The 57,671-nt window shown below is 70.7% G+C and carries 42 protein-coding genes (1 of these 42 running past the window's edge); 12 read left to right on the top strand and 30 right to left on the bottom strand.

Going from position 1 to position 57,671, the window contains the following annotated elements:
* The 6 genes from IT371_11070 to IT371_11045 form a co-directional block, all read right to left on the bottom strand.
* Positions 1 to 724, bottom strand: partial view of a 2-oxo acid dehydrogenase subunit E2 gene (locus tag IT371_11070; GenBank protein MCC6748193.1) — the 5' portion only. Its footprint begins 143 nt before the window's first position; only the first 724 of its 867 coding nucleotides appear in the window; the start codon lies at positions 722 to 724; its stop codon lies beyond the left edge, outside the window.
* A 36-nt stretch (positions 725 to 760) separates the two neighbouring features.
* Positions 761 to 1,342, bottom strand: a complete 582-nt coding sequence (locus IT371_11065) for a response regulator (protein ID MCC6748192.1) — start codon at positions 1,340 to 1,342, stop codon at positions 761 to 763.
* A 171-nt stretch (positions 1,343 to 1,513) separates the two neighbouring features.
* Positions 1,514 to 2,869 carry a FecR domain-containing protein gene (locus tag IT371_11060; GenBank protein MCC6748191.1) on the bottom strand — a complete coding sequence of 452 codons (1,356 nt, stop codon included), beginning with the start codon at positions 2,867 to 2,869 and terminating at the stop codon, positions 1,514 to 1,516.
* Positions 2,866 to 3,447: a sigma-70 family RNA polymerase sigma factor gene (locus IT371_11055; GenBank protein ID MCC6748190.1), complete on the bottom strand. Its 582-nt coding sequence runs from the start codon at positions 3,445 to 3,447 to the stop codon at positions 2,866 to 2,868. Before IT371_11055 ends, IT371_11060 begins: the two co-directional genes overlap by 4 nt.
* 73 nt (positions 3,448 to 3,520) lie before the next feature.
* Positions 3,521 to 5,731 carry an insulinase family protein gene (locus IT371_11050; protein MCC6748189.1) on the bottom strand — a complete coding sequence of 737 codons (2,211 nt, stop codon included), beginning with the start codon at positions 5,729 to 5,731 and terminating at the stop codon, positions 3,521 to 3,523.
* On the bottom strand, positions 5,728 to 7,095 hold the full coding sequence (locus IT371_11045) for an insulinase family protein (protein ID MCC6748188.1): 1,368 nt from the start codon (positions 7,093 to 7,095) through the stop codon (positions 5,728 to 5,730). Before IT371_11045 ends, IT371_11050 begins: the two co-directional genes overlap by 4 nt.
* An 82-nt stretch (positions 7,096 to 7,177) precedes the next feature.
* On the opposite strand from IT371_11045, the gene IT371_11040 reads away from it, so the two are divergent.
* Positions 7,178 to 7,894 carry a PASTA domain-containing protein gene (locus tag IT371_11040; GenBank protein ID MCC6748187.1) on the top strand — a complete coding sequence of 239 codons (717 nt, stop codon included), beginning with the start codon at positions 7,178 to 7,180 and terminating at the stop codon, positions 7,892 to 7,894.
* A complete protein-coding gene (locus tag IT371_11035) occupies positions 7,891 to 10,170 on the top strand; it encodes a hypothetical protein (protein ID MCC6748186.1) in 2,280 nt (759 codons plus the stop codon). The genes IT371_11040 and IT371_11035 overlap by 4 nt, the downstream gene beginning before the upstream one ends.
* Before the next feature lie 34 nt (positions 10,171 to 10,204).
* Here the strand turns inward: IT371_11035 and IT371_11030 are convergent, their stop codons facing one another.
* A complete protein-coding gene (locus IT371_11030) occupies positions 10,205 to 11,017 on the bottom strand; it encodes a hypothetical protein (protein MCC6748185.1) in 813 nt (270 codons plus the stop codon).
* A gap of 144 nt (positions 11,018 to 11,161) precedes the next feature.
* Between IT371_11030 and IT371_11025 the strand changes: the two genes are divergently transcribed.
* The 3 genes from IT371_11025 to IT371_11015 all read left to right on the top strand — a co-directional run bounded on the left by IT371_11025 (position 11,162) and on the right by IT371_11015 (position 14,902).
* A complete protein-coding gene (locus tag IT371_11025; protein MCC6748184.1) occupies positions 11,162 to 12,814 on the top strand; it encodes a protein kinase in 1,653 nt (550 codons plus the stop codon).
* A gap of 394 nt (positions 12,815 to 13,208) precedes the next feature.
* Positions 13,209 to 14,345 (top strand): hypothetical protein, encoded by a 1,137-nt coding sequence (locus tag IT371_11020; protein MCC6748183.1) that lies wholly within the window; start codon positions 13,209 to 13,211, stop codon positions 14,343 to 14,345.
* Positions 14,342 to 14,902, top strand: coding sequence for a hypothetical protein (locus tag IT371_11015; protein MCC6748182.1), 561 nt, complete (start codon positions 14,342 to 14,344; stop codon positions 14,900 to 14,902). The genes IT371_11020 and IT371_11015 overlap by 4 nt, the downstream gene beginning before the upstream one ends.
* 274 nt (positions 14,903 to 15,176) lie before the next feature.
* On the opposite strand, the gene IT371_11010 is transcribed toward IT371_11015, so the two are convergent.
* The 6 genes from IT371_11010 to IT371_10985 all read right to left on the bottom strand — a co-directional run bounded on the left by IT371_11010 (position 15,177) and on the right by IT371_10985 (position 24,602).
* Positions 15,177 to 18,476, bottom strand: a complete 3,300-nt coding sequence (locus IT371_11010) for an efflux RND transporter permease subunit (GenBank protein MCC6748181.1) — start codon at positions 18,474 to 18,476, stop codon at positions 15,177 to 15,179.
* A complete protein-coding gene (locus IT371_11005; GenBank protein MCC6748180.1) occupies positions 18,473 to 19,924 on the bottom strand; it encodes an efflux RND transporter periplasmic adaptor subunit in 1,452 nt (483 codons plus the stop codon). The genes IT371_11010 and IT371_11005 overlap by 4 nt, the downstream gene beginning before the upstream one ends.
* A gap of 16 nt (positions 19,925 to 19,940) precedes the next feature.
* The gene (locus tag IT371_11000) at positions 19,941 to 21,392 is read right to left on the bottom strand and encodes a TolC family protein (GenBank protein ID MCC6748179.1); all 1,452 of its coding nucleotides are present in this window, start codon (positions 21,390 to 21,392) and stop codon (positions 19,941 to 19,943) included.
* Between the two features lie 40 nt (positions 21,393 to 21,432).
* The gene (locus IT371_10995; protein MCC6748178.1) at positions 21,433 to 21,822 is read right to left on the bottom strand and encodes a cupredoxin domain-containing protein; all 390 of its coding nucleotides are present in this window, start codon (positions 21,820 to 21,822) and stop codon (positions 21,433 to 21,435) included.
* 259 nt (positions 21,823 to 22,081) lie between these two features.
* Positions 22,082 to 23,245 carry a sensor histidine kinase gene (locus tag IT371_10990; protein ID MCC6748177.1) on the bottom strand — a complete coding sequence of 388 codons (1,164 nt, stop codon included), beginning with the start codon at positions 23,243 to 23,245 and terminating at the stop codon, positions 22,082 to 22,084.
* Entirely contained in the window at positions 23,223 to 24,602 is a 1,380-nt protein-coding gene (locus tag IT371_10985; protein ID MCC6748176.1) for a sigma-54-dependent Fis family transcriptional regulator, read from the bottom strand. Before IT371_10985 ends, IT371_10990 begins: the two co-directional genes overlap by 23 nt.
* Before the next feature lie 177 nt (positions 24,603 to 24,779).
* Between IT371_10985 and IT371_10980 the strand changes: the two genes are divergently transcribed.
* The gene (locus tag IT371_10980; GenBank protein MCC6748175.1) at positions 24,780 to 28,268 is read left to right on the top strand and encodes an IPT/TIG domain-containing protein; all 3,489 of its coding nucleotides are present in this window, start codon (positions 24,780 to 24,782) and stop codon (positions 28,266 to 28,268) included.
* A 78-nt stretch (positions 28,269 to 28,346) separates the two neighbouring features.
* On the opposite strand, the gene IT371_10975 is transcribed toward IT371_10980, so the two are convergent.
* Both IT371_10975 and IT371_10970 read right to left on the bottom strand, forming a co-directional pair.
* On the bottom strand, positions 28,347 to 28,910 hold the full coding sequence (locus IT371_10975; protein ID MCC6748174.1) for a HEAT repeat domain-containing protein: 564 nt from the start codon (positions 28,908 to 28,910) through the stop codon (positions 28,347 to 28,349).
* Positions 28,911 to 28,928: 18 nt separating this feature from the next.
* Entirely contained in the window at positions 28,929 to 30,962 is a 2,034-nt protein-coding gene (locus IT371_10970; protein ID MCC6748173.1) for a hypothetical protein, read from the bottom strand.
* Between the two features lie 517 nt (positions 30,963 to 31,479).
* Here IT371_10970 and IT371_10965 point away from each other — a divergent pair.
* Entirely contained in the window at positions 31,480 to 33,129 is a 1,650-nt protein-coding gene (locus IT371_10965; GenBank protein MCC6748172.1) for a hypothetical protein, read from the top strand.
* 216 nt (positions 33,130 to 33,345) lie between these two features.
* The gene (locus IT371_10960; protein MCC6748171.1) at positions 33,346 to 34,317 is read left to right on the top strand and encodes a TerB family tellurite resistance protein; all 972 of its coding nucleotides are present in this window, start codon (positions 33,346 to 33,348) and stop codon (positions 34,315 to 34,317) included.
* A gap of 115 nt (positions 34,318 to 34,432) precedes the next feature.
* Here the strand turns inward: IT371_10960 and IT371_10955 are convergent, their stop codons facing one another.
* The gene (locus tag IT371_10955; protein ID MCC6748170.1) at positions 34,433 to 35,725 is read right to left on the bottom strand and encodes a hypothetical protein; all 1,293 of its coding nucleotides are present in this window, start codon (positions 35,723 to 35,725) and stop codon (positions 34,433 to 34,435) included.
* Between the two features lie 73 nt (positions 35,726 to 35,798).
* A complete protein-coding gene (locus tag IT371_10950; protein ID MCC6748169.1) occupies positions 35,799 to 36,248 on the bottom strand; it encodes a hypothetical protein in 450 nt (149 codons plus the stop codon).
* Positions 36,249 to 36,537: 289 nt separating this feature from the next.
* Here IT371_10950 and IT371_10945 point away from each other — a divergent pair, with 289 nt between their 5' ends.
* Positions 36,538 to 37,083 (top strand): response regulator, encoded by a 546-nt coding sequence (locus IT371_10945; protein MCC6748168.1) that lies wholly within the window; start codon positions 36,538 to 36,540, stop codon positions 37,081 to 37,083.
* Positions 37,084 to 37,126: 43 nt separating this feature from the next.
* On the opposite strand, the gene IT371_10940 is transcribed toward IT371_10945, so the two are convergent.
* The 4 genes from IT371_10940 to IT371_10925 all read right to left on the bottom strand — a co-directional run bounded on the left by IT371_10940 (position 37,127) and on the right by IT371_10925 (position 41,703).
* The gene (locus tag IT371_10940) at positions 37,127 to 38,905 is read right to left on the bottom strand and encodes a hypothetical protein (GenBank protein ID MCC6748167.1); all 1,779 of its coding nucleotides are present in this window, start codon (positions 38,903 to 38,905) and stop codon (positions 37,127 to 37,129) included.
* The gene (locus IT371_10935) at positions 38,902 to 39,810 is read right to left on the bottom strand and encodes a hypothetical protein (protein MCC6748166.1); all 909 of its coding nucleotides are present in this window, start codon (positions 39,808 to 39,810) and stop codon (positions 38,902 to 38,904) included. The genes IT371_10940 and IT371_10935 overlap by 4 nt, the downstream gene beginning before the upstream one ends.
* The gene (locus tag IT371_10930) at positions 39,807 to 40,493 is read right to left on the bottom strand and encodes a sigma-70 family RNA polymerase sigma factor (GenBank protein ID MCC6748165.1); all 687 of its coding nucleotides are present in this window, start codon (positions 40,491 to 40,493) and stop codon (positions 39,807 to 39,809) included. The genes IT371_10935 and IT371_10930 overlap by 4 nt, the downstream gene beginning before the upstream one ends.
* Before the next feature lie 184 nt (positions 40,494 to 40,677).
* On the bottom strand, positions 40,678 to 41,703 hold the full coding sequence (locus tag IT371_10925) for a hypothetical protein (protein ID MCC6748164.1): 1,026 nt from the start codon (positions 41,701 to 41,703) through the stop codon (positions 40,678 to 40,680).
* Between the two features lie 226 nt (positions 41,704 to 41,929).
* On the opposite strand from IT371_10925, the gene IT371_10920 reads away from it, so the two are divergent.
* Positions 41,930 to 42,358: a hypothetical protein gene (locus tag IT371_10920; GenBank protein MCC6748163.1), complete on the top strand. Its 429-nt coding sequence runs from the start codon at positions 41,930 to 41,932 to the stop codon at positions 42,356 to 42,358.
* 308 nt (positions 42,359 to 42,666) lie between these two features.
* Here the strand turns inward: IT371_10920 and IT371_10915 are convergent, their stop codons facing one another.
* From IT371_10915 to IT371_10885, 7 genes are all read right to left on the bottom strand, one after another.
* Entirely contained in the window at positions 42,667 to 43,497 is an 831-nt protein-coding gene (locus IT371_10915) for a hypothetical protein (GenBank protein MCC6748162.1), read from the bottom strand.
* 94 nt (positions 43,498 to 43,591) lie between these two features.
* The gene (locus tag IT371_10910; protein ID MCC6748161.1) at positions 43,592 to 45,208 is read right to left on the bottom strand and encodes a PAS domain S-box protein; all 1,617 of its coding nucleotides are present in this window, start codon (positions 45,206 to 45,208) and stop codon (positions 43,592 to 43,594) included.
* A gap of 106 nt (positions 45,209 to 45,314) precedes the next feature.
* Entirely contained in the window at positions 45,315 to 46,082 is a 768-nt protein-coding gene (locus tag IT371_10905; GenBank protein MCC6748160.1) for a penicillin-insensitive murein endopeptidase, read from the bottom strand.
* A 192-nt stretch (positions 46,083 to 46,274) separates the two neighbouring features.
* Positions 46,275 to 47,609, bottom strand: coding sequence for a sigma 54-dependent Fis family transcriptional regulator (locus IT371_10900; protein ID MCC6748159.1), 1,335 nt, complete (start codon positions 47,607 to 47,609; stop codon positions 46,275 to 46,277).
* Positions 47,610 to 47,671: 62 nt separating this feature from the next.
* Positions 47,672 to 48,136 (bottom strand): hypothetical protein, encoded by a 465-nt coding sequence (locus tag IT371_10895; GenBank protein ID MCC6748158.1) that lies wholly within the window; start codon positions 48,134 to 48,136, stop codon positions 47,672 to 47,674.
* Positions 48,137 to 48,353: 217 nt separating this feature from the next.
* Positions 48,354 to 50,405, bottom strand: a complete 2,052-nt coding sequence (locus tag IT371_10890) for a hypothetical protein (GenBank protein MCC6748157.1) — start codon at positions 50,403 to 50,405, stop codon at positions 48,354 to 48,356.
* Positions 50,406 to 50,460: 55 nt separating this feature from the next.
* A complete protein-coding gene (locus IT371_10885; GenBank protein ID MCC6748156.1) occupies positions 50,461 to 51,192 on the bottom strand; it encodes a hypothetical protein in 732 nt (243 codons plus the stop codon).
* 52 nt (positions 51,193 to 51,244) lie between these two features.
* Between IT371_10885 and IT371_10880 the strand changes: the two genes are divergently transcribed.
* Both IT371_10880 and IT371_10875 read left to right on the top strand, forming a co-directional pair.
* The gene (locus IT371_10880; protein ID MCC6748155.1) at positions 51,245 to 53,347 is read left to right on the top strand and encodes a hypothetical protein; all 2,103 of its coding nucleotides are present in this window, start codon (positions 51,245 to 51,247) and stop codon (positions 53,345 to 53,347) included.
* Positions 53,347 to 54,699, top strand: a complete 1,353-nt coding sequence (locus IT371_10875; protein ID MCC6748154.1) for a hypothetical protein — start codon at positions 53,347 to 53,349, stop codon at positions 54,697 to 54,699. The genes IT371_10880 and IT371_10875 overlap by 1 nt, the downstream gene beginning before the upstream one ends.
* 41 nt (positions 54,700 to 54,740) lie before the next feature.
* On the opposite strand, the gene IT371_10870 is transcribed toward IT371_10875, so the two are convergent.
* Both IT371_10870 and IT371_10865 read right to left on the bottom strand, forming a co-directional pair.
* Positions 54,741 to 55,847, bottom strand: coding sequence for a diacylglycerol kinase (locus IT371_10870; protein MCC6748153.1), 1,107 nt, complete (start codon positions 55,845 to 55,847; stop codon positions 54,741 to 54,743).
* A gap of 370 nt (positions 55,848 to 56,217) precedes the next feature.
* The gene (locus IT371_10865; GenBank protein MCC6748152.1) at positions 56,218 to 57,432 is read right to left on the bottom strand and encodes an aspartyl protease family protein; all 1,215 of its coding nucleotides are present in this window, start codon (positions 57,430 to 57,432) and stop codon (positions 56,218 to 56,220) included.
* Positions 57,433 to 57,671: the final 239 nt, after the last annotated feature.

The following is a 57,671-nucleotide window of genomic DNA, read 5'->3' as shown; positions in this document are numbered from 1 at the left end:
CGCGCATGGTCTTGGCGGGGCGCACCTTCCCGTTCTGCACGACGGGCGTGTCCCCCACCGCGCCGACCGCCACGAGGATCGGCGCGCGGCAGTACGGGATGAGCGGGGCGTAGCCTTCGTCGAGGCCGAGGGAGCCGATGTTCGTCACCACCACCGAGCCGAAGGGGTCGTTCGGGATGCCGAGGCGGCTCAGGTCCAGGTTCAGCCCGTAGCAGGCGAGCGAGATGAAGTCGATGGCCGCGTTGAGCAGGGGATAGGGAATGCGCGAGAAGGCGCTGCGCGAGCGCTCGAGCACCTCGTCCTTGCCGCTGCGCACGCGCAGAAGGTGCGTGTCGAGCTCGTCCACCAGCTCGACGAGGCTCTTGCGGTCCACGTCCTCGAGGCGCACGCCGGAGAGGTCCGCGTCGCCGCCATCCCCCTTCGGGAGCATCACGGAGAAGAAGACGTGCACGCGGCGACGCCGGTAGGGCCGGTTGAAGCGCAGGAGCACGTTCGCCCCCGGCACCTCGGCCAGCGCCATCGCGACCGCTTTGCCCACGAGATGGGTGACGGTGAGGCGCTTGCCGGTGGCCTCGCGGAAGGCCTCGATGTAGCGCAGCGCCTCTTCCATGCGCAGCGTGAGGCCGCCGTAGATCTGCGGGTCGTGGGTCGTGCGCCACGTGCCGATGGCCACGCGTCGGAAGGCCGAGACGCGGTCCTGCGCTTCCAGGTCGATGTTGGGCATGCCAGGACTATACGAGCGCCCGGGGTTTCGGGGGAACTACCCGCGCGCCACGGCGGGGCGCGGAACCTTGCCGATGTAGTCGAGGAGCACCGCCGGCTTGACGGGCTTCTCGAGAAAGGCCATGGCCCCCGCCTGTAGGGCCCGCTTCTCGAGGCCCGCGGCGGGTCGCTCGGTGACCAGGATCACGGCCACGTCCTGGGTCGTGCTGCTGGCCTTGAGGCGCTTGCAGACCTCGACGCCGTCGAGCCCGGGCATCGCCACCTCGAGGACCACCACGTCGGGGCGCTTCGCGCCGATGTGGATCAGCGCTTCGATCCCCGAGGTGCAGGAGTGCACCTCGATCGAGCGTTCGGAGCGCGTGAGGGCGCGCTTGAGCGTCTTGATCGCCCCGTCATCCTCGTCCACGAGGAGCACGCTGCGCCGCTCGGAGCGGAGCTCGTCGGGGACGGGCATGCCGCACTCGTCGAGGAACTTGAGGAGGTCGGGGTAGAGCACCCGCCGATGTCCGCCGGGGGTGCGAAAGGCCTTGAGACGGCCCGAGTCGATCCAGCGGTTCACGCTGGACGGATCGGCGCCGACGAGGTGACCGATCTTACGCGATGAATAGATACGTGCCATGAGGGTCTATGCGCTCTACCTACGGTGCGTCGCCTGGCCGGTGCCGACAACCCCCACTCTCGGTGAAGCCGACCGCATGAAACCTGTCGGCTTCTATACCGCTGCTGAAGCGTGGAATGCAAGGACTCGGGCGAAAGGAAGGAGCGGACGCCAGCGGAAGGGCTTGGGCGATCAGGGACAGCCGTTCGAGCTCCGGGAGCGGCTGCCGAAGCCGCCGCGCAGCTCCCGGTAGCGTCGTGCCAGGTCCGGACCGATCTGACCCCCCAGCTCGCGTTCCACCCGGTCCCCCATGCTGGTGAGCAGCCGATACAGCCGCTCGAGGGCGGTGGTGCCCGAGAGCTCGGCCGGCGGCGCCTGGAGCCCCGCGCGCTCGCGAGCCAGCTTCTGGAAGACCTGCTTCAGCTCCTGTTTGGTGGACTTGTCGTCGATTTCTTCCATCAGGGCGCGGGGCGAAAGCGTGTCGGAGCCCTTCGCGTCTCCCGTCACCTCGACGTAGAGCTTGCGCAGGTCCTGCAGGGTTCGCCGGTGATTGCCGGCGAAGACCTGATTGACGGCGGCCTTCTCCTGGTCGGTCAAGCCGAGCTCGCGCACGGTCTCCTCCGAGGCGGTCGAGGGCTCCGCGCCGAGCGGCGGGGTGTCCCACCGGAGCTCGCACTTCTTGGCCATGCCGACGAGCTCCTCCTTCGACAGATCGAACGCGCGGTAGGGGTCCTTCCCCGGGCCCTTGGCCTGCTGGAGCTGGCCCTCGAGCGTCTTGACCTGCGCGCGAAGCCGCTCGGCCTCCCCGGCCAGACGCTGGTGCTGCTCGACGAGGCTCCCGGGAGGTGCGTCGTTTCGTCGCACCCCTGCCGTCGCGCCGCCTCGGGCTGCGTTGTTTATCGCGGCCGCTTCGCCGTCCAGCCGCTCCGGCGCCCGCGTGCCGTCCAGCTTGCCGACCTCTCCTGCCGCCAGACGGAGCGAGCCGCGGGGCGAGGCCGTGAGCACCTTGCCCTCGTAGACCGAGACGACGACCACCGTGGCGAGCGCGGCGCCGGCCGCCGCCCCTGCGAGTCCTGCGCGATGGGCTTTCATCGGATGTACCTCCACGCGAAAACAGGTGCCGAGCACCTGGACCAGGCCGGCCGGCGTCTCGACCTCGAACGGTCCGCCCGGCTCGACACGATAGAAGGCGTTCCCCGCCGACTGCACCACGCGCGCGGCTCCCGAACGGCGCACGCGGTAGCTGAACGCGGTTCCCGCCTCCGCTACGACGACGGCGCGCCGACCGAGGCGGAGCGTGGTGCGCTCCTCGCTCCGGAGCTCTCCCTGGAGCTCCGAGCCGGCGAGGAGGACCCACCACCCGGCGACGAGGCCCGCCGCCGCGACGGCACCGACCAGCAGGGCCAGCCGCCGGCTCCGGCCGGAGGGGCGTGTCGCCCGCGCGAGCACCTGCTCCGCCAGGTCGGGCGGGGCTTCTCTCGCGGGCCACGCCTCGAGCCAGCGGCGCTCCTCGGGGGACGGGGTCTCGGGATCGTGCGGCTCCCTCATAGTGCGTCCTCCGGCCCACCGAGCGCCTGTCGGAGAGCCTGCCGCGCCCGCGAGAGGCGCGACTTCACGGTCCCGGGCTCGAGCTTGAGCGCGGTCCCGATCTCGTCGTAGTCCCAGTCGTGGTAGGCGCGCAGGACCAGCACCGCACGCTGCTCGTCGGGGAGCTCGGCCATCGCGCGCATCACCTTCCGCGCAAGCTGGCGGTCCGTCGCTGTGCGCTCGGGGGAAGCGCTCGTTCCCTCTGGCTCGTCCACGAGGGGCTCCACGCGCCGCCGACGACGGAGCACGTCCAGGCAGGTCCGCGTTGCGACCGTCAGGATCCACGTGGAGAGGCGCGCCGGCCCCTGCGGGTCGAAGTGGGGCAGCGCCCCCAGCACCTTGATCAGCGTGTCCTGCGCCAGGTCGTCCACCTGGCTGGGCTGGCTGACCATCAGCCGCCCGACGAGGGCGTAGATCTGCGGCCCGTAGTGGGTCACCAGATCCGCTTGAGCGCTCCGGTCCCCGCGCCGCGCCCGGGCCAGCGTGATCTGGTCCAGCTCTCGGCCTCGCTGCGGTGCGGCCTGTTCGAGAAGGGACACGGCTCTGCCCATCGCCCTGTTACACGCCGCCCCCCCGCCTCGGTTCCCGAAAAAACGCGCGACGGGGCCCCGGCTACTTCTCCACGCCGAAGTCGGTGGTGCCGACCGTCGGGTTGAGCTCGACCTTGGTGAACGTCGTGCTCTGCGGCATGCGTCCCCCCTTGCTCGAGAGGCGGTGCGGAATGAGGAGGCCCGCCACCTTGCGGTGGTCACCGAGTTCGACCGTGCGCTCCTCCCCGGTGCTCGTGCGATAGCGGATCTCGACCAGCCGGTGGCTCTTCCGCTCGAAGACCAGCGTGGTGGGCTCGAGACCGGCCGGCGTCACCTCGATGGCCACGCGCGCCTTGTCCTGCGCGAGCGGGCCCTCCTCGACGGGCCTCGCGGCGACCCCCTCGCCGAGGGCGTTCCGCACCACCAGCACGGCGCCGCGCCAGAGGTCGGTCTTCAGCTCGCGCACCTTGTGCGGGGGCAGCGTCTGCCGCTTGCCGCCGGTGGTCTGCGCGAAGACCTTGTCCCCGTCGAGCACCATCACGAGCTGCATGCGCTTCTCCATCGTCAGCGCGATGCGCAGCCGGTCGGGGGGCTGTACGAGCTCGGTGTACTCCCCCTCCATGGGGCCCATCTTCACCTTGCCCGCGAGGCGCAGGGCGCGGACCGCCGAGAGCCGCTTGAGGCCCCCCATGGTGCGGGCCGCCCGCTCGAGGACCGCGCGAGCCGCCTTGCGCTGCGCGGGGGTCACCTCGGCGCTGCCGCGCTCCTTCTTCTCGCGCCGCTCGCGCGCGCTGATCGGGTCGAGGTACGAGAGCTGCGTGAAGGGGATCCCCGCGGCCTTGAGCAGCGGAGCCACCTCGGCGGCCTTGCCCACCAGGCTCACCACGAGGCGCCCGGGCCGGAGGTGCTTCGTCCCGGCCGCGGCGATCTCCTGCGGCGAGAGCCGGTCCACGCGCAGCGGGAGCTCCGTGATGTAGGCGTCGGGCAGCCCGCGGAGCTGCGCCTCGGCGAGTGAGCTCGCGAGCTGCGCCGCGGTCTGGAACTCCATCGCGTAGCCACCCACGATGCGCCCCTTCGCGGCCTTGATCTCCTCGGCCGTGGGGGGCTTCTCGTGCATCCGGCCGAGCTCGCGCTGGACGAGCTTGAGCGTGGCGACGATCTCGGCGTTGCGCGTGAAGCTGGCCACCAGGAACGACCCGTCCGTGGTCGAGGCGTTGAAGCGGCTGCTGATACCGTAGGTCTTGCCTCCCTCGGCGCGCACGACCTGCATCAGCCGCGAGCTGAAGCCGCCCCCGCCGAGCACGTAGTTCATGAGCTTCACCGCGTCGCGGTCCGGGTGGCCGACCGGGATCCCCGCGTGCCCCAGGGCGAAGAAGCACTGGGTCAGGTCGGGCTTGTCCACGAGCAGGACCTTCAGCCCGGGGGCCGGGTCCTTGACCGGCGTGCGCGCGACCTTCTCCGTCTCGGCGGCGCGCCAGCGGCGGAAGAGGGCCGCGAGCTGGGTCTTGAGCTTTCCGCCGTCGAAGTCGCCCGAGACGGCGAGGAGCGCCTGGCCGGGCACGTAGCGCGCGCGGTGGAAGGCCAAGAGGTCCTTGCGCGTGATGCGGTCCAGGCCCTCGTTCGTGAGGGGCCGCCCCGCGGGGTGGTCGTCGCCGTAGAGGAGATTGTTGAAGTGCAGCTCGGCCAGCGTGTCCGGGTCGTCGCGGGCCTCGCGCACGGAGCCCTTGTAGCGGTCGCGCACCTCGGCCATCTCCTTCTCGGGGAAGGAGGGCGCGACGAGCAGGTCGGCCACCATGCGCAGGCAGAGCTCGAGATTCTGGCTGCGACCGCCGCAGCTCACGCTCGTGAACTCGTAGCCCGCGTTGGAGGTGAGCTGCGCCCCCGTGGCCTCGACGGTCTCGGCGATCTGATCGGCCGAGAGGCGCTTCGTCCCGTGGCGGAGCATCTCGGCCACGAAGTCCGCCAGGCCCACGCGGTCGGCGGGGTCATCGATCGAGCCGGCGCGCACGAGGACCTGCACTGTGGCCCACGGGAGGTGCGGGTCGGGGAGGAGCAGCACCGACAGGCCGTTCGGCAGCTTGTAGCGCTCGAGCGACGGAAGCGTGAGCGCGGCGGCCGGGCGCAGCTCCGGGGTGGGGATGAGGTCCTTGCGGCCGGCCCAAGGGTCTTGCGGCGCGGCGGCGACGGGCCGCGTGATGGGCCTGAGGTCCTTGAGCGGCTGGGGGGTCGGGGCCAGCGTCGGGCGGCAGGCCAGCGCGGCGGCGACTCCGAGGAGAAGACCGAGGCGCTTCATCGCGCACCTCCCTTGGCCTTGGCGGAGCTCGCGGGGAGCAAGAGGAGGTTCAGGTTCGCGTCGGTGAGGTAGGTCCCCGCCACGCGCTGCACGTCCTTCGTCGTGACCCGCTCGAGCCGCTTCACCTCCGTCAGGAAGGCGCCCGGATCGCCCTCGAGGTAGGTCGACATGCCGATCTGGTAGGCCAGGCCGTAGAGGGTGCGCAGGCCGCGCAGGTGCTGCGTGGCGAGCTGGTTCTTGGCCTTCTCGAGCTCCTTGGCCGTCACGCCGCTCTTCGTCACGCGGGAGAGCTCCGCGAAGAGCGCGGCGCGCAGCTTCTCCAGGTCGTGGTTCGGCAGCCCCACGCCGTAGACGAAGAAGAGCCCCGGGTGCTCGCGCGGCATGGCGAAGCCGCCCGCCTCGAGCGCGAGCTTTCCTTTGCGCACGATGGTCTGGTAGAGGCGCGAGGCGCGCCCCCCCGAAAGGATCGTGGAGAGCACCTGCAGCGGCAGGAAATCGGGGTGTTTGGCCTCGGGGATGTGGTAGGCGCCGAGGACCACGTTGAGCTGCGAGGGCCAGTCGGCGCGCTTCTCGCGCAGCGCCGTCTGGGCCGGCTCGACCAGCGAGACGCGCGGCGGGGCCTTGCCCTTCGGAACCGGGTCGAAGTAGCGCGCGACGCTCTTTCGCACCTCCTGCTCGTCCACGTCCCCCACCACGATCAGCGTGGCGTTGTTCGGCACGTAGTAGGTGTCGTAGAAGCGCTGGTAGAAGTCCTTCTTGGTCTGGTTGAGGTCGGCGATCTCACCGGCCGGGGTCCAGGCGTACGAGTGCCGCGTGAAGGAGAGGGCGTGGATCGCCTCGAGAGAGCGCCCGATGGGGCTGTTCTCGAGCCGCAGGCGCTTCTCCTCCTTCACCACCTCGCGCTCGCTGGCGATCGTCTGATCGGTCAGCACGAAGTGGCGCATGCGGTCCGCCTCGAGCCGGAGCGCGAAGTCCAGGTACTGGCGGGGCAGCGTGTTGTGATAGGCCGTCACGTCCTCCGAGGTGAAGGCGTTGGTGTTGCCCCCCACGGCCGAGATCATGCGGGCGTGCTCCTCGGGGCGCACGTGCCGCGAGCCCTTGAACATCATGTGCTCGAACATGTGAGCCACGCCGCGGACCCCCACGCGCTCGTCCTTGGACCCCACGTGGTACCAGAGCTGGACCGTGACGGCCGGGACCTTGCGGTGCGGGCAGAAGATGACCTGCAGCCCGTTGGCGAGCTGCCACACTTTCAGCTCTACCTTCACCGCGTGCGAGGCGTTCGAGACGGGCGCGGCGCGCACCGCGTCGACCGGTGCGAGCCCGAGCAGGGCCGTGAGGAAGAGCGAGACCGACGGGCGCATGCGTTCTCCTTGTGGACTCGCCCCCACTTATACCCCACGCCTCGCTGCGCCACAGCCGGAACTTGTGCTAGCTTTCGCGTCGATGCACACCGGCAAGACCGTCTTCGTCGCCCTCGTGACGTCGATGATCGCCAGCACGGCCTTCTACTTCGGCCTGCGCACGCTGACGCAGGCCCGGGGCGCGCGCTACGTGCAGGTGCCGCCGCTGGTCGGGCTCACGGAGGCGCAGGCGCGCCAGCTCCTCGAGGACAAGGCGCTCGAGCTGGCGGTCGGCGAGCAACGCGAGGACGAGCGCGGTCTCCCCGGGCGGGTGCTGAGCCAGATGCCCGCCCCGGGGGGCGAGCTCACGAAGCGGGGTCAGGTCGTGGTGGTGCTCTCCAAGGGCCCGTCCAGGGCGGCGGTGCCGACGCTGATGGGGATGAACCAGGCCCTCGCCCTGCAGCGCGTGAGCCTGGCCGGCCTGCAGGTCGGGCGCATCGTGCGGCGACCGAGCGACTCGGCGCCGAAGGACACCGTGATGGCCACCACCCCCGCGAGCGGCGTACAGCTCGAGCGCGGCGGGCTCGTCAACCTCGAGGTCTCCGACGGCGGGCGCCCGGTCGTCGTGCCGCGCGTGGTGGGGCTCGGGCTGCGCAAGGCCAAGGGGGCGCTGCAGGCGGCGGGGCTGAGCCCGGGGACCGTGCGCTTCGCTTTCGACGAGGACAAGCGCGGAGGCGTGGTGCTGCGACAGAGCCCTGCAGCCGATGCCGCCGTCGCGCGCGGCACCGCGGTCGAGCTCGTCGTCAACGAGAGCGAGTGACGCGGCGGGCGATACTGCTGCCGCTCGCCGAGGCCACCGTCGAGGAGGCGGGGGGCAAGGCGGCAGGGCTCGCGCGCCTCGGAGCGGCGGGGCTTCCGGTGCCGCCGGGGCTCGTGCTCCCCGTCGAGCTCTACCGGCAGGCGCTGCCCGGAGCGCTCCCCGAGCTCGACGCGCCGCTCTCTTCCGTGGAGGAGCGCTGCGCCGCGCTGCTCGCCCACCTCGAGAGCTGGAGACCGTCGCCCGCGCTCGAGGCCGAGCTCGCGGGCGCGCTCGCGACGCTCGGGACGCCGCTGGCCGTGCGCTCGTCGGCCACCTGCGAGGATCTGGCCGGTCGGTCGGCCGCGGGGGTCTTCGAGACCGTCCTCGGCGTGGCGACGCTCGAGGCGCTCGTGGCGGCGGTGGGGTTTTGCTACGCGTCTCTCTGGCGACTCCCGGCCTGGGCCACGCTCCGGGCGCGGGGACGGGCTCCCTCCGACGAGGGGATGGCGGTGCTGCTGCAACGGGAGCTCGTGGCGCGCGCCGGCGGGCTCTCGCTCTCCGTCGACCCGGGGGACGAGGAGCTCGTGCGGATCGAAGGGATCGGCGGCCCGCCGGGACCGCTCGCCCGCGGAGGCGCCGACCCGCACGTGGCGCGGCTCCGACGCCACGGCACCGCCGAGCTCGCCGCGCCGGGTTTTCCGCTCCCCGAGGCGCGGCTCCACGAGCTCCGGCGGCACACGCTCGCGGCGGAGGAGCTTTTCGGCCAGGCGGTCGAGCTCGAGTGGATCTTCGACGGAGAGCGCCTGTGGATCGTGCAGGCGCGGGCCGTGGCGCGGGCCCGGCGGCGCGAGAGCTTCCCGGTCCACTTCCACCAAGCCATCGAGGGCGTGCTCCTCTGGCGCTGGGACCGCGAGCACAACCCCGACCCGCTCTCGCCGGCCCACGCGGGGCTCATCGCGCTGCTCGAGGAGCGCCGCGAGGGAGCGCCCCGGCTCGCCGTGCACGGCGGCTATCTCTACGAGGCGGTCGCCGATCCCGACCTGCGAACTTCCGACGCGGAGGAGCGCGACGAGGAGAGCTGGCGGGCCCTCGGCTCGCGCCTCGCGGCCTTCGAGGCGGAGGTCCCGCTGCTCGACCCGACCGCGCAGCTCGAGCGCGCGGTGGAGTTCTTTCGCGCCTTCCACCGCGACTACGGCGAGGGGATCTCGGTCACGCGTCGGGCGCGCGTCGCGGCCCTACGGCGCTTTCTGCGCCACGAGCTCGGCCGCGACGACGCGGAGCTCTTCGCGGCGCTGAACGTGGCCGAGGAGCACGCGGCGCTCCGGCGCGCGCAGGAGCTCTACGAGCTGGCCTCCTTCGCGCACCAGGACGCCGGGCTGAGCGCGTGGCTGACGGGACAGAGCGCGGTCGTTCCCCCGCCCGTGCTGGATCACCTCGCGCGCTATGGGACCGTGGCGCCGAGCTGGGACGTGGCCTGTCCGACGGTGGCTGAGGTCCCCGAGAGTCTTCGGCCCACCCTCACGGGCCTCGCGGCGGCGCCGTGCTCGCCCGCGGAGGCGCACGCGCGGCAGCTCGCGCGGGCCGACGCGCTCGTCGGAGAGCTCGCCCGCGACCTCTCCTCCGAGCAGGCGCAGCGCCTTCGTCGCCTGGTGTCGAGCGCGCGCAAGGCGCGGGCGCAGAGCGAGGACGACGACCTGCTCTTCGCGCGGGCGCTCTTCGCGGTGCGGTCGGCGCTCCTCGGGGTCGGCCGGCGATTTGCGGCGCGGGGAGGGCTCCTGCAGGTCGACGACGTCTTCTACCTGCCGCTCGAACGGGTGCTCGCGGTGCGGACGGCTGTGGCGTCCGACGACGAGCTCGCGCGTCTGGCGCAGACGGGGCGCGCGAAGTGGGAGCAGGCTCGGCTGCGCGTGCCGCCGCTCACGATCCAGGGGGACCGTCTGACCTACGCCCCCGCGCCGTCGGGGAGGGTCGTGCTTCAGGGGGTCGGGATCGGTGAGGTGGTCCGGGGGCGCGTGCGCCGCGTGGCCGAGATCCGCGCGCTGCTCGATACGGACCTCTCGGGGACGGTCCTCGTCTGTCCCACGCTTCTGCCGGCGCTCGCCACGGTGCTGCCGCAGGTGCTCGCGCTCGTGACCGACCACGGCGGGCTCCTGTCGCACGCGGCCTGCCTGGCGCGGGAGCTCGGCGTCACCGCGGTGGTGGGAACGGGGAGCGCCACCTCGCTGCTCTCCGACGGCGAGCTGGTCTGGGTGGACGGGCGCGCGGGTCGCGTGGTGCGCCTCGGCGAGGGGAGCTGAAGCGAGGCCGGGCTCAGGCTGCCGGGCTCCGTTCTTACCGCAGGGCGAGGCGCAGCAGCACGGCCTTGGCCGCGGTGACGACCCGCGCGAGCTGCGGGTACTGCGAGAGACTCGCGTCCCCGATCCCGGCGAAGTCGCCGGTGAAGATGCCCTTCGAGGTGCTGTCGTAGACGTCCATGTCGGCCGGCGAGACCTCGTCGCCGAGGCGCAGGGCTCCCCCCGGACCGAGGGTGGCGTTACGGATGAGGAGCGCGGCGTGATTCCAGTCGTTGTTGTTCGAGACGGGGTCCTCCGCGTCGCACGCGTTCGGGTCCCAGATGACGATCACTGCCGGGCGGAGGCCGACCCACGCGCGGAGCGCCGCCGGTGCCGAGGCCAGCGCGGGGGCGGCGGCGAGGAAGGTGACCTGCGGCGAATCCACGATGGGGATGGCGAAGTCCTTCAAGACCCCCTTGGCCGTGACGCACTGGACGGTGGTGACGGCCAGCTCGGCCGAGAGAGCCGCGGCGCCCACCGGCCGATAGACGCCGGCGTCCCCCCTGCCGGCGTCTGCCTTGCCGGCGTCCGCCCCGGGCACCGTCACCAGCTCGAGCGGCCCGGGCAACGCGATCGCCGAGAGGGCCTCGGGCCCTCCATCCCTGGGGAGCGTGGTCGGGTCGATGGAGCCTCGAGCCCCACCGTCCTCGACGGGGAAGCTGCTGTGATACGGCTCGAGAAGGTGGCACCCCGACGCCGCCGCCACCAGCGCCACCATCGCGAGGCCCTGGCGGACCGAGCGGTGGCCGAACATCTCCGTCGGAAGGTGCAAGCGGTGATCCAGCTCCCCGTCGGGGGCTGTGTCGCGCAATCTCGCGGGCCTAGCCCGACCTGGGCCATTCGTTCGTGACCCGCCCCCGGGGCCCGACCCCTCACCCGTGGCCTCGCCGGCTACGCTCACCCTCGACCCCACGCCGGTTGTCAGCGAGCCGCTCCCCTGCCCATAATGCAACCCGTGACCCGCACCCACGAGCTCATCGGGACCGTCCTCAGCGGTCGATTCCAGGTCGTCCGCGTGATCGGCCAGGGGGGGATGGGGACCGTCTTCGAGGCGCACCACACCACGCTGCCCCGCCGCTACGCGATCAAGGTGCTGCGCCAGGAGCTCGCGCACAACCGCGACTTCGTCGAGCGCTTCCGGCGCGAGGCGATCGCCGCCGCGCGCGTCGAGCATCCGAACGTGATCCACATCTCCGACTTCGGCCAGATGGAGTCGGGGGCGCTCTACCTGGTGATGGAGTACCTCGAGGGGATCGGCCTCGACGAGGTCCTCTCGCGCAACGTGCGCCTGCCGCTGAACCGCACGCTGCCGATCCTGGCGCAGCTCGCCGACGCGCTCGACCACGCGCACCGCATGCAGGTCGTGCACCGCGACCTCAAGCCCGAGAACATCCTCCTCACCGACATCCGCGACCGCAAGGACGTGGTGAAGCTGCTCGACTTCGGCATCGCGAAGGTGCTGAGCCCCGACGTCTACCACAGCTCGCTGACCAGCCACGGGCAGGTCTTCGGCACGGCCGAGTACATGTCGCCCGAGCAGGCCACGGGCGAGCCGGCCGACGGGCGCGCGGACCTCTACGCCGTCGGGTGTCTGGCCTACGAGCTGATCACCGGCAACCCGCCTTTCGTCGGGCCGCCGGTCACGGTGCTTCAGGCGCACGTGCACCAGGCGGTCGCACCCCCCTCGACGCGGCTGAAGGACCACCCGCTGCCGCCGGGGCTCGACGCGCTCGTCTTGCGCTGCCTGGCGAAGGACCCGGCCAAGCGCTACCAGACCGGCGCCGAGCTTCGTCAGGAGCTGCTGCGCCTGCGCGCCTTCCTCTTCACGCTGGGGGCCGAGCTGACCACGCCGCCCCCCGACACGCACACCCATCGCAAGGTCTCGCGCAAGGCCATGGCCGAGGGGTGGCAGAGCCTCGGCGGGCGCGTCCCCGAGCTGCTCACCGCGGGCGCCGTGGGGCTTGCGCCCGTGGCGGGCGAGCTCGCCGCGACGCCTGCCCCCGGTCCGGCGCAACCGGCGGTGGACCCCGACGAGCTGCGCGAGAGCCTGCACCAGGTGCTGCGCGAGCTCTCCATCGCGCTGATCCAGGCGGCGCTCTTTCCGGCCGAGACCAGCGAGGCCCTCGAGCGGCTGCTCGTGATCGAGGAGGAGAACGCGTCGCTCACGGGGACCATCGCCCTCGCCGAGCAGAACTTCGACCGCATTCGCTTCGAGTTCGGCCAGCGCGAGAAGCGGTTCCGCCACGCGATCATGGACCTGACCATGGCGCGGGCGCAGGTGAAGGGGCGCGCCACGCTCGACCCGGCGCTCGCCGCCGACCTCCAGCCGCAGATCGTGGACCTGAACTTCCAGATCGGCGAGCTGACCAAGCGCTGCCAGGAGCTCGACACCGAGCGCGCGGCGCAGATCCGCGAGCTCGACGCCGAGATCAAACGCTACAAGGAAGGGCGGCTCGAGCGCGAACAGGAAGCGGCCGAGATCTACCACGCCCTCCTCACGCAGGTGGAGGCGCTGCGCCCCGCCGCGCAGGCCGAGCCCCTCCCCGCCCTCTACGCGCGCCTCGACGAGCACCGCGCGGCCCTCGAGGCGGCGCGCAAGCAGGGGTAGGCGGGAGAGGGGGCGCCCAGGCTGGGACATGCCGGGCGCCGACGGCGACCGAACGCGCACGGGGCGTTAGCGTTGGTTGCGGGACCTCGGACACGCCCTCGGCTTCGAGGCTTGGAGAGGTTCGTCAGCAATTGGCGCGTCCCGCATTCGCCCGCGTGGGGGAGCTGCGGCCTCGATTCATCCCCTATAGCCTGCTCGAACGGCACCGGGAGGCCATGGCCCGTTTCGGCGAGGGACTCCGGCCCATCGAGGCGATCGCGTCACAGCCCTCAGGCCACCGCGCCCAGCGCTGCTGATCGGAGCCCCCGAGGAGCGGCGGAGCGATTGGCAGATTTCGTGCACGTGCTCGCCAGCGCCGGCGGCCTGGCGCCTGCCTCATCTGAGGAGATCTGCCGTGAAGCAATTCATTCGCTTGCTGTTGGTGCTCTTCGGGTCGGCTGCGGTCGGTCGATCGGCGCCGCTACACGCTGCGCCCCCCGTGCGGCTGAGCTACAAGATCGTTCGCACCCTCTCCACGATCTACGATCGGAGCGCCAAGAACCCCATCGACTGGAAGATCAACAGCCCCGACGGCATCGCCTGGGACGGCCAGGCGCTGTGGGTCTCAGCGTGCGATAGCCCTGTATTTTCCAGGGTCGACCCGATCACGGGCAAGGTACTGAAAGAGATCGCGCTCGGTTCAGGGACGTTCATCGATCACCTGGACTGGGACGGCCGCTATCTCTGGGGCGCGGTCCACTCCATGCCCGGTCATGTGGGGACCCCCGATGGGCGACTGATCCAGGTGGACCCCCAGCTGGGCAAGATCGTCAAGACGATTGAGGTACCCTTTCGCGACGCCGAGACGATGTCTCCCATGGGGTTGTCCTGGGACGGGACCTATCTCTGGAGCACGGATGTCAAAGACCGGGCGATTTATCGCGTCGATCCGCGCACAGGAGCGGGCAAGGATGTGCCGATCTTCAAGACACCGTCGATCAACGGCACGCAGATCGTGCCCTGCGGCGTTACTTGGAACCATCACGGATGTCTCTGGATCAGCGACCTCAGCCTTGGAGCCTTCTTCCTGGTTGAGCCAGTGACGGGCTCGCTCATCGCGTACTTCGAGCCACCGGACAACCCCGAGCCGACCAAGTTTGGCACCTTCCGGCCCGCCAGCGTGACCAAGCTCTTCACGGGGATGGCGACGGACGGCAAGCGGACCTGGATTCTCGACGAACTGGAGGGCAATCCGCTGATCTACGAGGTGGCCGTGGACCTGCCGAATAGCGGCGTCTGCGCCGCGCGGCCCGAGCCGCCGTCCGCGGGGGACGGTGCGCCCCCCGTTGACGCCGCGCCGCGAGGCGACGCCGGCATCCAGGATGGACGGAGTGGCGCCATTCCCCCACCCGCGGCGCCGCTCTCGGATGCCGGCACACGGGGCGGTTGCCGGCTGGCCGCGGGAGCGGAGTTCGACCGTTTCGGTGCGGGCGCGGCGCTGGCGGGACTTGCCCTATTGCTACTACGGCGGCGCCGTAAAGGAGATCGATGATGCGAGCCAAGATCCACAATGTCCTTCAGGTCGCCCTCGGGCTGGCGTTCCTGGCCGGTGCGGGATGCGGCGGCAGAGCGACCACCGTCGCCGATGGCGGCCACGCGCACGACGGCACGCAGGCGCACGACGTGGGCCTCGGTGGAGCCGATCGGGCGTTGGCTTCCGACGGAAGCCTCGGGGGCGACGCGGGGCGGTCGGCCGACGCGCGACCCGATCACCTGACGAGCCGGCCGGCGGTGGGGGCGGCGTGCGCGAGTCCGACGAGCTGCCCGGCGGGCGGCTCGGGCCGCGTCGTCTGTTTGACCTCCGGGTATCCGGGCGGCTACTGCTCCGTGAGCGGCTGTTCCGGCCACGGTCACGATTGCCCGAGCGATCCGGGGCTCAACGGGACCCCGGGAGGCGACGCGAGCAAGTGTGTCAGCCTCTCCGGCAAGCTGCAGTGCATGCGACTGTGCCGCGATCCTGCGGACTGCGGCAGGACGGGCTACACCTGTGGCCTGGCCCAGGACGGAGCGGGTCACGGCTCGGTCAAGGTCTGCTTGCCGACGGGTTGAGCGGACGCCACGGGGGGGCCACTGGGCCGCCGAGCGGCATCTGCCCGACGAGCCGCCCGGGCGGGAACTCGAGGTTCTGTGCCACCAGAAGAAAGGAGGTAGCCATGCACCGCCGCTGGATGCTTCGACGGGTCGCTCGCTGCACGGAGGGCCACTGACGCCGGTCCTGGGCACGACGTTAAAAGGCCCGTGGGCCCTGCCCTGGCCAGGACGAGCCGGGGTCCCTCCTTCCGGCGCGCTGAAGAATAGTCTCGATCACCTTGCACAATAGTCTTCAGCCGGACGTCGCAGCCTCGTCGAGGGGCGTCGGGGGCGTCGGCGGACCATCCACCACCTCCTTGCGTCGCCAGAGGTAGTAGACCGCCGGGTAGACCAGCAGCTCCATCAGAAACGACGTCACCAGCCCACCGACCATGGGAGCCGCCACGCGCTTCATCAGGTCGGCCCCGGCGCCGGTGGACCACATGATGGGCAGCAGGCCGATGAAGGCCGCGGCGACCGTCATGGCCTTCGGGCGTACGCGCTTGACCGCCCCATGGATGATGGCCTCGACCAGGTCGCCAGTGGTCTTGAGCTGACCCCGGGCCCGTGCCGCGTCGTGCGAGAGGTCCAGAAAGAGCAACATGAACACTCCGGTCTCCGCGTCGAGCCCCATGAGCGCGATCATCCCCACCCAGACCGCGATCGAGACGTTGTAGTCCAGCGCGTAGAGGAGCCAGATCGCACCCACGGCCGAGAAGGGCACGGCCAGCATCACCAGCCCGGCCTTGAAGCTGGACTTGGTGTTCATGTAGAGCAGCGCGAAGATGAGCACCAGCGTCAGCGGAAGGACCAGCTTGAGCCGCTCCTTCACGCGCATCATGTTCTCGTACTGGCCGCTCCAGGAGACCGAGGTGCCGGCGGGCAGCCGTACTGCGGAGGCCACGGCCTGCTTGGCGCGCTCGACGTAGCCGCCGATGTCCACCTTCGAGGTGTCGAAGTCCACGTAGACGTAGCCCGTGAGCAGTCCGTTCTCGTCGCGAATCATCGACGGACCTTCGACCAGCCGTACCTCCGCGATCTCGCTCATCGGTATCTGCCCCCTCCCGCCGGGAAGCGGCAGGAGCACGCGCCTCAGGGCCTCGGCGTCCTCGCGAAAGGCGCGCGCGTAACGAACGCTTACGCCGTAACGCTCGCGTCCCTCGATGGTCGTGGTCTGGTTGTCGCCGCCGACCGCGGTCATCACCATCATGTTCGCGTCGTCCACGGAGAGGCCGTGGCGCGCGAGCCGATCCCGGTCGAGAACGAAGTCGAGGAAGTAGCCACCTGCGACGCGCTCCGCATAGACGCTGCGCGTCTCGGGCACCTTCTGCACCGCGGCCTCGATGCCGAGCGCGACCCGCTGAATCACCGACAGATCGGCGCCGCTGATCTTGATGCCCACGGGAGTCCGGATGCCGGTCGAGAGCATGTCGAGCCGCCCCTTGATCGGCATCGTCCAGGCGTTGCTGATGCCCGGGAGGCGCAGGGCCGCGTCCAGCTCGGCGATCAACTCCTCCTCGCTGATCCGGTCCCGCCAGAAGGCGCGGAGCCCGGTCCTGAGCCACTCGGGCGCCCAGCTCGAGTACCAGCGCGGCTTCGCGCGCCAGTGCGATTCGGGCCTGAGCAAGATCGTGGTCTCCATCATCGAGAACGGCGCCGGGTCGGTCGGGGTGTTCGCGCGCCCGGCCTTGCCGAAGACGCGCTTCACCTCCGGAAAGGCCATGAGCAGCTTGTCCTGGACCTGCAGGGCCTTCTGCGCCTCGGCCACCGACATTCCGGGCTGGACCGCCGACGGCATGTAGAGCAGCGACCCCTCCCGCAGCGGCGGCATGAACTCAGAGCCGAGCTTGAAGTAGACCGGCAGAGTGCCTCCGACCATCGCGAGGCTGACCAGCACCGTGGCCTTAGCGTGTCGGACAACGAAGCGGCACGGGCGCTCGTAGAGGCGGTGGAGCAGCCGGCTGATGGGGTGCTTCTCCTCGGAGAAGTAGGTGCCCACGAAGAGCCGACTGGCGAGCCAGGCGATCGGCCGCGGCTTGAAGCGAAAGGGATCGATGCGCGCAAAGAGCATGCGCATGGCTGGATCGAGCGTGATCGCGAGCAGGGCGGCGATCGCCATGGCCAGGTTCTTCGAGTAAGCCAGCGGCTTGAAGAGCCTGCCTTCCTGATCCACGAGAGTGAACACCGGCATGAAGGCCACGGCGATGACCAGGAGCGAGAAGAAGACCGAGGGACCCACCTCGAGGAGCGCCTCGAGACGTATCCGGTGGAAGTCGCCCTTCCTCCCCGCGGCCTGCCAGAGGTGGATCTTGTTGTAGGCGTTCTCGACCTCGACGATGGCCCCGTCGACGAGCACGCCGATCGAGATCGCGATGCCGGCCAAGGACATCAGGTTAGCGTTGAGCCCCATGAAGTACATGGGGATGAAGGCGAGAGCGACGCTGATGGGGATGGTGAGGATCGGGACCGTGGCCGACGGGATGTGCCACAGAAAGAGCAAGATGATCAGCGAGACGATCAGGATCTCCTCGATGAGCTTGCTCTTGACGGTGTGGATGGCCCGCTCGATGAGGTCGGAGCGGTCGTAGGTCGTGATCACCTCGACGCCCTCGGGCAGCGAGGGCTCGAGCTCCGCGAGCTTGGCCTTGACGCGGTCGATGACCGTGAGCGCGTTCTCGCCCTGCCGCATCACGACGATGCCCCCGACCACGTCGCCCTGCCCGTTGTAATCGGCGAGGCCGCGACGCATCTCGGGGCCCAGCGCCACTGTGGCGACGTCCGTGACGGTGATCGGCGTGCCGTCCTCGGTTCTGAGGACCAGCTTCTCGAGATCCGAGATGGACTTCACGTAGCCGCGACCGCGCACCATGTACTCGCGTCCGCCCAGCTCGACCAGTCGACCGCCCACGTCCTGGTTGCCTCGCCGGACGGCCTCGAGCACCACGTCGAGCGGGAGCTTGTAGGCCGCGAGCCGCGCCGGGTCGACGGTGATCTGGTACTGCCGCACTTGACCGCCGACGGTGGCCACCTCGGCGACCCCGGGCACGCTCTGGACTGCGTAGCGCAGGAACCAGTCCTGATAGCTGCGCAGCTCGTCACTCGAGTGCTTGCCTGAGCGATCGACGAGCGCGTACTGAAAGACCCAGCCCACGCTGGTGGCGTCCGGTCCGAGCTCCGTCTTCACCCCCGCAGGAAGCTGGGGTGTGATCTTGGAGAGGTACTCGAGGACCCGGGTGCGCGCCCAGTAGATGTCCGTGCCGTCCTCGAAGACGACGTAGACGTAGCTGAAGCCGAAGTCCGAGAAGCCTCGGATGGCCTTGACCTTGGGCGCCCCGAGGAGGGAGGTGATGATCGGATAGGTCACCTGATCCTCGAGGAGGTCGGGGCTGCGGTCCCAGCGCGAGTAGACGATCACCTGGGTGTCGGAGAGGTCGGGCAGCGCGTCGAGAGGGATGTTCCTCATCGTCCAGTACGCGATCGTCAGCGTGACCAGAGTGCCGGCTATGACGAGGTATCTGTTCTCGGCTGAGAAGCGAATGATCCGCTTGATCATCGGCGCGTCGCTCCAATCGCCGAGAGGGAGGACCGGAGCTGTGACTCGGAGTCCACGAGGAAGTTGGCGCGACTGACGATCTGCTCACCCTCGGTGAGGCCCTTCAGCACCTCGATCTGGTCGCCGCGCTTCGCCGCGAGCTGGACCACACGCGGCTCGAACTTGCCGTCGCCGAGAGCCATGAACACCACGTCCTGGGTGCCCGAGCGCACCACGGCGTCGGCGGGGATCCGCAGCCCCTCGCGCTTCGTCCCTTCGAGCACCACCTCGCCGAACATCTCCGGCGCGAGGGTGCGCGTCGCGTTGCTGAGGTGAATGTGCACCTTCGCCGTACGCGTCTTGGGGTCCAGAAGGGGATCGATGAACGCGACCTTACCTTTGAAGGTGCGGCCCGGGTACGCCTGCACGGTCAGCGTGGCCGGCATCCCGACGCGCACCCGGGAGAGGTCCGTCTCGTAGGCGTCGGCCATCAGCCACACCACGCCGAGATCGGTGATCTCGAAGGGCGCGTCGCCCGGATTGACGCGCGCGCCCTGGACCACGTTCTTGGCGGTGACCACCCCCGAGATGGGGGACAGGAAGGTGAGCACCCTCAACGGCGTTCGCGTTCGTTCGAGCCGCTCGAGCTCCCCCGGCGGCACGTCCCACAGCTCGAGCTTTCGCCGCGCCGACGCGACCAGCGTGTCGCCGTCGCGGGTCCGTGCGCCGCCCTTGGCGAGAGCCACCTGGGTCTCGAGGGCGAGGAGGTACTCGTTCTCGGCGGCCAGCAGCGAGGGGCTGTAGATCGAGAACAGCGGCTCGCCCCTCCGGACGCGCCGCCCGACGAAATCGACGTACAGGCGTTCGATGTACCCCTCGACCTTGACGTTGGTCTTGCGCACCCGGGTCGGATCGATCTGGACGCGTCCGACGGTGCGCCAGCTCTCCGCGACGGAGCCGCGGGTCACGAGGGCCGTGCGCAGGCCGAGGAGCTGCTGCCGCACCGGGTCGATCGTCACGGGGGCGAGGCCCGGGACGGGTGGGGCTCCCGCCCCTTGGGCCTCGTCGGCGTAAACCGGGAGGTAGTCCATCCCCATCTCGTCCTTGCGCGGGGTGGGCGAGGTCTGTCGGGGGTCCATGGGCGATCGATAGAAGCGGATCGCGCGCCTTGCTGGCGGCGTGGCTCCGTCGTGGGCGGACGGGCCGTGCCTCACCTCGACCAGCTTCATCCCGCAGATCGGGCAGTCGCCCGGGTGGTCGGAGGTGATCGACGGGTGCATGGGGCACTGGTACAGAGGCTTCGCCGCGGGCGCAGCCGTGGGAGCGCGTGGGGCGCCGCCCTCGCGCATCCATAGCCAGACCGCGCTCCCCCCGAGAAGGGTTCCGAGCAGCAGGAGGCCCACCGCGGGCCAGAGGAACCGCCTGGACTCTTGCGGCGAGCTCGCGTGAGTGATGGCGTGCGGGTCCATGTTGGTCCTCCTCCGGCTACATCCGAGGCATGGAGGTGGCGCCTGTCGCGCCTGCCGGCTGCAGCGACGGTGCGCCGGGGCCGGCCGACGCGTTTCCGCCCATGACGCCGGCGCCCGGCACGGAAGACCCGCTCATGCCGCTCGCCACAGGACCGACCGGAGCGTCCAGGCTCACCTCGCGGCGGGCGATCTCGACCCGCTGGATCGCGGCGATCGACTCGTAGAACGCGTTGAGGTCGGTGACGTACCCGACGAGGGCCTCCAGAACCGAGGCGAAGGTGACGCGACCCACGCGATACTGGGCCATCGTGCTCGACACGGTGGCCTCGGACTGCACGAGCAGCCCCGAGCGGTACAGGCGGTTGGTGTCGATCAGGGCCTCGGTCAGCGTCAGGCGCTCCATGACCCGCTGGCGGAGCAACTGGCGGGTGGCCTCGGCGCCATGTGCGGCAGCCGCCTCCCGGAGGCGATTTTCCGCGACGGCGCGCGCCTGTTTGCTGCCGCCCCAGATCGGCAGGGAGAAGGCCAGGCCGGCCTGCCACATCGGTTCGAACTTCCCCCAGCGCGGCATCACGCCCGCGGTCACGGTCAGGTCGGGGAAGTAGTCCTTCTGGGCGAGCTTGACGAGCGTCGCCGACTGCTTCACGGCGAGCCGCGATCTCTTGAGCTCGGGACTCTGCGCCTCCGCTTCCTCGAAGGCAGCCGTCTTGCTGGGGGGCGTGGGATCGGGGAGGTCGACCAGCGACTGGCTGGTAGCTATGGGAGCGCGGAAGGGCTGCCCTCGCATCCGGTTCAGGACCGCCAGGCGTCGTCGATTCTCGGCCTCGAGCGCCCAGCGGCGCTGCCTGAGGCGGCTGCGTTCGAGCTGGGCCCGGAGGATATCCGATTGCGCCCCATCGGCTGACTCGTAGCGGGCTCGCGCCAGCCCTTGGGCTTGCGTCCAGAGCGCGTCGAGCTTGGTGAGCAGCTGGAGCTGTGCTCTTCCCAAGAGGAGGTCGAGGTACGCGCGCTCGACCTCGGCTCGGATCGACAGCCACGCGCGCTGGAGATCTGATTCGGCCTGGTGGACTCCTAGAGTGATCACGTCACCCCGGAGCTCGCGCTTGCCGTACCAAGGGAAGGTCTGGGAGGCCATGACGGTGAGGTAGCTCGTTTCCATCTCGCCGATCTGGAGCCTCCGGAAGCCATCGTTCTGGATGCCCAGCGTCAGGACCGGGTCGGGGAGGGCTCGCACCTGGGGCGCTCGAGCGAGGTCCGCCCGGATCGTGGCTCGCGCCTGGGCCAGCTCCGGACGCTTCTCGAGGGCTTCCTTGACCAGGCCGGCGAGCACGGGATCGTCGAGCGGCGCGGGCCCCACCCCCGCGACGGCCGGTTCTCCCGCGAGCGCGGCGCGCCCGAACAGCAGGAGCAGTGCAGTCCCGAGTGAGAGGGACCGCGCCCCGGCGCGCGTCGTGCTCGTGTGGACCATCATCGCGCTCTCCGTTCCGCTGAACCCCCGCTCGGAGGTCCTACTCCACGACGATCACGCCGGCGATCATGTCCATCGCGCAGGCGTACCGGATCCTCCCGGGCCGGGCCGGCGTGAAGGTGACGCGCACGGCCTGATTCAGCGGCAAGGGCTTGTGGATGCCGAAGTCCTTGATGACGATGTGGGTCGCGCAGGTGCGCGTCGCTTCGCGGGTGACGACCAGCGTGACAGGCTTGCCCGCCGTGACGGTCACCTTCGCCGGGACGAAGCCTGCGGAGGTGACGGAGAGCTTGATCTCCTGGGCTCGCTGGGGCCGAGCGGCCGCGCGCTTCGAACGCGTCGCCTCCGCGTGGCTGTCGCCGGCACACCCTTCGACGGCGATCCACGCCCCCACCACGAACACGGCCACGAGCTTGCTCGAGGTACCCATGACGGACTCCTCCGGTGCGCCGGTCAGCCCGGCAGTGCGAAGCGAACGACGAGGAAAGCTCACTGCGGCAGGGCATTGCAGGAGTTCGGCCAAGAGCGGATTCCGCTCGATGGGAGCGGCTTGCCGAGTAACTTCAAGCTTCCGTGGTCACCCCTGGATGCCCGAGAAGCCGGAGTGACGAATAGTCTTCGACACAGTGGCGAAGGTCGCCCCGGGGGGCCCGAGACGACGTGCGGCGTCGGAGGTGGAGGACGGGGTTCTAGACTCTTGGCTGCGGGGTCGTGGGGCCGGCCGAGGTCCCCTCCGGCAGCAGCACGGAGAAGCGGACCCCGCGTCCAGCCGGGAGGTTCTCGACCTCGAGCAGGCCGCCGTGCTGCTCGACGATGCGGGCGGCGATGGAAAGGCCGAGCCCGGAGCCGCTCTCCTTGGTGGTGAAGAACGGATCGAAGATGCGCTCCAGTTTCGCCTCGGGGATCGTCGGTCCGGTGTTCTCGATGCGGATCACGGCGAAGGCCTGCCGATGTCGTTGCTCCCGAGCCAGCTGGAAGCTCAGGCTTCCTGCAGCGGCCTCCATCGCCTGAAGGCCGTTCAACGAGATATTGAGCAGCACCTGAACCAGTTGCTGTTCGTCGGCCGCGACGGTTTGCGCGGGGTCGGCCGTGCGCTCCGGCACCTCGATGGTCACGTGGTCCCGCTGCGCCTGTGGGGCGATGAGGGTCCGCACGCGTTCGACCACCTGCGCGAGATCGACCGACCGACGCTCGGGGGGCGAGGGGCGCGCGAAGGAGAGGAAGCGCACGGCCACGCTCTCCAGACGATCGATCTCCTGCCGGTGGAGCTCCCAGAGGCGGTGCTGGGGCGCGTCCTTGGGAACCACGGCGTCCACCACCTCCGCGGTGCCGCGGAGGGCGTGAAGGGGGTTCTTGATCTCGTGCGCCATGGCCGACACCATCTCCCCGAGCGCTGCGAGTCGTCCCGCGCGGATGAGCTCTGCGGCGGTCCGCTGCTGCTCCTTCAGCGCCTCACCGAGCTCGTGCTGCCGCGCGCGCTCCCGGTCGACGAGGCGGCCGGTGACCCCCCCCACCACCAGATAGAGCAGAAGCTCGAGGCTCTTCTCCAGGGGCGCCGCCGGGTCCATGTGACCGAGGTGGGTGAAGGCGTGCGGGCTGTAGGCCGCGGTGACCAACGTAGCCACGAGCAGCCCGCCCCGCAGACCACAGGAGAACGAGGCCAGGATGATGGGCAGGTAGTAGAGCCGGCGAAGAATGTCGTGGAACCCATGATGCTCTGCGCCGGTAAGGTAATGCAGGACCGTGATCACGACCGCCGGCACCCAGGCGGCGAGCAGCATAGCGGGAGAGAAGAGTCCCCGGCGGGGAGGGCGGGTCCCCGTCGGCACGTTACGGGCGCTCGGGTTTTCCACGGCGAAGTCCGAATTTCTCGAGCCGGTAGACGAGGATGTGACGGGGGATGTGCAGGAACTGGGCGGCCTGCGAGATGTTGCCGCCCTTCAGGTCCAGCGCACGTTCGATCACGCGTCGTTCGAGGTCGACGAGCGAAATTCCCTCCGGAGGAAAGGGCGGCCACGCTTCGAGCGAGGGCGAGGTGTGTGCCGAGGCGGCAGCGCTGCTGGCGAACGCGGGCGGCAGGTCCATGGTGCGCAGCTCGTCCTCGCTGAGAATCACCAGGCGCTCGCAGACGTTCTCGAGCTCACGGACGTTGCCCGGCCAGGGGTAGCGGCGAAGCGCGCGGAGCAGCTCATCGGAGAGCTGGAGCTCGCGGTCGGGAGCGATGCGTTGCAGGAAGTGGCGGGCGAGAGGCTCGACGTCCTCCGGGCGACTGCGGAGCGGCGGGACGTTCAGCTCCACCACGTTGAGTCGGTAATAGAGGTCCTCTCGGAACGCCCCCGTCTCGATGAGCCGGGGCAGCTCCTGGTGGGTCGCGGCCACCACGCGCACGTTGATGGGCACCGGATGGTCTGAACCGAGCACGTCGATCACCCGTTCCTGCAGGGCGCGCAGTAGCTTGCTCTGCAGGGCGGGGGACATCTCGCCGATCTCGTCGAGGAGCAAGGTGCCGCCCTCGGCCTTGCGGAAGCGGCCCGCCCGGGCTCGCACGGCTCCCGTGTAGGCGCCCTTCTCGTGCCCGAAGAGCTCCGATTCGAGGAGCTCGGCCGGCATGGAGGCGCAGTTTACGGCCACGAAAGGCTTCTCGGCGCGCGGACTTCGGCTGTGGATGCGCCGGGCGACGAGCTCTTTTCCCGTTCCGCTCTCCCCGGTGATGAGCACCGAGGCCTCGCTTCGCGCCACCCGGTCCACCGTGCGCAGCAGCCCTTGCATGGGCTCGGAGACGGCAACGATCTCGCGCTCGATGCCGGCTGCCCGGAGGCGCAGCGCCCGGACCTCGATGCCCAGGCGCCGCCGCTCGAGCGCTCGGCTGGCCGCGAGCAAGAGCTCGTCCCGGCCGAAGGGTTTTTGTAGGAAGTCGTACGCGCCGGCCTGCATGGCCTCGACGGCGGCTTCGACGCTGCCGTGGGCGGTGATGACGATGATCGGTACCTCCGGGGCCTGGCGCCTCACCTCGGCGACGAGCTCCATCCCCGAGAGCTTCGGCATGCGGAGGTCGGTGATGACGAGGTGGTGCCGTTCGGGCGAAAAGAGCGAGAGGGCTTGCTTGCCGTCCGGCGCCGCGTCCACCGCGTAGCCCGCCTCGGTCAGGTTGAAGATGCTGAGCTCTCGCCCGGTCAGATCGTCGTCGGCGAAGAGAATCCGCTCGCTCATGCGCGCACGCTAGCAGGAGCGAGGTGGCGCGGCAATCGACGCACGACCCGTGTTACCGTCACCGCGCGGCCAAACGTTTTTTGGCATTCCGGCGCGACCCTACCTACACTTGACGGGCCAAAGGCCGGTTCGTCCCTGGGGGGCACCGGCCGGGCGCCGATCGTAAGGAGACGCGAGATGCGGAGCACTGGAGCACGGGGCGCGGTTTCTGTTGTCGCCGGTAGGACGCTGAGGACGCTGGCGGTCGTGGCCGTCGCCCTGGCGGCGGGCTGTAGCGATCCGGAGCCGGTCGTCTATCCCGATCCCACGATCAGCGGTTTCTCGCCGACCGAGGGCCCCACGGGCACCGAGGTCACGATCACCGGGACGAACTTCAGCACGGCCGGCTTCAACCTGGTGAAGTTCAACGGCGCCACCGCCACCGTGAGCGCGGCGACGGCCACCGAGCTCAAGGTGACCGTCCCCGACGACGCGACCACGGGGAAGGTCACGGTTCACAACGGCAGCGCGCTCGCCACCTCGAGCGGGGTCTTCACCGTCACGGGCTCGACGGTGAAGCCGCCGGACAGTCCGCCGATCATCACGAACTTCTCGCCGATGAACGGGCCGGTGGGGACGGTCGTGACCATCACGGGGAGCGGTTTCGTCGCGACTCCCACGAGCAACACGGTCACGATCGGCGGCGCGCTCGCCACGGTTACCGCTGCCTCGCCCACCTCGCTCTCGGCGACGGTGCCTGCGGGAGCCGTGACCGGCCCCATCTCCGTCTCCACCCTGCGGGGAACCTTCACCACCAAGGCCAACTTCACCGTCGCGCAGGCCCCGGAGGCCCCCGAGACGCCGATCGCCATCGCCGTGAACGCCACGCAGGTCAACCTGAGCTGGGGTCCGGTGAAGGAGGCCACGGGCTACAACCTCTACCGCAGCGAGACCCCCGGGGTCGCGCTGACGCAGGCCAACCGGATCACCGCCGCGCCGGTGCCGAGCTCGCCCTACGCCGACAAGGGGCTCACCACCGGGACCGCCTACTACTACGTCATCACCGCGGTGAACGCGCACGGCGAGAGCCGTGCCTCCAAAGAGGTGAGCGCGGTGCCGACGCTGCCTCCCCCCGCGCCGCCCGCCATCGCGTCCTTCTCGCCCACCAACGGCACCGTCGGAACCGCGGTCACGATCACGGGCAGCTACTTCAGCCCCATCGCCACCAACAACACGGTGCTCTTCGGCGGCGGCGTGCCGGCGGTGGTCAGCACGGCGACGGCGACCTCCCTCTCCGTGACCGTGCCGGCGGGAGCCACGACGGGCGAGCTCACGGTCACGACGGCTTCCGGCACGGCGAAGTCGGCGAGCCCCTTCGTGGTGCTCCTGCCGCCCGATCCGCCCACCAACGTCACGTCCATCGCCGCGAGCGCGACGCTCGTGAACATCAACTGGACCCCGGTGAAGGGCGCGACCGGCTATCACGTCTACCGCACGACCACCCCCGGCGTGGCGACCACCACGGGCAACCGCATCACGAGCGCGCCCGTGACGGTGTATCCGTACGCCGACAGCGGCCTGACGACGGGGACGGCCTACTATTACGTGGTCACGGCGCTCAACGCGTACGGCGAGAGCCAGCCCTCCAAGGAGGTGAGCGCGGTACCGAGCACGCCGCCGCCGTCGCCGCCGGTGATCGCGTCCTTCGCGCCGACGAACGGGACCGTGGGAACGGCCGTCACGATCACGGGGAGCTACTTCAGCGCGATCGCCACCAACAACACGGTGCTCTTCGGCGGTGGGATCCCCGCGGTGGTCAACTCCGCCGCGCCGACCACGCTCACGGTGACGGTCCCTGCCGGCGCGACGACGGGGGCGATCACCGTCACGACCGCGTCGGGCACCGCCACCTCGGCGAGCCCCTTCGTGGTGCTCTTGCCGCCGGACCCGCCGGGTGGCGTGACCGCCATCGCGGTGAACGCGACCCAGGTGAACGTGAGCTGGAGCCTGGTGAAGGACGCGACAGGGTACAACATCTATCGGACCACCACGCCCGGCGTGGCGCTCACGGCGGGCAACCGCATCACGGCCACGCCGCTGGCGGGGCCGCCGCACGCCGATACGGGCCTGACGACCGGGACGGCCTACTACTACGTCGTCACGGCCGTCAGCGCGAACGGCGAGAGCCGCGCCTCGACCGAGGTGAGCGCGGTGCCGACCACCCCGCCGCCTTCGCCCCCCTCGATCGCCTCCTTCTCGCCGACCAACGGCACCGTGGGCACGGTGGTCACGATCACGGGCAGCTATTTCAGCTCGATCGCCACGAACAACACCGTCTTCTTCGGCGGGAACGCGCCGGCGGTGGTCAGCGCGGCCACGACCAGCTCGCTCACCGTCTCCGTGCCCGTCGGGGCGACGACCGGACCGATCACCGTGACCACCGCGTCGGGAACCGCCACCTCGGCCGCGTCCTTCGTAGTCCTCACGGCCCCCGCTGCGCCGACGGGGGTCACGGCGGTGCCGGCGAGCTCGACGCAGGTGAACCTGAGCTGGACGCCGGTGACCGGGGCGACCGGCTACCACGTCTACCGGAGCACCACCGCGGGGGTCACCGTCTCGGTCGGGAACCGCATCACCGGCACGCCGGTCGCGACGCCGCCCTACGCGGACGCGGGGCTCACCGCGGGCACGACCTACTACTACGTGGTCACGGCGCTGAACGCGAACGGCGAGAGCACGGGCTCTACGGAGGTGAGCGCGACGCCGCCGGTAGCGCTGCCGGCGCCCGGTGGAGTCACCGCGGCCGCGGGGGTCGGGCAGAACACCGTGAGCTGGAATCCGGTGGCCGGCGCGGCCTCGTACAACATCTACTACGCGACGGGGGCCACGATCCCGACCACGGCGAGCACGAAGATCGCCAACGCCAAGAGCCCCTACGTGCATAGCAACCTGACCATCGGCCTGCGGTACACCTACGTGGTCACGGCCGTGAACGCGCAGGGCGAGAGCGTGGCTTCGATGTGGGTCGAGGCCACGCCGGTGGTGCCCGTGGTGGTGGCCCGCGTGGTGAGCGGCATCCCGCAGACCATCCTGCAGAGCAACGCCGAGGTGAGCGTGAAGGACAGCGCGGGGGTCGCGGTGCCGATCGCCACGGTGACCTTGAACGGCACGCCGCTCGGCTACGACTCGGCGAGGGCGATCTACAAGGGCTACGTGGCCGTGGCGGCGGGCGGCGCGGTGGAGCTCTCCGTCAGCGTGAACGGCGCGGTCTTCTCGCTGCCGACGGGGATCACGCAGTTCACGACGTATCCGACGATCACCTCCCCGACCAACGGAACGATCTGGTTCTCGAACGACATGACGCTCCTCACCAAGTGGAACGCGGGAGCCCCCGTCACCGGAACCTACAACTACGGCAGCATCATCTTCGACACGGTGTCGGTGAACCCGTACTGGGCGAACAGCCTCTACTGGAACAACTTCATCTCGCCCTCGCTGGCCAACCCGGGGGTCGGGTCGCTGGTGCCGAAGGGTGTGGTGGCGGTGAACAAGAGCGTGGCCCTGTTCGTCTACATCAGCAAGACGGAGACCGTGACGCTCGGGGGGGCAGCCGGCGGGACCTCGGTGGGGAGCGTGGACATCATCGGCGCGAGCATCCCGGTAACACTCACGACCAGCACGCCCTAGTCATCGTCGCGTAGCGACCTCCTCGCGAGGTCAGCTCGCCCGAGCGCTCGCCCTTCCCGTCCCCCTTCTCGCTCCCCTCTACCTCGCCATCCTCCCCAGCTGCTCTTTCAGCTCGTGTCGCACGAGCGCCGACGGCTCGCGTCGAAGGCGCCGCTCGAGGAGCGCGCGGGCTTTGGGGCTCCGGCAGAGGCGCAGGCTCTCGGCGGCGGCGCGGCGCACGTCGAGCTGTGCGTGATCGAGGAGCGGCGCGAGCACGGGGAGCGCCTCGGGGCCGGCCACCACGGCGAACGAGCTCGTGGCCTGCTGCAGATCGAGGAGCTCCATCCCCGGCCGGTCGACGCGGGTCCCGACCACCACCGCCTGCAGCACCCGGCGCGTGGTCGCGCTCGGAAAGAGGCGGAGCACGGTCAGGGCCCGGTTGCGCGCGAGGCGCCGCGTGGGCGACGGACGCGCCACGATCTCGTGCAGGAGGAGCTCCACGTTCGGGTGGAGCCGCTCGAGCGCGGCCCGGCTCGGGACCTCCTCGATGGCGGAGAGCGCCAGCTCCACCTTGCCGCGCGGAGAGAGGCTCTTCCGGTCGTCGGCCCTGGCCGCTCCGGCGAGACAGAGGGTCGCGGTGAGGATCGTGATGCGTCGGAGCATGGCTCTGCTACCTCTGGCCTAGAAGCCCGCGAGCGGGCTGTTGAGGATCACGCGGATCTGCTGCGGGCTGAGCTGGTTCCCCTGGAACATCTCGGTGCTCTCCGCGGCGAAGAACATCAGGTTCTTGTCGCTCGTGTCCGTGTCGGGCAGCGGGTCGAGCCCCCGACACCAGGAGGCCCCGATGTCGTACTGGCAGCTCAGGTTCGGGCCGCACGGGCAGGGGCAGACCACCTTCTTCGCGTCCTTGTCGTAGCCCGGGTTCACGATGTTCTCCTGGTTGTGGAAGAGCCCCAGGTAGTGGCCGATCTCGTGGGCCAGCGTGTGCGCCGGGTTGTAGGACGAGTTCTTCTCGAGGCACGCGGTCTGCATCGACATCGCGATCCCCGATGACGCGGTGCCGTGGATCCCGGGCGGCCCCGGGATGCCGCCCGAGATGCCGAGCACCATCCCGCCGAGGGTCGTGCTCTTGATCTCCCGCACGAAGAAGATGTTCAGGGACGGGAGCGCGAGCGCGCGCGACGAGGCGAAGAGGGACTGCAGCTCGCGGGGCTGCCCCTGCTCGGGGACCTCGATCACGTCGAGGGCGGGGCTGTTCAGGTCGTGGAAGGTCTCGTACCCGATGGTCAGCCCGGCGTTCTTCAGGATCGAGCGCATGTTCGTCCCGACGGTGCGGAACCAGGCGTGCGTCGCCGCGGTGGCCGCGTTCAGCGTCGGCCCCGGGATGCAGGTCCCCTGCAGGTTGAGGAAGAACCAGTTGATGTTCAGCGTCCCCTTCTGCGCCGTGCCGAGCTTGGTCGTGAGCTTCACCGTGACCGGCAGGTCCATCTTCGTGGCCACGACCTGATAGGTGTGAATCCCGGGGGTGATCTTGAGCGTCGGCACGTTCGGGTAATAGAGGTTCGCCACCTGCTCCGCGGGGTAGTAGCGCGTGGCCGAGCTGTAGAACTTGCACGAATCGCCCGTGGGCTCGACGAGCACGTTGCCCGTGGGGTCCGCGAGCCGCGCCACGAGTCCCGCCTCGCTCGCCGAGCCGACCTCGGTGGTCAAGACGAAGCTCGTGGCGTGCGGCGGCAGGTCGAAGCCCTTGACCTCGCCGGCCTTGAAGGCGCCGAGGGTGTAGGTGCCGACGGCGGCGTGCGGCAGACAGCCTCGGTACGGCGGGGTCGCGCCGTCCAGGATCAGGTTGACGGGCATGCAGGCCAGCCCCTGGCAGTTCTTCGCCTCGGCGCAGCCCTCCATGCAGAAACCGTAGTAGCAGTGGCTCGAGGCGCAGTCGCCGTCTTTCGCGCACGCTCCGCCGGCGACGCCCTTGCCGGCCACCGGGATGCAGTCGGCCTCGGCGCCGTCGAAGGCGTTGTTCCGGTCCGCGTCGAGCTTCTCGAGGCCGCAGACGTACCCGCCGGGGCAGACCTCCGACCCGGCGCACTTGACCGAGCAGATGCGTCGCGTGGGGAGGCAGTAGCCGGTGGCGCACTCGCCGTCCCCGCGGCAGGCCTGGCCGAGCGGCTTGCCGGGCTTGGCCACGCACTTGCCCGTCTCGGGCTTGCAGGTGAAGCCGGGGAGGCACTGGTCCTCGGTTTTGCACGGCGGCAGGCACTTGCCATCCTGGCAGCGCTGGTCGCCGCCGCAATCCGGGTCGCTCTTGCACGGCGGCTTGCAGCGACCGTCGCGGCAGACGTCGCCGCTCTTGCAGAACTGGCCGCGCGTGCACTTGGGGCGGCAGACGCCGTAGTCGCAGACGTAGCCGTCCCGGCAGGCCGAATCGGCCTCGCAGGCGTCGAAGCACCACTTGTAGTTCAGGTAATCATGGCAGGTCGCGCCGTCGGGGCAGGCGCCGTCGGTCTTGCAGTCCTTGTAGCAGTAACCTTCCTTGAAGCTCACGTCGGTCAGGCAGCCGCCCGCCTTGCAGTGGCCGCTGTCGGTGCAGGCGGCGCCGACCTCGCCTTCGGCCGGCGGCTGACTGGGGGTGGGAGCTTCTTCCTGCTCACAACCGGAGATCGTGCGGAGAAACAGGAGCGCGAGGGCGAGGGGAACAACACGACGCAAATGCACGAACGAACCTCCTTCGTGACGACGGGTCAGCGCGATGCCATCTCCACCCTCCACTGGCGCTCCGGCCGGCTTTCGATGGGCCGTGCGCTCCTCGGACGCGAGCGGCGACTGACCGACCGCCCCGTCCCCGATCATCGACGGCGCAGCATAGCTCAACAGGTGCGCCTCGGGGCAAGTGCGGCGCGCTATGACAGAGAAGTCCGGATTCCCGACCCAGAGTCGGAGCCCGCGAGCGCGCGTCGCAGCGCGGGGTCGGGAGCTTTCGGCTGTGATCTCCACCCGCTGACGCGGCGCCCACGGGTGGCACGTTCGGTGCTGTAGAAGGCCTCGACCGCGGCCGCGGCGAGCTGGGTTCGGGGACGCTGTGAAGGATGTGGGCAACCCCGGCGTGAACGTTCGTTACCAAGATCGGGACTCGGGAGCAGGCGAGGCCAAGGAATCCAGGGACCTTGCCATCTGGCACCGGTTCTGCAAACGCTGGCGGCACACGATGGGCCGACGCGAGGGAGGACGCACCATGAGACGAGAGAGACGACTGGCTGTGCTGTCGCTGTGCGCGGTGGGAACCAGCGGTTGGGTGATGGGCTGCGGCGGCGGGCCGTCGCCCGAACAGGTGCGCGAGCGCACCTCGATGGTCGTCGGGCGTCTGCTCGGGTCCGCCGGGGATGCGCTCGAGAACGCCCGGGGGATGGACGCGCTGAAGCAGCTCTTTCAGGGCACCGCCGTGGTGGAATCGCACTGGAGCGGCGGCGCGCCCGTCACGACCCCGCCCGGGATGCCGCCGTCGGACCCGATGCCCGTGCCCGTCGACACCATGGGACGCTCGAAAGACCTGCGAAAGGGCTCGCTCGAGCTCGCGGCGCAGATCGACCAGACCCTGAGCCAGACCATCTTTCACCCGGGAAACGTGGAATCCTCGGGCGGAGGGAGCACGACCTTTCTGCTGCGGGGAAGCGTGGTCTGCGTCAACGGCGGTGGCTTCGGCTCGGGCTCGGTGGGCCGCGCGCCGACGCCGGTCCCCTTGCCTCCCATGCCGAATGGGGATTCCTCCTCGGGTTCGGGGGGTAACGGTGGTGGCGACGACATGCCGGCCGACTCCTTCGGTGGTTCGGACGACGTGCCGATGGGTAACGGCAGCGGCAGCGGCAGCAGCAAGCAGTCGAGCTGCGTGCAGTCCGTGGACCAGCTCCAGCTCCGCATCGTGGCCACGCTCGTCGAGCCCGACGGCGTGGACCTCGCACTGCGCGTGGGCGCGGGGAGCGACCCGATCGTGGTGCTGGAGCTGCGGCCGGGGAGCGTCACCGTGCGCGGGGACCTCGCCGCGGCCAAGGCGGCGGTGCAGCAGATCCTGGCCATTACGGGAGCCAAGGCACCGCAGCTTCCAACAGTGATGGAGGGAGTGATCGAGGCGAGCCTGACCTTCGCGACGGGCAGTCTCTCGGCGAAGGTCTCGGTGCTCGAGGAGGTCCGCATCGAGGGGACGACCCCCGACGGCGCGTACCGCTTCAAGGTGGCGCAAGGGACGCCGGTGGCCTCGGCCTCGCTCGAGGCGGGGAAGGTGACCGCGGCGAGCACGTTCGGCCGCCTCGAGGGGAGCTGGCCCGCGCGCTGGTTCTGGAGCCGGGCGCGCGGACAGGTGGCGCTGGTCGTACCCGCGGCGCGCGCTACCGCCACCGCCACGGCGCAGAAGCTCGCCATCACCGGCGTGAGCCTCGGGGAGGCCACCTCGACCTTCACGCTGGACGGCAAGCCGCTCGTGAAGGTGGACGTGAACCCGCAGGCTGGGCGCAAGCTGGACGTGACCGTCACGCCCTGGCAGAAGGCGCCGCGCTGCGAGGCCAGCCCCGAGCTGGACCTGCAGGTGCGGTTGAACTGGGCGCTGCTCAACCCGTACCTGGTCTCGCCGGTCAAGGTGTGGGCTGCCGACGAGCAGTATCGGTTGCGGCTGCAGGACCCGGGGAAGCACCCGGCGGTGGTGCCGGTGATGGGGAGCACGAGCTCCGACGGCGGCCTTCGGGTGGCCAAGGGGACGCTCAGCCTCGAGACCTTCGTTCAGCCCGGCAAGGTGACCGTCCCCGAGGGGAGCTGCGTCACCTTCTCCCGCACCACGGCCCCCGAGGCGCACGCGATTCTCGGGCCGCTTACCGTCGGCGCCTGCCCGAACTGAAAGCGGCTGACGCTTGCGTCGATCCATCCCGCCATGCGGCGTCGCTCGCTGCGGTGCGTGCTCACAGCGCAAAAAAGGCTGCTGCGCGCGCTCCTCGCTCGCTCCTTGCCTGGCGGGCGCCTCAACGCAAGCGTTCGCCGCTGTGAGCTCGCCCCGATCCTCGGCGGGCGCCACAATGCCCGTCGAGGGACCCGCGCGGGGTGATAGACTTCCTCTATGGAGAAAGATCAGCGCCGGGTCGCGTTTCTGAAGACGCTGCTCGCCGCGGCCTGGGCCGACGGCGAGCTGAGCGCGCGAGAGATCAAGACGCTCGCGGAGTACATGCGGCGGCTGCAGATCACGAGCGACGAGTACGAAGAGCTGCGCCCCTTCATGGAGCAGCGGGTCTCGCTCGGGGACGCGCGCACGATCCTCGAGGCGCAGCTTCAGGCCTTCGCCACCCCCGAGGAGCGCGGGACCTTGCTCGCGGCGGTCGAGGACCTGCTCGTGGTGGACGATCATCTCAATCCGGCGGCGGGGAAGTTCCTCAAGGAGCTGCGCGAGCTCTTCTCGCACGTTCCCACCGCGCCGCTCTTCGTGTCGCGGCTCCGCGCGCTCTGGTCCGTGCCGCCCGAGAAGCGGGGTCAGGCGCGGGCGCACGCGCACCACGGGCCGCGGCACCACTCGCACGCGCTCGTGGATCAGTTCTTTCGCCAGCGGCTCCTCGAGTACCTGCGCAACCAGATGGCGCTCGCGCGGGCCCGTGCGGGGCAGACGCCGGATCAGCCGATCACCGATCACGACCTCTACCGCGTGGCGATCTGGGCCGGGCTCCTGGCGAAGGTGGCGCAGGCCGACAAGAATCTCGCCGACACCGAGGAGGACCAGCTCCTCGAGCTACTGCGTCAGGGTGGCGGCAAGGACCTCCCCGAGCCCGACCTGCGCGTGATCGTCAAGGCCTACGTGGACGACGGTCTCTCGCAGATCGATCTGCCGATCCTGGTGCGCGAGTTCACGCAGATCGCCTCTCCGGACGAGGGGCTCCGGCTCCTCGAGAGCCTCTTCCTCGTGGCGGCGGCGGACGGCCAGCTCCGCCAGTCGGAGCTCACGGTGATCCAGGAGATCGCCTCGGCCGCCGGCTTTCCCGAGGCGCTCGTGCAGCAGGCCTTCGAGCGCTGTAGGGGGCGGATGAAGTCCGGCTGGAACTAAACATAGCCGACTTGGCCGCGATCCATCCCGGCGTGCTGTGTCGCGCCTGCCGGGCGCCTCGCGGCCAATCCGACCATGCTTCATCGAGCAACGAGGTGTTTCTGTATAGGCCGCATCAGCGGCGCCGCCGGCGACGCGTTCCGAGCGTCACCGCCATTACCAGCGCGAGGAGCCCGACCCACCGCGCGGCGGACTCCTCGTCCCGCTCCGCGCCGAGCGTACAGCCGCAACCCGAGCTGAGGGTGCCGCCCACGGGCTTCTGACTGCTAGCGCCGCCGTCTGCCGGGGCGTCTCCGCGCGGGCCGATGGGGCCGCCCTCGCGCGCGTCCACCTTGCCTCCGTCGGTGGCCGCGCCTCCGTCGCCCGGACCCGCGTCGCCCGCACCGCAGCGCGGAGTGGTCCACGAGGGACGTTTGGCGAAGGCCTGCGCCAGATCGGCCAGCAGTTTCGGCCGCTCGCCGATGGCGAAGTCCCGGCCCGTGCCGTCGTCGTTACGGGTCCAGCGGTAGGGTGTGATGGCGCGGATCTTCACCTTGGTGGCGGGGTCCGCGTTGTGCGCCGCCGCCTCAGCGTAGAGCGCCTGGAAGTACCCCACGTCCGCGTCGGGGTAGCAGGCGTTGCCCCCCTTCACGTCGCACGCGTTGCCGCTCTCGGTGAGGAAGATCGGCTTGCCGGTGAGGCCCTCCGCCTCCATCACCCGGATGTAGTCCTTGTAGATGCGGAACTGGGCGTGCCAGGTGTCGTTCCAGGTGGTGGTGCCCGGGCACTCGTCGATGGTGGTATCGGTCTGGGTCGCTGCGCTCGTCACGAAGCTCGGGGCGAGCGCGCTCCCCGTCGGTGCGCGGGTGTACGCGTGCGCCGCCACTCCGTCGGGCGTGACGCCGCGTGCCTTGATGCGCTGGAGGATCGTGCGCAGGCTGGCCAGGCAGCCGGGCGAGTAGGGCGAGTTCGACGAGGCGAGCACCAGGTCGCTTTCGTGCCCCGGCAGGGCGTGGACCTTCTGGTGCACCGCCACGTAGCTCTGCGCGTAGAGGTCCGAGGTGCAATCGGGGTCGCTCTTGCCCGCGGTCACGTTCGGCTCGTTGCCCACGATCCAGACGTGGAGCTCTGCGCACTGCGAGACGTAGCTGGCGAAGGCCGCGGCGTATCGGTCCACGAGTGCGGGGTCGTGCGGGGTGTCCTGGCTACCGTCCAGGTCCAGGCGCTGGATCACCGACAGCCCCCCTGCGACCGCGTTGGCGTGGCAGTCGGCCGCAGCGGGCACCTGCGTGCCGACGTACTTCAGATCGGTGACCCACCCCTTGTCGCAGTCCGGGGTGGTCTTGAGGAGCCACGGGATCGCCTCGGCGTCGTGCATCCCGTTGAGAAGCGCGCTCTGTCCGGGCGGGGGCGCCCCCCGGGCTGGCATGGCGAGCGTGAGAGAGAGCAGGAGTATGGGCGCGGCCGTCGCGCGCACGCCAGGCAGACCCGAGGGTCGTGGGTCAGGGAAGGACGGTGAGCTGCTGCGGCGAGCGCACGCGCTGTCCGCTCCATTCGAGCTCGAAGTAGCCGCTTGCCCCGTCACCCGGGATGGTTACCACGAGGGTCAGACCGTTGTTGAGGACCTTTTTCGGCAGCGGGCGCCCGTTGTACCAGACGGTCACGTCGGTGGCGCCGCTCAGGGACAGGGTCACCTCGTCGCCGCGGCGCACGCTCGTCGGGCTGAAGGAGAAGCTGAGCCCGACCTGGGCCTGCGGCGCGGGGGCCGGGGTCGGCGCGGGCGCGGCGGTCATCCCTCCTTGAGACTGCTGCACCTCGGGGGCCGCCTGGTACGTCGGTCCGGGGGCCGGCTGGTAATGGTGCGCCGGTGGGGGCGGAGGGCCGGGCCGCGCGTACACGTAGCAACCGGTGAGTAGGCTTGCGAGAAAGAGGGCCGTCAGCGTGCGGGTCATGGTGCACCTCCGGCCGACGAGCATGGCGCCTGCCTCGGGCCGTCGTCAAGGCGCGCGCCTCGATGTGCCTCGACGTGTGCCTTAGCGCCGCCTCGGTGCCGCCTCGGTGCCGCCTCGGTGCCGGATGGGGGGCCGCGCTGACCCCCGACGCGCCGTTCGTACCCCCTGCGGGCGCCGCTCCCGGGTCGCCGTCGCCACCACCGCGCGCATGCACTCTCGACGAAACGGAGGGTTGCGCGACGCGCGGCCGCGAGCGCGCCTGGCACTCTGCCTGCAGTGCTGACTCCGCATGAACCCACACAAAGACCCCTCGATGGACCCCACGATGGTGATCGCCGACGACGACGCCGAGCTGCGCGCCGCGGTGGCCCGGATCCTTCGGCGCAGGTTTCCCGACGTCTTGGTCGTCGAGGCCGAGGATGGCGAGATGGCCCTCGACCTGGTGGACGATCAGGTCGTGTGCGTGGTCGCCGACGTGAACATGCCCTATCGGGATGGCTTCTCGGTCTGCTGGACCCTGCGCCACTCCGACGCCTTCGCCCCGTGGCACGACGTGCCGGTGATCCTCATGTCGGGGGCCTTCCACGACCGGCCGGCCCTCGAGCGGGCGTGGATGGCGGGGAGCGCGTTCGTCGTGCCCAAGCCCTTCAACGAAGAGCGGCTGGTGCGCGCGGTGGCGAGCACCACGGGGCTCGTGCCCGTGCGGCGCGAGACGCCTCCGGAGCTCCCGGCGCCGCTCGCGTTGCCCGCGATGCCGCGCCCGAACGTGGAGGCCCTGTGGCTGCCGGACGACCTCTTCCCGGAGCTGGTCTTCGATCGGCTGCGAAAGGCGTGATCCGCGCGCAGCAGCCGGGCTCCCTCGTGGCCCCTGCGGGCCCTCAGAAGGCCACGCCTAGGCCCACCGCGCCGTAGGCCGCCGCGTGGGCCAGCCGCTCCGACTCCACGGTGACCACGCTCAGCCCGAGTCCGCCGCGGGCCTCGGCGAAGAGCGCCGCGTAGAGCCGGACGCGCAGCGCACCCCCGGCCTCGAGGCGGAAGCCCAGGGGATCCGAGCCCTCGATGCGGCGTCCGCGCAGCATCACCGGCCCGCTGCCGAAGTGCCCCTGGTACCCGAGCGCGAGCTCCGCCTTCAGCACCACGTGGGAACCGAGGGGCAGCCGTCCGGTGGCGCCGAGGAGCGCGGCCACGCGGTGCAGGGCGAAGGCCTGGCCCGTGCTCGCGTCGTGCGCCGACTGCGCGTACTCGAAGGTCGCGCCGAGCCCGAGGTGTCGGTGCAGGCCGAGCTCGTAGCGCAGCGCGAGTCCGTGGGCCGCTCCGGAGAGGTCGAGGAGCGCCCCCGTCGCCTGGTAGCCGAGCCAGAGTTCGTGCCGCTCGGCGCTCGCGTCGTCGGGGCGCTGAATCACGAACTCGACCGGGCTCCCCTCGACGGGGACGTGCCCGGTCTGCGCACAGAAGCCCTCGTAGAAGCCGCGGCTGTAGGCCAGCCGGTAGAGGTCGCGCCGGAAGGTGGTGTCGAGGCTGCCCCCACGCTCCCCGAGCGCCGCGCGGGAAAAGGCGAGCGTCGCCACCGCGAGCCGCTCGCTCCCTCGCCCGATGCGCGCCTCGCGCTCGGCGTGGCGCAAGAAGTAGCCGCGCTGCCGGTCCACGGCCACGTCGAAGCGCAGCCCTGCCGCCTTGTGCAGGTCGGCCACGCGCACGCCGCGGTCATCCTCGAGATGAAAGACCCCCGAGAGCCCCTCGTCGAAGCGGAGGAGGCGCCCCGCGCGGGCCTGCCGCAGGTCCACGAGCGGTTGCCGGCGATTCGCCGCCGGAGGTCGCGCGAAGATGTTGAGCTTCGCCTCGGGGTGGGCGACGCGCGCGTTCGCCGCGGCGATGAAGGCGTGGAGCTCGCTGTACTCGACGCGGCCGTCCCCGTTCACGTCGGCGGCGCCGGAGAGGGCCGAGCGCAGCTCGTGGCTCAGGATCCCTCCCCGGTAGCGCGTCCATTCGTGGGTGGCCTGGTCCCCGCTCGTGGCCAGGATCACCCCCGCGTGAGGATACGCGGACAGGTCCTCCCGCCTCAGGAAGGCCCGCACCTCGTCCTCGTGGCTGTCGGCGGCGCGGTCGTCCTTCCACCCCCCGCCGCGGCGGCTGACGAGGAAATAGCTCTTGCACGCGTCGATGACGAGGTGCACGAAGCTGGCCTGCGAGGGGGCGAGGATGCGCTGGTAAAGGTCGCGGCGGCGCAGCCGGCTCGCGAGGAGGTTCACGTACCCCTCTCCCTGGGCGTCCACGTCCCCGTGCCCCGCGTAGACGAAGACCAGCTCCGCCGTGCCGCCGCCGCGCCGCACCCCCGCCATCTCCGCGTTCCAGCGCCCGAGGGTGGCGTAGAGCTCGGCTTCGGTCGGGGGGCGCACCTGCCCGATCGCCTCCGGGTGCAGCCGCGCCGTCTCGTCGTCGAGCACCGTGAGGAGCTGCACGTTCGGCGTGAGCAGCCGGAAGAGCTCGAGGTAGCGCAGCCCGTCGTCGTCGGCGTATCGCAGCGGCGTCACGCCGCGGTCCAGGCTGTGGTTGTTGGCGACGATCAGCACGTAGCGCCGATGCTCGGGGGCGGCGCGCGCGGGCTCTACGGTGGCGAGGCAGAGGAACGCGGCGGTGAGGGCCAGCGCGGGTCTCATGGTACGAGCCGGACGAGCAGGCTGCGCTGCTCCGTGTCGGGGAGGGGGAGGGCGCGTAGCTCCGCGAGCGGTGTTCGCGTGTGGCGCGCACGTTCGGTCGCTTGCTCGACCGCCCGCGCCGAGAGCGGTCGCGCGCTGAAGAGGGCGAAGAGGCGCACGAGGCCCGCTCGATGGTTCACGCCGAGGCGCACCGCCCGCGCGAGCGGCTCGTCCACCGCGTCGGGGCGCACGGCGAGGCTCTGCGTCTCCGGCGGGGCCGGGGCGTACCACTTCAGCGCGTAGCGCTCGTCGAGCCCGACGACGAAGAGGTGGCCGAGGCGCGACCGGTTGGTATACGCCAGCCGGAGCACCGCCCCGAGCGCGCACGAGGGGGGCGCCGCTCCGTCGGAGACGAGCTCGCGCAGCGCGTGACCTCCGTCGCCTCCCACGCAGAACGCACGCAGGTTGTGCTTGGCCTGGGCCGTCGCCGAGGGGACGCCGCTGCCCGCGGAGCTCCCCCGCGTCTGGAACTCGCCGGCCGAAGGTCGCGACGCGAGCTCCGTCGGGCGCAGGCGGGGCCAGAGCACGATGGCCGCGAGCCCCGCGGCGGCGAGAGCTCCCACGGCGCCGAAGAGCCATAGCCGTCGCGGCTTCTCCTCGGGAGTCAGGCGAGCGCGACCAAGGAGGCGCTCGCGCACCCGGGCCACCTCGGCGACCGACGGCTCGGTGATGGCGCGCGCTCCGCCGGCGAGCAGGCGCTCCGCCTGGACCACGCGGTTGTAGCGCGCCTGGCAGAGCTCGCAGCCCGAGAGGTGCTCGCGCAGGCGAGCCATCCGGCGCGGCGCGAGCGGCTCGTCGAGGAGGAGCCGATCGATCCACTTCGCGTAGGTCGTGCGGCAGCGGGCCGTCGGGTCGCGCGGGCTCATGAGGTCACCGGCAGCGGCCTCTCGCCGTAGCCCTCGAGGTAGCCCTTCGACTGCATGAACTTGAGGAAGCGCTTGCGCAGCTTCTTCTCGAGCGTGCGCGCCTGCATGTGCGAGAGCCCCGCCGCCTGCCCCGCCTGGAGCTGCGTCTCCTGGCGCTCGAAGCGGGCCTCGAAGAAGGCGCGGTCGGTCGCGACGAGCTCCTCCACGAAGTGCGCGTAGAGCCGCTGGAGCTCCTGTTGCAGGTAGTCGGCCTCGGCGGTGGGGCGGGGACCCTCGGCCCCGAGGGGCTCGGCCTCGTCGACCGCGTCGAGAGGGGGGACCTCGCCGCCGTCGCGCGAGTGCACGAGCTGGCTCATCGCCACCTCGCGTCGGCGGAGCTCGCTCAGCACCAGGTTGCGCGCGATGGCCGACAGGTAGCTGCGGTAGGGCGAGAGGCCGTCGTAGGAGAGGCGGGCCCGCTCCGAGAAGGCGCGCACGAAGGTCTCCTGCAGCGCGTTCTCGAGGTCGAAGGGCTGTCGGAACCCGCGGAATTCCAAGAGGCGGCCTCTGCTCGAGAAGGTGAACCCACGGGCCAGAAAGGCGGCCACGGCCGGGGCGTACTCGTCGTACACCCGCGCTAGCGCCTCTCTATCACCCCGGCGGAACAGCTCCAGCAAGCGCCGGTCGCCGCTCAACAGCGGCATGCCCAATCTCCCATACGCAGCAGGCCACCCGAACTGTCATGGGACCCTCAAAAAAAGCAAGGGTCGGCGGTCGTCGTGGACTTTGTCTCGTCGCGGCCACGGGTTGGCCGGACGAACGTTCTTGCTACGGAGATACGGAACGGTCGTCGCGACGCGTCCCGCCTACCGCAGGGCGCCTTCAATTTCACCAAGAGAGGATGATGATCAGGGTCAGGGCGAGGGCTAGCACCAGGCCGGCGATGGAGAGGACCAGGATCAGCCCGTTCTTGTAGCCCTGGCGGTCGTAGGTGTCCCGCGCCGCCAGGACCGCCTGGGCCTGGTTCTCGCGCTCGGTCATTTCGGCCCGCGTGGCGTCGAGACGCGCGTAGAGCTCGGTGAACTCGGGGGCCCCGACGCGTCCGGCGTCGAGCGCGCGACCGAGCGCCAGGAACTTCTCGGCCAGCTCCCGGTCGAGCTTGGTGATGGCGACCCCCTGCTGTCGCTTCTGCGCCGAGACGTCGCGCTTCAGCCCCGCGAGGGTCTGCCGGCCCGCGCCGAGCTCCTTCTGCGCCTCCTGCAGCCTTCCCCGCGCCTCCTGCAGCGTGGCGTTCAGCTGATCGATGGGGCCCTGCAGGCGCGCCACCTCCGCCGCTGCCGCTTCGCGTTGCTGTTCGTGGTCCCCGATCTGCACGGCGAGCTCGGCGGCCGCGCGCTGCAGCACCTCCTGCTGCGCCGGGTCCTGCGACTTGGCCTCGGCGGCCAGCTTGTCGTCCCGTTGCTTGGTGAAAGCCTTGACCTGGCGCTCGGCCTCGGCGAGGCGCCCCTTCACCGTACGGAGCTCGGTGTTGCGCTCGTTCAGCGTGGCCTGGGTCTGAGCTATCACCTGCTGCGCGTGCTGCGACCGCGCCGTGCAGTCCGCCTCGAGCGCGGCGAACTTCTGCTCCTCGCCCTTCAGTCGCTCGTCGAGCTCGGCCGAGCCCGCGTCGGCGGCCCCGCGCTGGTTCTCGAGGGCCTCGATGGCTTCCAGCTCGGCGAGCGCGCCGGGGTGACGGAGGCCGGTCTGCCGCGCCACCTTGCCCAGGTCGCGGAGCAGCTCCTCGAGCTTTCGCCCCTCGGCCTGGAGCTCGCGTTGAAAGTGCCGCGCCACCTGCTGGTGTCGCAGCCGGCCGCCCAGGACGTGGAAGAAGTAGGGCAGTCCGGCGAAGAAGTTGGCCGGGCTCGTGGTCGGCATCGCGGGCAGCTTCGCGAGCGCCTGTGCGGCGGTCAACCCGCCCACCGGCGTGCGGGCCGGCGGCGTGGGTCCGGGCGCGGGCTGAGATGGTGCGAAGGGCGCTGGCGCGGGCTGCGCTGGCGCGAAGGTCGTAGGCGCGAAGGGCGCTGGCGCGGGCTGCGACGGCGCGAAGGTCGTCGGCGCGAAAGGCGCCGGTTGCGGCGCGGGTTGCGACGGCGCGAAGGCCGTGGGCGCGAACGGCGCAGGCTGCGACGGCGCGGGTTGCGAGGGCGCGAACGCGGTCGGCGCGGTGGCTGCTGGCGCGGGGACGCCCTGGACCGGGGACAGCGTGGTAGGCGCCGTGGCGAGCGGTGGTTGCGGCGCCATGGGAGGACGCGCGGTCATCGGCGGCGGCGCGGTCATGGGAGGACGTGCGGTCACCTGCGGCGGCGGCGCGGTCATCGGCGGTGGTGGCGCGGTCATCGGCGGCGCAGACGGCCCGCGCATCCCCGTGGGGGCCGTCATCGGCGGGCGCGGGCCCGACGGCGTCAGGACGGACGTGGGAGCGCTGGGCGGCGGTGCGGGAGCCGGCGCGGGCGCACCCGTCGGCGCGGGTGGCACCGCCGGGCGCGCGCTGCCGGGCGGAGGCGCTCCGTCCTCGGTCGGGGCCACGTAGCCGAAGACGGTCCGCTTCCCCGCCAGACCTCCGTCGCTGCGGGGCGAGGGAACCGGTGCCACGGCTCCCGTCGGTCCCTTGGGCGCGAGACGCTTGCCGCAGAAGACGCAGTGGGTGACGTCGTCCTGAAGCTCCTTCGCGCAGAATGGGCAGAAGCGCATCTCAGCCTCGGAAAACCGACCAGCGGCGAGTCATGGTAGTGGCTTCGCCCCGGAGCTGTCAAACCGACCGCGGGCGGCCGGGCGGCGTCACCCGGCCCTTGGATCGGACCGGGTGACGTCAAGAACACCGATGGCCCGCGCCGCCCCTTAATCGCGCCGCCTCCAGACGAGCAACGCCGCGAAGACCAGCACGAGCCCGAGCGTGCCGTACGGCACCGCCCCGCCCACGGCGCAGCCCGAGACGTCGATCGCGGCCCGGATGTTGACCTTGATCTGGATCTTCTTCAGCGCGTCCAGGCACTGCTGGAAGCTGTTCGCGTACTCGATGAACTGCCCGTCGCAGAAGATCGCCCCGTCGTTCGTTCGGCAGTGGGACTTGCACCCGCCGGTCAGGCGCGTCGAGCAGTTCGTGTAGCGCTCGACGGTGTGGCACTTGAGCTGGCAGTCCATGTTCACCCGGGAGACCACCACGCCCCGGCAGGCGGGCTGGCACTTTTGCTGGCAGGTCATCGACGGGAGCACCGCCTTGCACTCCACGTCGCAGTAGCCGGTGCAGCTCGCGTTGCACGAAGCCCGGCATTGCGACTGATTGGCGCTCGTCGAGCACTTGGCGGAGCAGTCGGCGGCGCATTTACCGCCGCAGGAGGCCGTGCAGCTGAAGCTGCCGGGGTTGCCCTCGCACTCGGTGACGCAGTTCGAGGAGCAGACCTGGACCTCCTCCTCCACGACCTGGAAGGTGCACTGCGGGCCGCACTCCTTGAACAGCTCCTTCGCGCACGACACCTCCATGTTCACGGGCGTGCAGCGCGTCTCGCACTGCACCCCCGGTGGCTCGACTTCACACTGCACGCTCGGTCCCAGCGCCACGTTGCCGCAGGCCTCGAGCGCGCCGGCCCGGGCGATCCCCGGCGAGCCGACCAGCGTGGCGAGGGTCACGGTTGCCAGAGCTACTCCTGCCAGGCCATTCCTAAGCTGCATGCTCGTCCTCCGGTCATAGTTGCCCTGCAGGATAGCCCCGCGCCCCGGGTCTGCCCATGGCCGCCGTCACATCACGCGAGATACGTGGAACTTCTCAGTGGTCGAGCGTGTCGCGGACCTTGCGGGCGAGGGCTTGCGGCGTGAAGGGTTTGCTCAGGAAGCGCACGTTCTGAGGGTCGATGTCGGGGTCGCTCTGTCCGGCGTCGGCGTAGCCCGAGATGTAGAGCACCTTCAGCGAGGGCTGGAGCGTCGTCATGCGCCGTGCCAGCTCGTTGCCGCGGAGGTCGGGGAGCAGCACGTCGGTGACGAGCAGCCGGATGCTCGGGGCGTAGGACGAGAAGAGCTGCAGCGCCTCCTGGGGCGTGCGCGCCTCGAGGACGGTGTAGCCATACTGCCGGAGAATGCGGCGCGCGAGGTCGCGCACCAGCGGCTCGTCCTCGACGAGGAGCACGGTCTCCCAGCCCGGGATGACCTCCCCGAGGACGCCGGGCGCGCTGGTGACCTTCGCCGCCTCTTCCACTCGGGGCAGGTAGATCTTGAAGGTGGAGCCCTGACCCGGCTCGCTGAAGACGGAGATGTGGCCGCCGCTCTGCTTCACGATGCCGTAGACCGACGCGAGCCCGAGCCCCGACCCCTGGCCGAGCCCCTTCGTGGTGTAGAAGGGCTCGAAGACGCGCGCCCGCGTGGCGGCGTCCATGCCGCAGCCGCTGTCGCTCACGGCGAGGAGCACGTGGGGGCCGCTCGGGGATTCGGCGCTGCCGTGGATATGCTCGCCGGCGAGCTCCACGTTGGCGGTCTCGATGATCATGTGTCCGCCGCGGGGCATGGCGTCGCGGCTGTTGGCGGCGAGCTGCCAGATGGCGTGCTCGAGCTCGTGCCGGTCCACCTTCACCTGCCCGAGGGCGGGGTCGAGGCCGAGGCGCAGGTCGATGTCCTCGCCCAGGACGCGGCGGAGCATCTCGGCCAGTTCGGTGAGCACCGCGTTGAGGTTCAGCACCACGGGCTGCAGCACGAGCTTGCGGCTGAAGGCGAGGAGCTGCCGCGTAAGGGTGGCCGCGCGGTCGGAGGCGCCGCGAATGGCTTCGAGGTCCTCGCGCAGCGACGAGCCGGGCTCGAGCTCGTTCAGCAGCAGCGCCGTGTGGCACGAGATGACCGTGAGGACGTTGTTGAAGTCGTGCGCTACGCCGCCGGCGAGCCGGCCCACGGCCTCCATCTTCTGCGCCTGGCGCAGCTGCTCCTCGACCTGCACGCGATCGGTGACGTCCTTGGCCACCGCGCAGAGGGCCACCGGACGATCCCGGTCGTCGCGAATCAGCTTGGCGTCCACGTCCAGAAAGACCGGCCGCCCATCCTTGCGTCGCCCCTCCCAGGCCGTGCGGCGCATCCCGCCCCCGAGGATCTCCTGCAGGTCCTCCTGCCACCGCGCGTCGCCCTTCGTCGGGTAGAGGAAGTCCGGGTGCTCGCCCAGCAGCTCCTCGGCGGCGTAGCCGAAGATCCGGGCCGCCCCGTCGTTCCAGTACAGGACCCGCCCCTGCAGATCGCAGATCACGACCAGGTCTCCGAGCTGCTGGAGGATGCGCGCCTGGAAGCGCAGCAGGGCCTGGGGATCGCTCGCCTCCACGAGGGCGGCGAACCCGGTCCCCGTGATGGTGCCCTCCCCGCTCTGCACGGCGGCGGGGGGTCTTTCGGGCGGATGTCGAGCGTTGGACATGAGGGCGCGCTGACCTGTTCAGATCCATCGCCCGGGGCGGCCGTTCGTTAAGGGGACAGAGTGTCGCAGGAGAGGGGGTTTTTCTTAGGCCTCCTAAGGCGGGCCCTTACCTGGCAGCGACTTCCACGCGTTCGGAGAGGGCCGGACCCTGCGCGACTTCCCGGCTGGGCGGCAGGTAACCGTCGGGGTGGAAGCGCACGTGGAAGTGGTCCGCGTGCCCTGGCTCGTGGCGGATGAGGCCCTGGTTGTGGTTCTTCGCCCGAGGATACTGGAAGAGGCGTGCGAGCTCGCCCTTCGAGCTCCCCTGGGCCTTCAGGTACCGGTACAGCGTGCGTTGCAGCCGCCGGTCGAGAAAGATGAACTGCACCTCGCGCGAGCGGAGCAACGTCGAGAAGACGAACCAGGTCCGCTCGAGGTCCAGCGTCCAGGGGGAGGCCGGCGTCGAGAACTTGGTAGGTTTCCGAAGGATCATGCGTACATCGGCGTCCCGACCGGTGCGGTGCGAGCGGTGCGGCTTGAGCACGCCGCCGCGCTTGGCGCTGAGGTCGTGGACCATGATGGGGAGCGCGTCGGGGTAGCGCCGCTGGTATTCCCGGCCGAGCTCCGCCAGGCGGCTTACCGTGGTGAAGGTGCCCCACGCCCGGTCCGGATTCCGGACCATGAGCCCCGTGCTGCTCTCGAGCTGGTGGAAGCGGCGCCAGCGCCGATGGGCCGGGCGCGCGGGGCGGCGGACCTTGCCGGTGCGCCGCCCGCCCTTCGCGAGCTTCGCCCCCGCCGAACCCGGAAGGTCGTCGAGGGCCGAATCACTGGGCTGAGAAGCGTACGCAAGAGAACAAGAAAACAGCGAGATGATGAGAGCTTGGACAAACCGCATGTACATCCTCGTCGATACGTCGGACCGATATGAAGCACGGCGCGTGCCGGACCTGGCGACGATGTAGGCGTTTGTAACCCCTCGGATCGATGGGCGACGGGCTGCGGCGAGAAAATGGGGGTGTGGCAGCTAGCCTGCAGGCGGTCGGCTGCAGGGAGCGCGGGGCCCTCCCGCAGGCAGCCCGAGCTAGAGCTAGCCCCGGATCTGATACTTGGAGAGCAGTCGGCTGAGGTAGGTGCGGTCGGTCTGCGCCACGCGCGCCGCCTGGGAGATGTTGCCGCGCGTCTCCTTGAGGAGCGCCTCGAGGTAGGCCCGCTCGAAGGACTCGATGGCCGCCTCCTTCGCGTCCTTGAAGGAGAGGGAGAGATCTACCGGCGGAGCGTCGGGTTCGCGTGCGACCACCGCTGCGTTCACCGCCGCGGCGTGGACCACGTCGCCGAGCGCCACGCGACGCAGGTAGTTCCGCAGCTCGCGCACGTTGCCGGGCCAGGTGTGGCGCTTCAGCTGCTCGAGTTGCTCGGCGTCCAGCTCCGCGCCGCCGTCGAGCCGGAGCTCGCGCATCAGGTGCCGCGCGATGGCCTCCAGGTCGTCCGGGCGCTCGCGCAGCGCCGGGAGGTTTATCCGCACCACCGAGAGCCGATAGTAGAGGTCCGCGCGGAAGGTGCCGCGGTTCACCTCGGCCTCGAGGCAGCGGTTCGTGGCGGCCAAGATGCGGATGTCGAGCGGGATCTCGCGGCTGTCCCCCACCCGCCGGATGCTGCGGTTCTCGACCGCGCGGAGGAGCCGCGTCTGGAACTCCAGCGGGAGCTCGCCGATCTCGTCGAGGAAGATCGTTCCGCCGTTCGCGCGCTCGAAGGCCCCCTTGTAGTCGCTCACGGCGCTTGTGAAGGCGCCCTTCGCGTGGCCGAAGAGCTCGCTCTCGAGCAGGTTGGGGGGGATCGCCCCGCAGTCCACGATCACGAGCGGCCGGTCGCGTCGCGGGCTGGCGGCGACGATCGACCGCGCGCAGAGCTCCTTGCCGGTCCCCGTCTCGCCGGTGATGAGCACCGTCTCGTCGGTGGGCGCCACGCGTTCGAGGAGCGAGAAGATGGCGCGCATGGCGTCGGTCTGCCCGACGAGCTCGCCGAAGCCGTGCCGCGGGCTGAGCGATTCGGCCACCTGCTCGTCCAGCGTGTCGAGCCGCACCTGCGAGTTGCCGAGCGTCACCACCGCCCCCGGCTGCACGATCGCCTCGAGGACGCGCACCCCACCGACCCAGGTGCCGTTGCTCGAGCCGAGGTCCCGCAGGCGCAGCCCCTCGGCGGTGGCTCGCACCTCGAGGTGGATGCGCGAGACCGTGTCGTCGGAGAGCTGCAGCGTGTTGCCGGGCTGCGTGCCGAGGTGGAGCACGCGCTCCTGCACGGGCAAAGAGCGGCCCGCGTCGGGGCCCGCCACCACCTCGAGCTTCAGCTTGCGCCGGTAGCGGCGTTCGGTTCCCCCGTCACGGGGCGCGAGGATGCGGGTTTCGTCGTCGCGGCGGTTGGACATGCGGGAGCGAGCACGACTCGCCCTTCAGGCTAGCACAGAAAGACCCCCGCGGACGGTCGGGATCAGCTGCCGGTGCGGCCGCCACCGCCGCCGTGCGCGCCGCCGCCGATGGTCGGGCGGATCACCGGAGCGGGCGCGGGAGCCGGCTCGAAGACGCGCGGCATCTCGGTGTACTGGAAGTCGGTGAGGCGCAGGTGGCGGTAGCCCTGCGGCACCACCGGCTCGGAGGCCATCGCCTTGCCGCGGTACTGCACGATGTCGTTCTTGGCCTTCCAGGTGATGGCCAGGTCCACGGCGCCGAGGAGCCCGTCGGGGGTCACGTTGCGCGTGCGGATCCTCACCATGCGCGTGTTCCACGGCTGCACCACCATCGGCATGGCGCGCTGATTCAGCCGCTCCACGATCTGCTGCTTGATCATCTTGGTGCGCGCGTAGCGATAATTCTCGGCCTGGGCCACCGTCGGGACCAGCAGCGCCGCCGCCACGACCGGCAGCGCGAGGCTCTTGAGCACACGACCTACGTACATGACGTCCTCCCCTTGAATGGAAGTGGGTTGTCTTGCACCGCGAGGGTCGGCTCGCGCAAGAGCAAGGGCTCTGCCAGGCGCGGCGGGGGGAGGGCTCGGCCGGTCGACGCGACGTTAGCGTCGAGATGGTCGCGTCGTGCGCAGCCAGTCGTCGGAGGGCTCCGCGTGCGGGCTCCGACTTTGCTCCCGTCGCGGGCGGCGCCGCCAGGGAGCGCCGTCAGGGGCGCGGGGGTGCGCTCGGCAGGGCTCGCAGCGCCGCGCCGACGAGCTCCATGGTCGGCTTCTCCCGCTCCACGGTAGGCGGGGCGTCATTCCAAGCGGGCCAGCGAAAGCGGGGCGAGGCGAGCACCTCGGAGCCGAGCGCCACGACGACGCCGATCCCCTCGCTGACCTGCGACTCGCGCCCCTCGGTCGCGCGGTCGTCGTGCAGCACGGTGAGCGAGCTCGGGTCGGTGAACTGGAGGAGCGTCCACGGGAGGCGGAAGTGCAGCCGGGGCCCCTCGACGATCACCGCGTCCAGGCTCGTACCGCGGCTTCCCGCGGCCCGCACGCGCAGCTTGCCGATGTCCTGATAGCTGTTCGGGAAGAAGAGCGATCCGTCGTCGTTCAGGTGCTTGCCGTCGTTCATCCAGCGCACGAGCGTCCACGGTCCCCCGTCGGTGGCGATGGACTGGTAGCGCTGCGTCGGCTCCGAGGCGTGGTGCCAGATCCCGACGGTGTCGTAGGCCTGCGTGACGTAGAGGAGCGCGGTGTTCGGCGCGGTGTGGACCAGGGCGAACTCGACGCGTCGAGGGCTCTTCGTCCCCGCGGGGAGCACCGACTCGCCGAGCGCGTCGGCGTAGGTGTCGTAGCCGACCGTGAGGACCTCGCCGGCGCCGAGCGGCGAGGCCAGCTCGACCTCGACGTGGAAGTACTCGGCGTCGGCCGCCGCGCGAATCCGCCGGACGCGGCCCTCTCCCCGCGCCTCGGGCAGCCGCGAGAAGTCGGGGGTCGGGAGCTGCCACGCGATCATGCCGAAGTTCTGCTCGGGCGAGGTGAGGTTGTGCCAGATCGGGTAGCGGTCGCGCGGAAAGGCGACCTCGTCCACGATCCATGTCCGCTTCCACCACTCGTCGAACCAGACGAAGAGCATCCCGCCGGCGCACCCCGTGTCGTAGAGGTTGCGGATCAGCCGCGCGTCGTTCGTCCCCTGCTCCACCTCGTCGTTGCCGCCGTGGTTCGCCCCGCTGTGGCCGTTGTGGGCGTTCCCCCAGCTCGAAGGGACGCCGTACTCGCCGATGAGCACGGGGACGCGTCCGTAGTGCCGCTTGAGGTCCGTGAGATAGCCGACGTAGCTGTTCGGCCCCTGCGCGTCGCGGGCGCGCTGGTAGTTCGGATCCTCGCTGACGAAGTTCGGGTAGTAGGGGTAGGCGTGGTAGCTCATGAAGAAGCCCGCCGGGGCGTCGGCGAGCTGCATGTTGGCGAGGTCCACTCCGGCCGCATCCTCCCCGCTCTTGAAGTGGTTTTCCGTCGGGTGATGGAGCGGATCGAGGGTGGGCCAGCTCGACCAGCCGATCGGCCGCTGCGTGCCGTAGCGCTCGCGTTCGTAGACCACCACGCGGTCCATGCGCTCGGTGGCCCAGAGCTCCGTCGGGGTCCCCTTGGTGAGGCGCAGCGCCTGGCCGAGGTACGCGTCCCGTTCCTTGTGCGTACTGTCGGTCTTGTAGACCTCGGGGGGAAAGATCTCGCGGCCCGAGACCCACGCCATGACCCAGGGCGAGACGTCCACCCCGTAGGAGCCGTGGGCTCTGCCCTTGCGCTCCGGGATGAAGCGATTGCCGTGCACGCAGTCCACGACCTCCTTGCCCGCCTCGTCGAAGTCGTGCGTGAAGTCGTGCAGGTCGAAGCCGCCCGTCGGGTTGTCCTCGTCGAGCCAGATGCCTTGCAGGACGTAGAACGGTTCGTCGGGGTGGAAGTTGTTGTGCTCGAAGAGCGCCTCGTAGAAGCGCGGGTGGTGCAGGGTGTAGACGCGCAGGGCGTTGATTCCGAGCTGGCGCATGCGTTCGAACCAGCGCAGGTACTGGTCGGTGCTGATGGCGAGCTCGCCGGGGCGGGTCCCCGGGACCCCTACGCCGAGGTTCATGCCCTTGACGAAGGTCGCGCGGTAGCTCTGCCCGTCGAAGACCTCGAAGTAGTCCTCGGTCGCGCGGAAGGGGACCGGATAGAGCTCGCGCTCGGCTCCGCAGCCGAGGAGAAACGCGACGAGAAGGAGGGTCAGCCAGGCACGCACGGCGCACGTAGACGTTAGCACGGCCTGGGGGACCGGGCCGCGGTCCTGAGGGCCCTCACCGCAGAAAGAAGCGCAGCTCGAGCGCGAGGCTCACGCCCGTCAGGTCGAGCTCGGCGATCGGTTGCAGCGGCGGAAGGGGCGAGGCCGTGGACTCGAGGGCGGCGGTCTTCAGGTAGCGCAGGCGTGTCTCGAGGCCCAGGGCGAGCCAGGAGGTGAGCATGAAATCGGCTCCCGCGAGCAGGTGGAAGCCGCCGCCTCGGCCCGCGCGAAAGCTCGAGACCTGGCCCAGGTCGTAGCTCCAGAAGGAGCGCGAGAGGAGAAAGACCGACGGGCCGAGCGCCCCGTGGACGTAGAGGCGACCGAAGAACGGGTAGTAGCCGCCGACGAGGACGGGGAGCTCGAGGACCAGGTTCCCGTAGCTCACCTGGCCGCTCGAACGCCCCGTGGCGAGCCCCGTACCGGCCCAGGTGCTGAGCGTGGCGAGTCCCGCCTGCACCAGCACGTAGCGGGGGAAGTAGTAGCGGAGCGAGAGCTCGTGGCTCATGGTCCACGACGGTCGCGGCATCGGCTGGAGCGTGACCTGCGGGTTGTACTGCTGGATGCGCAGGAGGTAGTCGTCCACGCCCTGGTTGAAGGCCGAGAGCCGCGCCGAGCCGAAGCCGGCCGACAGGCCGAGGGCCAGCCGGTGGGGGCGGGCGAAGGGGGGCGTCGGATCGGCTCCGGCGGCGGGCTCCGGCGAAGCGAGCGACAGCCCACACGCGAGGAGTATCCACGCCGGCCGGAGCATCGTGTCCCAGCGTGGCGGCCGGGGGGCAGCCTGTCAATAAATCAGCGAAAAGTTGACCTATTGGGGTGGGGTCTATAATGACCGGGTGGGGTGCTTCACGCGGATTCTCGGCGCGAGCGTGCTCGCGGCGCTGCTGCTACGGCCGAGCGCCGCCGCCGCCGAGGAGACGCTCGCGGATCCCACCCCCTCGTACCGCTACCAGGAGGACGGACAGCTCGAGCTGCTCGTCTCCTCGGCTCTCGAGGTGCCCGCCGAGCTCAGGTGGTGGGGGCTCGGCGCCGACGGGCGACGGACCCGCGAGACGGGAAAGCGGCGGCTCGCTCTCGTGCGCGGCGCGAACCGCGTGCTCTTGAAGGTGGGGCGCGGGAGCGGGCACATCCTCGAATACCGCCTGGGCGGGCAGCTCCATCGGCTCGTGGCGAACCGCGGGAACTGGTACGCGGGACCGACGCAGGTGGCGGTGCAGCAGACCTCGACGCCGGCGGGCCTCGGTAGCGGGCTCTGCCGCGCGGCGGACCTCCTCGTCGCGCGGGGCTTCACCGCGCGGGTTCTCGCGGGTCACAAGCGGGCGGGTCTCGAGCTCGGGCGCACCCTCGGTGACGAAGGGGGGCACGGGGTTCGCGTCGGGGCCCAGGCGGCCGTGGTGCTGATCGCTCGGGGGAGCGTGGGGTCGGTGCTGCTGACGCTCGGGCAGCGCGTGGCGGCGAGCAAGCTCGAGTACTGGGACTACGCGCTGACGCTCGAGCCGCAGTTTCGCCGCTACGTGATCCCGCTGCCGCTCTTTCACGCACGCGTGCCGCCCCAGAAGGCGCTCTCGGCGATCCTGTCGGTCTCGATGCGCGCCACGGCGCCGGCGGCCGAAGGGGACGTGGTGGACGTGGAGTACATCGGCTTCACGGACCAGTCGGTGCGGCTGCGGGCCACGCGCGTAGGGGCCATGGTGCAGCTCGCGGTGAGCGGCACGGCGCGCGGAGCGAAGACCCAGGTGACCCTGGCCGACCGGCAGGCCTACCGCCGCATCGTCGCTCCCGGCCGCGGCGGACAGGCGCGCGTCGAGGACCCGGCGGCGCGGCGCGCGTGGGTCTGCACCGCCCCGGAGGCCGAGCGAGCGCGGGCCGTCTGCGACCCCCCCGACGCGCCTCAGTCGAGCTACGCCCTCCTCTCCGAGGGGCGAGAGCCCGTGGTGGTGGACGACTTCTCCACGCGCACCCCCGTGAACGCCTTTCGTCAGCCGATCACCGTCTTCGGGGCCACGATCCCGCTCGAGCTGGCGATGGAGGTCGAGCGACGCCCCTCCGGGCTTCGCATCCGCTACTTTCCGAGCACGCCCAAGGACTACCTGGGCTACTTCACGCCGCTCCCCGCCGAGCTGCCGAAGGGGCTCGAGAGCCTGGAGCTCAAGGTGCGCGCCAAGCTCCCGCTCGACGCGGTGGAGATCGGCCTACGGGACCGCACGAACCGCGAGCCGAAGGTGATCCTCGCCACGTACGCCGAGCCGGCCGCCGACGGCTGGGTTCGGGCGCTCATCCCGCTCGAGGCCTTCCGGGCGGGGCTCAGCGAGCTCGGGGGCCCGCCGCGCCTTCTCGCCCTGCGGCGCGTCTCGCTGATCATGCTCTTTGCGGGGCGCCTCGTGACGCACGAGGTGGAGCTCGGTCGCGTGCAGTTCGTGCCCGCGCGCGCGCCGCTCGCCGTGGCGCGCTTCGACGGCGAGCCGGCGGACAAGACCGCGCTCGGCGGGGTGATCGTGGTGGAGGGGCGGCACGGAGCGCGCATCGGCTACCGACGCCACCGCAGCGGGCAGAAGGGGCAGGGCCTCGCCGTGGAGGTGCGCTCGGTGGGCGAGAAGGGCTACGCGCTGGTCGGGCTGGGCCTCGGGCGAGTGAACGTGCGCGGCTACCGCACGCTCACCTTCTGGGTGCGGGGCGAGCGCGGAGGTGAAGACGTCGCGCTCTATCTGAACGACGGTCGTCGGCGGGCGCGCGTGCTGCTCTCGAGCCAGGTCACGCTGACGCAGAGCTGGCAGCGCGTCTCGGTCCCGCTCGCGCCTCTCGCGCGGCAGGTGGACCTCTCGGCGCTGAAGCAGGTGGTGATCGCCTGGGAGGACCGGCTGATCGAGCGCGAGACGCTCTTCTTCGACGAGTTCACGTTCGAGTGATGCGGCGCGCCCTCCGTCTCGCACGCCGTCGCTGTCTCGCCCGACTACTGGTCGTGACGCTCCTCGGCGCGGGCGCGGCGGCGCGGGCCCAATCGGATCGCGACGTGGCTGCTCTCGAAGCGCGGCTCGAGCTCCACCCCGAGGACGTGGACCTCCGGCTCCGCCTCGCGACCTGGCTCTCGTGGCGCGGAGAGCGCGGGGAAGCGCGGCGCCACGTGCTGCGCGTGGTGACGCAGGTCCCGCGCTACTGGGACGCGCAGCTCCTGCTCGCGCGGCTCGACGCTTGGGAAGGCCACTACGCCGCCGCCAAGGCTCGCGCCGAACAAGTCCTTCGCGCGGCCCCCGACAGCCGCCCCGTGCTCTGGCTCTTGCTCGACATCGCCATCTGGGCCGAGCGTCCGAAGGAGGCGCTGCGGCTCGTCCACGGCCTCCTCGCGCGCGAGCGCAGCGCCGAGCTCTACTACCGGCTGGCGCTCGCCGAGCAGCAGCGGATGCGCGGTCTCGCCGCGTATCGCGCGACGCGCCGGGCGCTGGCGCTCGACCCCCTGCACCGGGGCGCCGCCGGGCTGCGCGAGGAGCTGCGGCTCGTGCAGGTGGACCTGACCTACGAGCTGGACGTCTTTCCCATCCAGAGCGACCGCTTCGCCCACGGTGAGCTGCTATCGGTGAGCGTCTTGCCGCGCTCCTTCTTCAGCGGGGTGCTCTACCAGGAGCTGCGCTACCGCTTCGGCACGTGGAACCACCGGCTGCTGCTCCAGCTCGACCTGCGTCCGCTGAAGTGGCTCACCCTCTCGGCGGTCGGGGGAGGAGCCGCTCCGGCGGAGGCCGTCCCGCGCGCCACGGCGTCGGTGCAGGGCTTGGCCCGCCTCGGTGGCGAGTACGACGCGAGCCTGCGCTATCAGTACGACCGGCTCCCCTGGGCCGGGGATCTCCACACGCTGCGCTTCGGCGGTGGCGTGGCGTTGCCGCGGGGCTTTCGCGCCGAGGCGGCCTACCTCCTCGGGATGCTGGCCCACTGCCGCCAGGTGGACGTGCTGCACGCCCTGCACCTGAAGGGGATCTTCGAGCACCGCCGGCTGCGCGCCACCGTGCAGTACGGCTACGGCAGCCAGCTCGACCGTCCGACGCTGCGCACGGCCCCCACGGGGCAGGTGGACGCCTCCGGCTGTCCGACGGGGAGCGCGGTGAATCCGGAGCCGCCGCTGCTCGACCTGCGCTCCCACGACCTGGGCTTCGACCTCTACGTGCAGCTCGTGCGCAGCTTCGGCGTGCGGGGGGGCTACGACCTGCAGCTGCGCTTCAATGGCACCGAGGCGCACCTCGTGCACGTCGGGGGGCGGTACTGGTTCTGAGGGCGGTTCGGGCGCCGACGCGGCGGCGGGGGCGGCGAGGCTTACTGCGCGACGGCGTGGGTCGGGAGGCTGAGCGACGAGCTGCGGCCGACGCGACCGCTCGTCGCGATGTTGGTCGCCGCGGCGCCGCTCACGGCCTGAACCTCTTCCATGCCGATGAAGACCTGCTCGCGCGAGCCGAGCAGGTCGCCGCCGATCTGGAAGGGCGCGCCGTTCGGGGCGTGGATCGACACGGCCGAGCACTGGAAGTCCCAGAGCCGCTCGTGGGTGAACTCGCCCCGGAAGAGCGCCGGCAGCTTCGAGAGGATGGCGTACGCGCCCATGTTCGCGATGCGGAGCTGAAAGCGGTCCTGACGCAGCCCCGCCTGCGGGAAGAGCTTCAGGCCCAGCCCATAGAACGGAATCGTGGAGGCGGCGGCGATGGCCACCGGGCCGCGGTAGAGCACCTCGCCCCGCGGGATCGGCCGTCCGATCGGGCGCCCCTGCAGGTCCATGCGGCGGGCCGGCGCGCCTTCGTTGCGCACGATGACCTCGGGGGGCTCGTTGAACATGTACCGCCACACCGACCGCGTGCCGATGGCCAGCGCGTAGCCCGGGGCCCCCTTGCCGAGGGCGCGCAGCGGGGTCTTCTCGAGGCCGTCCTTCACCGCGTTGTAGTCCTGCAGCACGAGGCCATCCAGCCCCACGCCGGCAAACGGCGCGAGTCGCCCTTCCACCTTGAGGACGGAGAGGGAGCGGCGCGCGTCGGGGCTGTGCGCCCGGTGCAGGTCGGCCACGATCCCGGCGAGGCCACGCGGACCGGCGCCCAGCGTGTCGGCGAGCGCGTTGCCGGTGCCGAGGCGAAGCACGCCGAAGGCCGGGGGGCGCGCGGGGTCGAGCGCCATCACGTCGCTGGCCACGCGGGTAAACGTTCCGTCTCCGCCGCCGCAGAGCACCACGTCGTAGCCCCGATTCACGATCTGCCGCGCGATGAACTCGGCCTGCTCGAGGGACTGGGAGACGTACAGGGTCTCGTCGGCCAGCACGCGCCGCACGTCCGCGATGAGCGCGTCGTTGACGGCCTTGGCGTTCCCGTTGAGCACCACGGCCACCTTGGGGCGATCCGTGCTGGGGGCGGAAACGGGGCTGGAAAGCAGCGGGTTTGTCATGGCGAAACTCCTGCGCGGCTTAGCTAGCAAGCTGCGGGCCAGTGCCGGGCCGCTGACAGGTGCATTAGATTACAGCACGTTACGACGCCCGGCGACCGGGGCTGGGGCCGGCCCGAGCTTTGGGTGCGAAGCTCTCGACGCACTGCAACGCACTGCAGCGCGGAAAATGGTAGGACAGATGACACATGGGTGACACATGTCACACCCGATTCTCTCCGATCATTGGATAGGTTGGCTATGTTTCGGCCCCAGCGGGGGGCCTGGGCAAGCTCTTTCGCACCCGTCCCCGGGACCGCACCCGACCGGCGCGTTACCCGGGTGGCGGCGCCTCGGGTAGCGCTTCGCAAGAGATCGACCTCCCCAAAAAAGATTAGTGATAATCGGGAAGAAGCGCCTCGACGGCCACGGCCCTCTTGAGCGGCGTGCCCCCCGCCCCAAAGGAAAGCGTGGGCCTGGCGCCGGAGCCCAGCCGGCGAAAGAGCTCGAGCGCCTGGCTCTTCGACAGCCGCGAGAGGTCCTGCCCGTCCACCGCGACGAGCCGCTCTCCCGTCCTCACCCCTTGGCGCTCGGCGTCCGAGCCCTTGAAGACGTCGAGCACCACCATCCCCTGCTCGGCCTGCGCCGCCTTACAGAAGGAGAAGCCGGGGAGCAGGTAGTCCTCGCTCGTGACCGAGGGGCGGCGGTACGTGCGGAGCTCGAGCTGCTCGGCCGGGTAGTCGAAGGTCACGGCGGCCTCGCGCAGCCAGTTGTTGCCGAGGAGCAGATCGATGCTGCGGCGGGTCTCCTGGTTGAGCGCGCTGAAGAAGGCGGGGTCGTCGATGACCAGCGCCGCCAGGCTCGTCACCTTCAGGCCGCCCACCTTCAGGTCCTTCAGCCGCACCACCTTGGCCTGGGTCTTACCGTTCACGAACGATACCGACTCGCAGCAGAGCGCGGGCCGCCCGGCCTCGCCGAGACGCTCGAGGAGCCCGCGGCTGACGACGCTCATCGAGGCCCCCGTGTCGATCATCGCGGGTAGGGAGCGCCCCTCGGTCTCCACCGTGACGAGGAAGCGGGTGGCCGGCACCTCGAGGAGCGCGCCGCCGGGGAGCACCGCCTGACCGCCGCCCACCACCTCGGCAGGGACCACGAGCTTCGCGTCCACCTCCTGCGCCGGAAGCTCGGCCTCGTCGGCGAAGAGCGCCATCGTGCGTGCCCGGTGGTCGAGGCCCACGCGAAAGAAGCGCAGGAGGTCGCCGCCGACGAGCCCGGCCGGCGGCTTGTCCACGCACGGCCCGTTCTCCGAGAAGAGCGCGGCCACCCCCACCTCGCGCTCGGGAAAGGCGAGGCCAAACGCGCCGAGGGTCACGACCTGGCGCCCGGCCGCGAGCGTCGGGTAGGCGTTCCGGGAGAGGAGCGTGAGGGGCGCGCCGGTGTCCACCACGGCGAGCTGCTCCGCGACGTCGTTCACGCGGAGCGGAATGGCGGGGGTGTTGGCGATGAGCGTGACGGCGATGGGCTGCCCGGGGACCCCGTCGTACCGAACGGACTCCCCACACCCCAGCCCGAGGAGGACGACCAGCGCCGCTGAAAAACGACGAACCACCGCGGCAGTATAGACGGTTTCTCGTGCGGACTGGGCGCTCCGTGCGAGCGGAAGCCGAAACAGCCGGCGCCCCTAAGGACACCAGGGCAATCGAGTTCTGCGGATGGAAGAGACCGGGGAGGGCCTAGGGCGCTCGTGACGCGGGCCCTGGCGGACGCCGCCGCTTGCATGGGCCGGCAGCGGGGCAGAGTGGGCCGGCGCAAGCGGCGGCTCGGGCCCTCGCGCCAGCCGCGGAATGG

Source organism: Deltaproteobacteria bacterium, assembly GCA_020848905.1.
In the GTDB taxonomy this organism is placed as follows: Bacteria; Myxococcota_A; Polyangia.
Note: the sequence above shows the minus strand (reverse complement) of the source record. Positions and strands in the feature narration are given on the sequence as shown.

What these genes read in the sequence shown, in the direction of transcription:
- IT371_11065 (MCC6748192.1), bottom strand. Translation starts at nt 1,342, where the DNA reads ATGGCACGTATCTATTCATCGCGTAAGATCGGTCACCTCGTCGGCGCC.
- IT371_11060 (MCC6748191.1), bottom strand. Translation starts at nt 2,869, where the DNA reads ATGAGGGAGCCGCACGATCCCGAGACCCCGTCCCCCGAGGAGCGCCGC.
- IT371_11050 (MCC6748189.1), bottom strand. Translation starts at nt 5,731, where the DNA reads ATGAAGCGCCTCGGTCTTCTCCTCGGAGTCGCCGCCGCGCTGGCCTGC.
- IT371_11045 (MCC6748188.1), bottom strand. Translation starts at nt 7,095, where the DNA reads ATGCGCCCGTCGGTCTCGCTCTTCCTCACGGCCCTGCTCGGGCTCGCA.
- IT371_11040 (MCC6748187.1), top strand. Translation starts at nt 7,178, where the DNA reads ATGCACACCGGCAAGACCGTCTTCGTCGCCCTCGTGACGTCGATGATC.
- IT371_11015 (MCC6748182.1), top strand. Translation starts at nt 14,342, where the DNA reads ATGATGCGAGCCAAGATCCACAATGTCCTTCAGGTCGCCCTCGGGCTG.
- IT371_11010 (MCC6748181.1), bottom strand. Translation starts at nt 18,476, where the DNA reads ATGATCAAGCGGATCATTCGCTTCTCAGCCGAGAACAGATACCTCGTC.
- IT371_11005 (MCC6748180.1), bottom strand. Translation starts at nt 19,924, where the DNA reads ATGGACCCGCACGCCATCACTCACGCGAGCTCGCCGCAAGAGTCCAGG.
- IT371_11000 (MCC6748179.1), bottom strand. Translation starts at nt 21,392, where the DNA reads ATGGTCCACACGAGCACGACGCGCGCCGGGGCGCGGTCCCTCTCACTC.
- IT371_10995 (MCC6748178.1), bottom strand. Translation starts at nt 21,822, where the DNA reads ATGGGTACCTCGAGCAAGCTCGTGGCCGTGTTCGTGGTGGGGGCGTGG.
- IT371_10985 (MCC6748176.1), bottom strand. Translation starts at nt 24,602, where the DNA reads ATGAGCGAGCGGATTCTCTTCGCCGACGACGATCTGACCGGGCGAGAG.
- IT371_10980 (MCC6748175.1), top strand. Translation starts at nt 24,780, where the DNA reads ATGCGGAGCACTGGAGCACGGGGCGCGGTTTCTGTTGTCGCCGGTAGG.
- IT371_10975 (MCC6748174.1), bottom strand. Translation starts at nt 28,910, where the DNA reads ATGCTCCGACGCATCACGATCCTCACCGCGACCCTCTGTCTCGCCGGA.
- IT371_10965 (MCC6748172.1), top strand. Translation starts at nt 31,480, where the DNA reads ATGAGACGAGAGAGACGACTGGCTGTGCTGTCGCTGTGCGCGGTGGGA.
- IT371_10960 (MCC6748171.1), top strand. Translation starts at nt 33,346, where the DNA reads ATGGAGAAAGATCAGCGCCGGGTCGCGTTTCTGAAGACGCTGCTCGCC.
- IT371_10955 (MCC6748170.1), bottom strand. Translation starts at nt 35,725, where the DNA reads ATGCCAGCCCGGGGGGCGCCCCCGCCCGGACAGAGCGCGCTTCTCAAC.
- IT371_10950 (MCC6748169.1), bottom strand. Translation starts at nt 36,248, where the DNA reads ATGACCCGCACGCTGACGGCCCTCTTTCTCGCAAGCCTACTCACCGGT.
- IT371_10945 (MCC6748168.1), top strand. Translation starts at nt 36,538, where the DNA reads ATGAACCCACACAAAGACCCCTCGATGGACCCCACGATGGTGATCGCC.
- IT371_10940 (MCC6748167.1), bottom strand. Translation starts at nt 38,905, where the DNA reads ATGAGACCCGCGCTGGCCCTCACCGCCGCGTTCCTCTGCCTCGCCACC.
- IT371_10935 (MCC6748166.1), bottom strand. Translation starts at nt 39,810, where the DNA reads ATGAGCCCGCGCGACCCGACGGCCCGCTGCCGCACGACCTACGCGAAG.
- IT371_10930 (MCC6748165.1), bottom strand. Translation starts at nt 40,493, where the DNA reads ATGCCGCTGTTGAGCGGCGACCGGCGCTTGCTGGAGCTGTTCCGCCGG.
- IT371_10925 (MCC6748164.1), bottom strand. Translation starts at nt 41,703, where the DNA reads ATGCCGACCACGAGCCCGGCCAACTTCTTCGCCGGACTGCCCTACTTC.
- IT371_10915 (MCC6748162.1), bottom strand. Translation starts at nt 43,497, where the DNA reads ATGCAGCTTAGGAATGGCCTGGCAGGAGTAGCTCTGGCAACCGTGACC.
- IT371_10910 (MCC6748161.1), bottom strand. Translation starts at nt 45,208, where the DNA reads ATGTCCAACGCTCGACATCCGCCCGAAAGACCCCCCGCCGCCGTGCAG.
- IT371_10905 (MCC6748160.1), bottom strand. Translation starts at nt 46,082, where the DNA reads ATGCGGTTTGTCCAAGCTCTCATCATCTCGCTGTTTTCTTGTTCTCTT.
- IT371_10900 (MCC6748159.1), bottom strand. Translation starts at nt 47,609, where the DNA reads ATGTCCAACCGCCGCGACGACGAAACCCGCATCCTCGCGCCCCGTGAC.
- IT371_10895 (MCC6748158.1), bottom strand. Translation starts at nt 48,136, where the DNA reads ATGTACGTAGGTCGTGTGCTCAAGAGCCTCGCGCTGCCGGTCGTGGCG.
- IT371_10885 (MCC6748156.1), bottom strand. Translation starts at nt 51,192, where the DNA reads ATGCTCCGGCCGGCGTGGATACTCCTCGCGTGTGGGCTGTCGCTCGCT.
- IT371_10875 (MCC6748154.1), top strand. Translation starts at nt 53,347, where the DNA reads ATGCGGCGCGCCCTCCGTCTCGCACGCCGTCGCTGTCTCGCCCGACTA.
- IT371_10870 (MCC6748153.1), bottom strand. Translation starts at nt 55,847, where the DNA reads ATGACAAACCCGCTGCTTTCCAGCCCCGTTTCCGCCCCCAGCACGGAT.